This is a genomic window from Lyngbya sp. CCAP 1446/10 (genome assembly GCF_026130175.1).
Classification (GTDB): domain Bacteria; phylum Cyanobacteriota; class Cyanobacteriia; order Cyanobacteriales; family Microcoleaceae; genus Microcoleus.
The window spans coordinates 55,529-113,199 of record NZ_JAIGNI010000007.1; the positions used below are offsets into that span (position 1 = coordinate 55,529).

The window sequence follows — 57,671 nt, forward strand, 5'->3', positions numbered from 1 at the left end:
TCTGGTTTTAGAGAATTTCTTAATTCCTAAATCAGAACAAATTCCTTGGAAACAAGATGATGCTTGGAAAAATGAATTTGAACTAGATTAGTCAGTTGGCAGTTGACAGTTGTCATTAGCTGAAATTCTTCCTTCTTCCCTCTTCCTTCTTCCCTCTTCCCTCTTCCTTCTTCCCTCTTCCTTCTTCCTTCTTCCTTCTTCCTTCACAATGAGCGACGAAATAAAAAAACTCGATCAAAAAGGCTTGCGCGATTTCGGGCTGCTAATTGGCGGCTTAATTGCACTGCTGTTCGGTTTAGCAGTACCTTTACTGCGGCGGCATTCTATACCTTGGTGGCCTTGGGCAATCGGCGCAGTCCTAGTTGTGCTAGCATTAGTTGCACCGAAATCGTTGAATCCCGTTTATCACGCATGGATGCGGTTTGGACTGACTCTCAATAAGATCGAAACGCCGATTATTTTGGGGATAGTTTTTTACCTGATAATTTGGCCGATGGGATTTATTAAAAGCCTGTTTGGTGAAGATGCGATGCGGCGCAAACTTAATCCTAAAATGGATACTTACCGCGTCGCAAGTAAAGCAAGAACAAAAGTTAGTATGGAGCGTCCTTTCTAAGTGTTTGAATCAACAATAGACTTTCTTAAAGATTTGTGGGCGTTTATGAAGGAACGCCAAAAATATTGGCTGCTACCGTTAATTGTGACTTTAGTCTTTTTGGGAGCTTTGATTGTATTAAGTCAGGGTTCTGTGATTGCTCCGTTTATTTACACGTTGTTTTGAAAGAATGAGCAAGTTGAAAAATTTGGGTGTCAATTTAGGTTTGACACTCGGCGGTTTGTTGATGGGAGTGATAATTGGTGAAGTTGGATTGCGAGTTGCTAGATTTGAGGGTTATCCAAAAATTCCTGATGTCGCAGACTCTGCACCCACAGGTTTCCACACTGCCGATCGCGATCTGGGTTGGAAGCTCAAACCCGGTGTGTCGGGCGAGTGGAACGGCGAAGGTAAGAGTTTTGTGCAGGTGAATAGTGAGGGTTTGCGCGATCGCGAACACACAAAAGCCAAACCTCCCAACACTCTCCGAATCGCAGTTTTAGGCGATTCTTTCACCGAAGCAATTCACGTACCAGTCGAACAAACTTTCTGGTCAAAATTGGAGCGAAAACTAGGCAACTGCGAGGCTGTTAAGGGACGCAAAAATGTTGAAGTCATCAATTTCGGCGTGCAGGGTTACGGTAATGCTCAAGAATTGATAATGCTGCAAAAAAAAGTATGGGATTACAATCCTGATATTGTAATTCTTGCCTTTTTTATTGGCAATGATGTAATTAACAATTCCCCCAAACTAGAATACGACCACTATCGACCATTTTTTGTGTATAATGCTAGCGGCAAGTTAGTACCGGATATGTCTTTTCGCAATTTAGCACCGATCGACCGCAACGCAAGAGCCGTTTCATTCGTAGATAGATTGCCCAGTTTTCTCGTCAACAATTCGCGCATTTTGCAGGTCATCAAAAAAATTGATTTAGACCAGAAAAAGTTGCAGTTATCTGCGGATTTTACCGCTTTGAGTACCAAAAACTTCATTCCACCTCAAGATGCAGCTTGGCAAGATGCCTGGAAGGTGACAGAAGGTTTGATTGTGGAGATTCGCAATGAAGTCGTGCAGAAAAATGCTGATTTCTTACTTGTGACGATCGGCACTCCGATGCAAGTCGATCGCGATCCGGCTAAGCGGCAAAAGTTTATGCAGGAGTACAACATTCAGGATTTATTTTATCCCGATCGGCGGCTGGAAAAATTGGGCGCGCGCGAGGGTTTTAGGGTACTGAATTTATCCGAACAGTTCCAAGGTTATACTGAAAAATTTCAAGTGTGCGCCCACGGTTTTGAGAATTCTGTACCCTGTGGGGGTCACTGGAACGAACTGGGACACCGGCTGGGCAGCATCCTGATCGATCGCAATTTGTGCGAAAACCTGAAGCAGTCTCAAGCCCCCAAAAAACAACCCTAATCATTCAAATTTCATGAAAGACTCAACCTCGTTCCAAAAAGGCAAAAATATATTAACTTTAATCGCTATCAATTTGGCGATCGCCTTTATTTGCCTGGAAGCTTTATCGCTAGCTTTTTATTTTATCAATCAAAAGCAGTTTTTTTATACCAGAACCAAAGGTAAAGAAAAAGTAGTAGAAGACATTGAAAGGATCGGAATTAGACTAGATGAATCTATCGTAGAAAGACTGCACCCGTTTTTTGGCTACGTGCTCAAACAAGGTGCTTTTCCCAATGAAAAATTAAAATTAAAAGTCAACAAAGAAGGCTTTTATTCCCTCTACGAATATCCGTTTATTAAAAGTAATAAAAATCAATTGATCGTAGGAATTTTCGGCGGTTCTGTTGCTAACAACTTTGCCGTAGATGAATACATCACTCAAAGATTTTCTAAAAAGTTAAAGAGTTATCCAGAATTCGCCAACAAAGAAATTGTAATTTTAAATTTCTGTAACGGCGGCTACAAACAACCCCAACAATTATTGATTTTAAATTACTTTCTGGCCTTGGGTCAAGATTTAGATTTAGCCATCAATATTGACGGTTTTAACGAAGTAGCACTGTCAAATTTAAACAACAAAGCCGGATTAGAAATAGGAATGCCCAGCGTTCAGCACGTAAAGCCACTGACGAGTTTAGCCAATAACAACTTGTCGCCGGAAGCAATGAGTTCGATCGTGCAAATTAGCGAAACTAAAAAACAGTTGAAAGCAGGTATTGACAAATTGCAAACTTGTCAGCTTGCTTTGTGTCACGCTATCACCTCGCTAGAGGTGAAACAATTAATCAACAATTACCAGCAAGCCATTGTCAAGTATGACCGGCAAGTCAAACAATCCAACCCAGACACGGCAAATAGCGATATAGTATACCTTCCCAAAGCTGACTCTGTTTTGCCGGATCGCGCTGCTTTTGATGAAATAGCATCGATGTGGTACGAATCGTCGATCGCGATGAATCAAATTTTATCAAGTAGAAAAATTAAGTATTTTCACTTTATCCAGCCCAACCAATATTATCAAACTAAACGAACCTTTACCGCCAAGGAGAATGAAATCGCGATCGACAAGAATAGTCCTTACATTGAAGGGGTGAAAAAAGGTTATCCCGTACTGTTGTCAAAAGTCAATGATTTGCAAAAAGCTGGGGTTAATGTTTTTAACGGCGTGAATATTTTGGACAATACAAAAGAGACGGTTTACAAAGATGGCTGCTGCCACTACAATTCAGTGGGACAGGAAGTATTGAACGATTATGTTTCCAGTTCGGTGATTAAAGTAGTAAGAAAGTCTAAATAAATATTTATGAAAGATTTTAAGTTGATTAACAAAAGCCAAGAAATCCTCAAAATTACTTTAATCAACTTGGCGCTTTTATTTATTTTCCTAGAACTAGGTTCCTTGGGATGGTATTTTGTCAAGCACAAGCAATTTTTCTATACTAGAGAAAAAGCGCAAGATAAGTCGGCTTTAGGAATCAATTTAGAAGGAGTGCGGCTGAATCAGTCTATTGTCGAAAGATTTCATCCTTTCTTTGGGTTTGTTCAAAAACCAGGCCCTGATTTTCGACCAGGTTTTAAGGTTAACAACTACGGATTTATCTCTCCTTACGATTACCCTTTTAAAAAAACCAAAAAAAAACAATTTGTGATCGGAATTTTTGGCGGTTCCGTGGCTTCCGATTATTCAATTTTTCAAATTAAAAATAAGATTTTACCTCAATACCTCAAACAGGTTCCCGGCTTACAAGATAAAGAGTTTATAATTTTGTCTTTTGCTACCGGCGGCTACAAACAGCCGCAACAGTTATTAATTTTAAACTATTTTTTGGCATTAGGTCAAGAGTTAGATCTGGTCGTCAATATAGATGGCTTTAATGAAGTAGCACTTTCTAATATAAACAATAAAAATAAAATTGATCTGGCGATGCCAAGCAATCAGCACATTCTGCCGCTGATTAGCTTGGCAAATAATAGCCTTTCTACTAAGGCTATGCAAGTAACTCTCAGAATTAAAGAAAATAAAACTAGGATTAATGAGGGTTTGGAAAGTTTGCAACACTGCTCTTTAGCTGCGTGTGATGCTTTGACTTCTGTTTACGTTCAAAATTTAGTCAATAGTTATCGGAGAGATGTGATCGCATTTGAAAAAGAACGTGGCAAACAAGAAGATGACGAGGGCAGCGTGATTTATATTAATAAAAATAAGTCGGTTTTAGAGGATTCAGCAGCTTTTGAACAAATGGCGTGGAATTGGGCGAAAAGTTCAATTTTTATGCACAAAGTGCTGTCTGCGAGTAATGTTCCTTATTTTCACGTCCTTCAGCCGAATCAATATTATCAGACGAAAAGGGTGTTTGGCGAGGAAGAAAAACGGATTGCTTTTAACAATGATACTCCTTATGCTGAATCTGTGAAAATTGGCTATCCGGCTCTTTTGAGTAAGTTGCCTAATTTACAAAAAAATCAGATCAATATTTTGAATGGGGTTAAGGCGTTCGACAAAACAAAAGATATTGTTTATATGGATAGCTGCTGTCATTACAATCAAGCTGGGGATGTGGTTTTTAGCAATTATGTGGGCAGTTCTATTCTGGAAGCTTTGCGGAAGGATCGGGCTAGGAGTAATAAAAAATAGGGGAGCATCTCATTTTTGTAAGAAGTCATTAGTCATTAGTCATTTTCTTGAGTATTCGTAGGGTGCGTCGCCATGAAAAATCCTCAAAGTCGATCGACAATCTCATAGGGACGCACCTGATACTATTTATAAAAGAGCTTGCTTAAGACAAAAATTTTGGGCGGAGTGAAACGGAGGGTTGTGTCCTGGGCCGTTGAAAAGAACAGGTGCGTCGCTCTTTCTTGAGGATTGTCGATGGCGACGCACCCTACGGCTACTGTTCCACCAGAATCAATTTTATTGGGGGCGATTTTTAAGTTTTTGGTGCGGTTTTAGCTCGATCGCCCGTGGAGTCGATCGGCATTACCAATATCTTATCAACGCGGTTGCCGTCCATATCCACGACTTCGACTCGCAAACCGTTCCACTCAAAATGCTCGGCTGCTGTCGGAATCTTGCCCAAATGTGTAATCACAAAACCGCCCATTGTGTGGTAACTTCCCCTATTTTCTGACGATCTTTCATCAATTCCAAACAGTTCAAAGAAATCATCGACAGGCAACATTCCGTCTAACAACCAAGAACCGTCTTCGCGCTGCACGGCTTGCGGTTCGTCGGCATCTTCAATGGAGGGAAAGTCGCCAACTAATTCGACTAAAATGTCGTTGACTGTCACCAATCCTTGAATGACTCCGTATTCGTCAACCACTAAGGCAATTTGATTGCTAGATTGCTTAAAAAGCTCTAATACTTTTAAACCGCGCGTGCTTTCCGGCAAAAATAAGGGCCTGCGCAAAGAAGCGCTTAAATCGAACGGTTGACCTGTTAAATTCCTCGACAGCATATCTGTAACGTGGACTAAACCGATAACATTGTCGAGCCCGCCCTGACAAACGGGAAACCGGGAATGACCGCTGCCAAGCATTTTTTGGCGGTTTTCTTCTACTGAGTCGTCGAGGTCGAGCCAGGTAAGATCGGGTCGCGGGGTCATTAAGGCGCTGACTCGCCGATCGCCCAAACGAAACACTCTTTCTACCATGTCTTGTTCGGCTTCTTCAAAGGTGCCGGCCTCGGTTCCTTGCTCGATTAAAACTTTAATTTCTTCCTCTGTAACTTGAGGTTCTGTTGAAGGCACAATCCCCATAATTCGCAAGATTAAGTCAGTAGAATAACTTAAAACATACACTGCTGGAGCGCCAATGTTTGAGAGCATTCGCATGGGAATAGCGACACGAGAGGCGATCGGCTCAGGATTGTTGAGGGCCAGCCGCTTCGGCACAAGTTCGCCGATAATGATGGTGAGATAAGTTATGGTTAAAATTGCGATGACTGAGGCGATCGCCTGAGAGTAGGGTTGCAAAGCCGGAATCAAGCGCAAAGCAGGCTCTACTCTTTTAGAAATCGTCGTTTCTCCGAAAGCGCCCGACAGGATAGCCAGCAGCGTAATCCCGATTTGAACTGTCGGTAAGAACTGATTCGGGGCATTAGCCAGATCCAAAGCTACACGGGCATTGATCGAACCTTGGTTTGCCATCTGTTGCAGTCTCACCTTCCGTACTGAGATGATGGCCATCTCTGACATCACAAACACGCCATTGAGGAAAACCAGCAGGAGAACAATCAGAAGGTCGGTACTTGGGGACATTTCTCAAATTATCGGTGGTAAAGGCGAAGCGCGTTGCCCGGTTAGTCGATTTTAGATTTTAGATTTAGATTTTAGATTGAATTGGCACCCATAATCTGGGGGATATGTCAATCTCGATCGCCAAATCGAAATTGTCGATCGACCTCTCACTAGATTAACGGAACGGGCTCGTTTCGATCGCAAGTTCGAGATATTTAAAGAAAGCCTCTAGCAGAAATCTACCCGTAGTTGAGTGGCACTGCCAACAGCCGATCGCTACAATCATAGATGTTTGTCGTACAATCAGACTTAGTAGGCAGCCGGGAAAGAGCCTTATTCCGTCGATCGGGGATTAAAATTAATAGCGCATGACTTTCTCTTCGATAATTCGCATCCTGGGGCGATCGCCCCTAGCAACAGAACTGCTCAACAAGCTCCAACGGCACCATTGCCTGCAACTCAACGGCATCGCCCGCTTACCCAAAGGCTTAGTAGCTTCCGCCCTCGCACAACAAGAGGGGCGCAATTTATTGGCTGTGACAGCAACTCTGGAAGAAGCAGGCCGCTGGGTAGCTCAACTAGAAGCGATGGGCTGGCAAACTGTACATTTTTACCCAACTTCGGAAGCTTCGCCCTACGAGCTATCCTACTCCGACGAGAACGAAATGACCTGGGGGCAAATGCAGGTGCTGGCGGACTTGGTGGACAAGCAAGAAAAAAGTGCCACTGCATCTAAGCCGATCGCCATTGTAGCTACCGAAAGAGCTCTCCAGCCTCATTTGCCACCGCCGGATGCTTTTCAACCCTATTGTCTGACACTCAAGCGAGGCGAAGTGCAAGACTCCAAAATACTTGACCGCCAACTGGTCTCGATGGGGTACGATCGGGTGAATTTGGTAGAAACCGAAGGCCAATGGAGTCGCCGGGGCGATATTGTCGATGTGTTTCCGGTGGCGGCGGAGTTGCCGGTAAGGCTGGAATGGTTCGGGGATACTTTGGATCAACTGCGCGAGTTCGATCCGTCGAACCAGCGATCGCTCGATAAGGTCGATCGATTAGTATTAACTCCTACTAGCTTTAACGCAATTATTAAAGCGGTTTTAGCGGAAAAAAGTATTGACGAAATCAACCAAATAGGCTCTCTTGACACAGAAAAAGAAGCCGAAAAATTTGTCCATAGGCTGTTAGGTTTAGCGTTTGAAAAACCAGCTTGTTTGTTGGACTATTTGCCAAAAAATACTTTAGTTCTGATTGACGAACCGCCAGGATGCGAAGCTCACAGTGACCGCTGGTTTGAGAATGCACAGGAACAGTGGGAAAGTTGTAATCGGGAATCAGAAGTTGCGGATGGGGAAACCGAAAAATTGCCAATTGCTAATTTACAGGTTCCGAAAATTCACCGCAGTTTTGCTGAATCGATCGCAAATGTCGCAGCTTTCGATCGGCTAGAACTTTCAGAATTGGCAGAAGATTCTAATTCTACTAAAAAATCTCAAACGCCTGCGATTAATTTGTCCAGCAGGCCAGTGCCGGTGATGCCTCACCAATTCGCGAAACTGTCTCAAATGCTCCGGGAAGAGCGCGATCGAGGTTTTACGGTGTTTCTGGTTTCGGCTCAACCTAGTCGATCGGTATCTCTGCTTTCGGAACACGACTGTCCGGCTCAGTTTGTGGTGAATCCGCGCGATTTTTTGGCGATCGACAAATTGCAGTTGCAGCACATTCCCGTCGCCTTGAAGTACAGCGGGCTGGCAGAATTGGAAGGGTTTATTCTGCCGACTTTTCGGATTGTCTTAATTAGCGATCGGGAATTCTACGGCCAGCATTCTCTCGCAACTTTTAGCTATGTCCGCAAACGCCGCCGCGCTGCTTCTAAAAAGGTTGACCCGAACAAGCTGAGTCCGGGGGATTTTGTGGTGCACCGCCAGCACGGAGTTGGCAAGTTTCTGAAGTTGGAACGCTTGACGATCGATCGGGAAACTCGCGAATATTTAGTGCTGCAATACGCTGACGGTACTCTCAGGGTGGCGGCAGATCAATTGGGCGCGTTGTCGAGATTTCGGACTGTCGGCGATCAAGTGCCGGCTCTCAACAAGCTGACTGGCCAAACTTGGGAAAAAACTAAAGCAAAAGTTCGCAAAGCTGTTAAGAAAGTAGCGGTAGATTTGCTGAATCTTTACGCTAAAAGAGCTAAACAACAGGGTTATGCTTTTCCTCCTGATATGCCTTGGCAGCAAGAGTTGGAGGATTCTTTTCCGTACCAACCCACGCCGGATCAGTTGAAGGCTACTCTTGATGTTAAACGTGACATGGAGGGCGATCGACCAATGGATCGCTTAGTCTGTGGCGATGTCGGTTTTGGCAAGACGGAAGTTGCTCTCAGAGCTATTTTTAAGGCAATTACAGCGGGCAAGCAGGTGGCTTTGCTCGCGCCGACGACAATTTTGACCCAACAGCACTATCACACGCTCTCTGAGCGTTTTTCCCCTTATCCGATCGAAGTTGGTTTGCTCAATCGCTTTCGCACCGAAACCGAGCGCCGGGAGATTCACAAGCGCTTAGCAACTGGGGAGTTAGACGTGATTGTTGGTACTCAATCTGTGTTGAGCAAAGCGATTAAATTTCGGGATTTGGGTTTGTTGGTGGTGGATGAAGAACAGCGGTTTGGGGTGAAGCAGAAGGAAGCGATTAAAGCTCTGAAAACCGAGGTAGATGTTTTGACTCTGACGGCGACGCCGATTCCCCGGACTTTGTATATGTCTCTGTCGGGGATTCGGGAGATGAGTTTGATTTCGACTCCGCCGCCCAGCCGCCGCCCGATTCAGACTCATTTGGCCGCCTACGATTTGGAGGTGGTGCGGACTGCAATTCGTCAAGAGTTGGACAGGGGCGGTCAGGTTTTTTATGTGGTGCCACGGATTGAGGGGATTGATGAGTTGGCGGATACGTTGCAGCTAATGGTTCCGGGGGCGAGAATTGCGATCGCCCACGGTCAAATGGATGCTGCGGAATTAGAATCAATCATGCTGACTTTCAGCGCGGCGGAGTTTGATATTTTGGTCTGCACTACGATTATTGAGTCTGGTTTGGATATTCCGCGAGTCAATACAATTTTGATTGAGGACGCCCAAAAGTTCGGTTTAGGCCAACTCTACCAGTTGCGAGGACGGGTGGGACGCGCGGGGATTCAAGCTCACGCTTGGCTGTTTTATCCGAAGCAGAACCAGCTTTCTGATGCTGCAAGGCAGAGGTTGCGGGCAATTCAGGAGTTCGCGCAGTTGGGTTCGGGCTATCAGTTGGCTGTCCGAGATATGGAAATTCGCGGTTCGGGTGATGTTTTGGGCACGGAACAGTCTGGTCAAATGGAGGCGATCGGTTTTGATTTGTATGCTGAAATGTTAGAGGAGGCGATTCGCGAAATTAAGGGCCAGGAAATTCCGAAGGTTGAGGATGCACAAATTGACCTCAGTTTGACGGCGTTTATTCCTGCTGATTATATCGGGGATTTGGATCAAAAGATGAGCGCTTATCGATCGGTGGCTTCTGCTAATACCTCGGAAGAGTTGCAGCAAATTCGGGCCGATTGGTGCGATCGTTACGGCCCCATTCCTCTGCCAGCCCAGCAACTGATTCGTGTTGTGGAACTCAAACAAATCGCTAAGCAAATTGGTTTTTCTCGGATTAAACCGGAAAATAAGCAGCACATTGTTTTGGAAACGCCGATGGAGGAACCTGCTTGGAACCTGCTTAAGGCTAATTTGCCGGAACATTTGCAGTCTCGTTTTGTCTACAGCAAGGGGAAGGTTACTATTCGAGGTATGGCGGTTTTGAGCGCCGAAAAGCAGTTGGATAATTTGATAGATTGGTTGGGTAAAATGCAGGGCGCTTTGCCGGAAGCTAATCTTTGATTTTCCTCTAAAATCCCGGAATATCAAATCGTGAAAAAGTTAGTCAGTGTTTTTTTGGCGATCGCGCTAGTGCAAGGAGTGCCAATGGCGGTTCAAGCTCAACCAATAATTGACCCGATCGACCGGGTTGTGAATGCAGGATTGATGAATAAAGATGCCAATGGCAATTTTAATGCTGAGGGCTTTGTCAGCCGCGCCGAGTTGGCGGCAATTTTGGTAAAAACTTTTGGTTTGGAACGGCGGAAAACTGCTCAGAAACCCGATCGGGAATTGCCGGACGTACCTAAGACTTACTGGGCGTATAGTGCGATTCAAACTGCTTTGAAAACGGGAACGATGAGTGGATATCGCGATGGAATGTTTTTCCCAAATCAAAGGGTGACTCGCGCTGAGGCTTTGGCGATTTTTGCTCAAGCTTACGGCGTTTTTCAGTTTCCAGATGCCAGCATTTCCGAGATTTTAGCTAATTATCCAGATGCAGGGGAAATCCCTAGTTGGGCTAGAAAGTCTATGGCTACTGCACTCTATGAAGGGTTTGTGAATATTGAACTCGGAACTAATAAGATTAATCCTTTGAAGCCGATGACTCGCGGGGATATTGCTTACGCTTTGAGCAAGTATTTGGAGCGGCAGATAAGGCCCACTTCTTCGCCAGTCCCGGATCAGCTTCCTCCTAATCGCGGCATGGGAAGGTAATATGGCAGTTGACAGTTGACAGTTGACAGTTGACAATTGACCGCTCGACGGGAATCAAATTGTTGATGCGTGACCGGCTAGCGGGTTCTATTCATCAGGTTATTGGTCATTGAGAATATCAGAAGGCCGGGCGGTTGAAACCGCGTCTATACAGACAAAACCCGCTTGTATAGCTGGTTGAAGAGCGGCGTTGAAAATTGCGTTCTTTTCTTCAGTCCCTCTGAGCTCAGACTTCCTTTGTGTAGACGCGGTTTCAACCGCTGCATCTATGCAAAATCCCGGAGCTTTGGTGACTGTAAAAGCAGCCATCAAACCCCCAGGATTTAATGTTTTCCTCTATTAACGAGGCTCAAATTGTCGATCGGTATTTACTTAATCAGCAGTAGCCAATTCGGTACTACCAGCGCCGCGCTTCCGCGTCAGGGTATTGAACAACATCTGACCGACAGCTTTAATCAAATTGCCTTCTAACTCCATAAACATCTTCATGTTCATGCCAAAAGCTGCATTAGCTTCATCAACAATTCGTTCTGCTGTGGCTTCGTCGATCGGCAATTCATTCATTGCTCCACGGTAGTTAGTCTTAAATTCTTTTTCATCAGGAATATCGGCGAATTCATAGAAAGCAGTACCTTCTCCCTCGGTCAAATTCATTCCGCGCTGAGCAATTCCTTTCAGGATTTGTCCGCCGGATAAATCACCGAGATAGCGAGTGTAAGAATGAGCAACTAATAGTTCTGGTTCGGTAGCCGAGATTTCGTGAATCCGTTTGATGTAAGCTTTGGCTGAGGCTGACGGAGCTACTTGTTCGCGCCAATTGGCACCGTAGTAGTAAAACAAATCTTGCTCTAAGCTTTGTTTGCGATTCAACTCAGAAAAGTAAATTTTTGAAACAACCGGATGCTGTTTTTGGCGTTCCATTTCCTCTTCGATTGCCGAGTAGACAAAGTAGAGGTTTCCGACTAACTTCCGGTAAGAAGTTTTTTCTACAACGCCTTTTAAAAAACACTTGACAAAACCAACGTTTTCTGCCATCGAGTGAGACTTTTTGGTTCCCTCACGCAATTTGGTCGCTAAATTGATGCTCATAGTATATTGTCCAACCTTCTATTTTTGTGGTAGCTGATGGATGCGCCAAAAATCTAAAAATTACCTAAGCATTTACCTTAGATCGATTTGATGAGAGATTGTATTAATTTTTATAACAAAACTTGCAGTAGTCCGTAGTCATCAGTCACCAGTCATCAGTCACCAGTCATCAGTCACCAGTCATCAGTCACTAACTAATGACTAATGACTAATGACTAATGACTCATCCTCGCCAACTGTCAACTATCAACTAACTTAGATATCCAAGTCGAGCATATTGAGTTTGGGGCCGTAGGTTTCGATGAATTCGCGGCGGGGGGCGACTCGATCGCCCATTAAGATCGTAAAGATGCGATCGGCTTCAGCAGCATCCTCAATCTCCACCCGTTTCAGCGTCCGAGTTGCTGGGTTCATCGTCGTATCCCACAACTGCGTCGGCATCATTTCGCCCAAACCTTTGAACCGCTGGATGGTGTAGTTAGCATTCGCCGGAAATTCATTGCGAATCAAACTGTTTCTTTCGCGTTCACTGTAACAGTAGTAATGATTGCGCCCCCGTTCTACTTTATACAGAGGAGGACAAGCAATATAGATGTAACCTTGTTCTACAAGTGCGCGCTGATAGCGATAGAAGAAAGTCAGCAACAGCGTGCGGATGTGGGCTCCATCTACGTCCGCGTCAGTCATGATCACTATGTGGTGATACCGCAATTGCGACGGATCAAATTCTTCGCCTTTAATACCTAAACCCAGCGCTGTAATTAACGATTGAATTTCGTTATTTTTGTAGATTTTGGCGTCGTCGGTTTTCTCAATGTTGAGAATTTTACCGCGCAAAGGCAAGATTGCTTGGAATTGCCGATCGCGTCCTTGTTTGGCAGATCCGCCCGCAGAATCCCCTTCAACCAGGTATATCTCAGACAGGGCGGGGTCTCTGGAGCTACAGTCCGCTAATTTCCCAGGCAAAGGAGACGATTCTAAAACAGATTTCCGGCGCACTAAATCGCGGGCACGACGGGCGGCTTCAGCGGCTTTAAATGCCTGAATTGCCTTTTCCAAAATAGCATCAGCTACCTGGGGGCGAAACTCCAAATATTCGGTCAATACTTCGCCTACCAAGGAATCGACAATTCCTCGGACTTCTGTATTACCCAGTTTAGTTTTAGTTTGACCTTCAAATTCTGGGTCTGGGACTTTGACAGAAATCACTGCTGTCAAACCTTCCCGGACGTTTTCGCCGGCGAGGTTTGGTTCGTGTTCTTTGATTTTGTTGCGCTTGCGGGCGATCGAATTCATCGTCCGCGTCAACACTGCCTTCAAACCTTCTAAGTGCGTCCCACCGTCGATCGTCCGAATGTTGTTCGCAAAACCCAAAACGTTGTCGCTAAAAGCATCGACGCACCACTGCAAAGCCACTTCTATATGCACGTTGTTGCGTTCTCCTTGCACGTAGATCACTTCTTCGTGCAGAGGCTGCTTTTCGCGGTTCATGTAGGCGATATATTCCTTGATTCCGCCCTCGTAACAGTATGTTTCGATGCGAGGTTCGCCACTTTTTAGCAGTTCCAAACGGTGGTCGCTAAACGTAATTCTCACGCCCGCATTCAAGTAACCCAATTCTCGCAAGCGCCCCGCGAGTATAGTGTAATCAAATTCAATGCCAGTGCTAAATATTTGAGTATCTGGCAAGAAAGAAACTGAAGTGCCGGTGCGAGTGCCTTTGTTAGGCTTGGCATTAAGTTCAGTAACTGGATTGCCTCTTTCGTAGCGCTGTAAATGTTCTTTTTGGTCGCGCCAAACTGTCACTTCTACCCACTCGGACAGCGCGTTAACAACAGAAATACCTACACCGTGCAATCCTCCAGAAACCTTGTAGCCACCACCGCCAAATTTACCGCCGGCGTGGAGTACAGTCATTACTGTTTCTATTCCCGATTTGCCAGTCTTGGCAACGATGCCGGTCGGAATACCCCGGCCGTCGTCTGTGACGGTAACGGAACCGTCGGCGTTGATGTCAACCTCGATGTGAGTGCAGTGGCCAGCCAGCGCCTCATCGATGGAATTGTCCACAACCTCGTAAACTAGATGGTGGAGTCCTCGCGGGCCGGTGGTACCGATGTACATCCCCGGTCGTTTGCGGACTGCTTCGAGACCTTCGAGAACTTGAATCTGATCGGCGCTGTAGCTGCTGGTCATACAAAAATAGCTCCAATAATGAGGTCTAAAGCCCCAAAAGCTTCTAAAATGGAAAAACTCCTAAAATTATAGCACAAAACCGTTAAAGGCGATGCTAGGGCTTTCTAAATGCAAATTTATTAGGGGGACGGAGGCGAATAGTTGTGAGATTGCTTCGCGACTTTCCTGGTGTAGCGCGGTGAATGAGTGGATGGAGTGAGGGGAAAGTGGAGAGGATGAGAGTCTAGGAGAGGATTTGACGGTTTTTATCGCGAAATGAAATATGCTTTTAAAATCTGCGACAGCTTATGTTTAGTTTAATTACAATTTGTGGGGCGACGGCGACGGGGAAGTCGGGAGTGGCTTTGGCTTTGGCTTCGCGACTGAAATCTTCGATCCTGAGTGCAGATTCCCGTCAAGTGTACCGCGAATTTGACATCGGAACGGCAAAACCGACGGCGGTCGATCGCGCTTCTGTACCGCATCACTTGATTGACATCTGCGATCCGACAGAAACTCTAACACTCGCAGAATACCAACAGCAAGCTCAAAAAATAATTGCTGATGTCGATTTTCCCGTTTCTCCCCCGCTGTTGTTGGTGGGAGGGACTGGTTTGTATCTCAAATCGATTGTCAAGGGTTTGAAAATTCCGATGGTGGCACCGATGCCCGAATTGCGATCGCAACTTGCGGATCTCGGACAATCTCAATGTTACGCGATGTTGCAGCAGGTCGATCGATCCGCCGCCGAGAAAATTCACCTCAACGATTCCTTCAGAACCTTACGAGCACTGGAAGTATTTTATGTCACTGGTCGCTCTATTTCCGAACAGCAGGGCGAAAATCCTCCCCATTATCCTATTCTACAGATTGGGTTGGATTGTGAGATTGATGTTTTGGGCGATCGGATAAAACAGCGCACCGAACAAATGCTAGAACGCGGTTGGTTAGCTGAAGTCGAATATTTGTGTAAAAAATACGGCTGCGACTTACCACTGCTAAATACCCTGGGATATCAGGAAATGAAACAATATTTAGCTGGTGACATTACGCTTGAGGAAGCTAAGAATTTGACTGTTTTGCACACGCGGCAATTTGCGAAGAGACAGCGGACTTGGTTTCGAGCGTATCCTGAAATTGAATGGTTTGATGTTAGCACGCCGGATTTGTGCGATCGGGTTTGGCTAAGAGTTGCAGAGTTTTGCGAACAATAAGAATTTTTTGACCGCAGAGGGCGCAGAGGACGCAGAGAAGGAGAAAAGAGAGATGTAAGTGTTATTTTTGACTTAGTAAAATTTCTCTAATTCTTTGTCGAAAAAAACGCACAGCCGCACGCTGTCCGATGGTTCTGCTTTGTTCGATGAAACCGGGAATTTCTGCAACGGGTAAAAAGGGGAAAGCTAAACTGCGATCGCACATTTCATATTTCCCATCTACCAATTGATAAACTTGCAGAGATTCCCGCCGATACCTCCAGATTTCGGGAACACCAAGAGCAGCATAAATTGTAAACTTATTCACAGAAGAATTCGTGTAATCTGACTCTATTGCTAAATCCGGCGGCGGATCATTTGGCAAATTGATATTTCTGCCTCTAACTAAAGATTCATTTTGAATGTAGAAACAGGAATCAGGTTCGACAGCGCGAGTTAAATCTTCTCGTTCAAGAGTCAGCGAACCCAGACTCCTAAGTTCAATTCCCAGATCATCTACAATGGCTTCCACAAAGCTTTCTATCAGTCGTTTGGGTTCTTCGTGTTCTTCCAGTGGCATTCGGATTTCTAATACTCCTCCATCGTAAGCAATTCTCCAAGCTCTATCGTCCCCAACATCTGCCAGCAATGCTTTAAAAGTTGACCAACTGACACTTTTTAAAATAACTCGATTTTCTGGGGTTGTTTGATGCTCGACGGGAGTTGATGTTGTTGTTACCATTTAACAATTCCTTGGTAGCTTCATCAATTTTCATTATAGTCGATGGACTCAAATTTAAGGTAAAATTTACAAACATAGTGCAGGTATCGGGTAGGGATACGGCACTGCCGTGTCCTGTATTTCATTTTTATGAAGCGAACAAAAAAGATTTTTTAAATTAACCGCAGAGAACGCAGAGACGGCTGAGAAAGAGAAAGGAGAGAAATTAATTATGTGAGGAAGAAGCCGCAAAGCCTGTTCCTCAAATTATATCTAGCGGACTTAATTAACTGTAAAGACTTGCCACATATTCGCCGTAACCGTTATAGGGCAAAGTTGGGCGAGTTTCCCACGACCAACTGTTACCGGGACCGACTACCCGTTCGCTAGCCTGTGACCATCTGGGGTGTGGTTTGTCGGGTTCGACGTTTGCTTCAAAGGCGTATTCGTTGGGGCCGATGGTATTCCAAAAAGTGGCGGGTTGTTTTTCGACAAATTCAATTTTTACAATTGATTTCGCACCCTTAAAACCGTATTTCCACGGAATCACTTGCCGCAGGGGCGCACCATTTTGTTTTGGTAGCCGCCGCCCATACAAACCTGTAGCAAAAAATGCTAAATCGTTTGCCATTTCTTCAATTCGCATACCTTCGGTGTAAGGCCAAGGATAAAATTGCGACATCAAACCGGGGCCGGGAGTGATTTTTGAGTCGTAAAATGAGGTGAAGCGAACGAATTTAGCGTTTGATTGTGGTTCGACATCAGCCATGAGTAATTTCATGGGAAATCCGACCCAAGGAACTACCATCGACCAGGCTTCTACGCAGCGAAATCGATAAACTCGTTCTTCGATGGGGAATTTTTTGTGGAGGTCGTCAATATCGTAGGTGCGGGGATTTTTGACTAAACCGCCTATTTCTACTTTCCAGTTTTCGGTTGGTAAAGCTTGAGCGGCTTGCCAAATAGATTTTGTGCCGCCATATTCGTAAAAGTTGTTGTATTTTGTAGCTAAGGCTTCGTCGGTAATTGCCCGATCGACTTTTGCAAAAGCCGGATTCCGGTTCAATCCCGCGTATGCTTGGGTTGAGCCTTTGTCCAGAGCCGTTTTTGAGCTATCACTGCTTTGACAGCCTGTCAGCGGCAGCAGCGAAGCTGTCACGCCAGCGCCAATTAAATTGGTCATGAAACGGCGACGGTTGAAAAATGCTGTTTCTGGGGTAATTTCTGAGTCGAGAATTTCCCAAGGTTTGGCAACGCGAATTAAGGGCATAAGTAATAGTTAAAAGTTATTAGTTAGTTTGGCCGAAGTTGCCAAAATTTCAATTTTTCAGTCGATTTGAGCTTTGAGATTGACTCCATCGCCGCAATTACTGTATCTGCAATGACAGTATAGCCTAATTCGTTGAGAGCGAGTCCAGCCGAGTAATCTCACAGCTCGGTTCGATCGACCTATTAAACCTCTCTCGGAAGAAAGTCAGCAAAAATTTACGCGCGATCGACAGAAGCAATTGTGGCTAAAATCTCGGAAACAATTATGATCAAGCAAAGATTCAAATTATTTAATTTGTCCACAGGAAGCGGCACGCACCGCCCCGCTTTCCTCCCCCACTCCTCCCTTTAAGTCGGACGGGGGTCTCCAGCGGAAAGACAAATGAGTTACTGCATAAATCCCAATTGCCAGAATCCCCAAAATCTCGATCGCGCGACAGTCTGCACAAGTTGCGAGTCAAACTTGCTGCTCAAAGGCCGCTACCGAGTCTTTCACACCCTCGGTCAAAGTCTCGCTTGCGGCACCTTCCTAGCAGTCGATGAAGACCAACCAGCCCAACCCCGCTGCGTCATTCAACAGTTCTGCGCACCCGTACCGTCAGTCGCCGACGGTCAAAAACAGCTAAACCGGACATTTCGCGGCTCGGCCGAGCGACTCGACGAGTTGGGTAAACATCCCCAAATACCGAAACTGCTGGCATCTTTTGAAGTCGAAGGCTGCCAGTATTTAGTGCAAGAATACATCGAAGGCCGCAATTTGGCCGATCGGCTTTCGGAAAAAGGTGTTCTTAAAGAAATGCACATTTGGTATCTGCTGAGCGAGTTGTTACCCGTGCTGGAACTTGTGCACGAAAATCAACTGATTCACCGAGATATCAAACCGTCCAATATTATTCACCGCAAATCTTCCCAAACCTCCGCAGCAATAGCCGAGAAAGAGCACCTGCATTCTTGGGATGAAGAATCCGGGCTAGTTTTGGTCGATTTTGGCGCCGCAATTCCTGCCAACAGCGGGCCGCTGAAAACAGAAACGGTGACGGGTTCTGCCGAATACGCGGCGCCGGAACAAATTAAAGGTGAAGCAATTAAGAGCAGCGACATCTACAGTTTGGGCGTGACTTGCATTCACTTGTTAACGGGAATGTCGCCCTTTGATTTGTTTGACATCAAAGCCGACGCTTGGGCCTGGAGGCATTATTTGAAAGTACCAGTTTCGGGCAGACTCGGCCGCATCCTGGATAAAATGGTGCAGCGAGAACCATCAAAACGCTATCGATCGATCGAAGCAATTCTCACAGACATGAAATACGGCCCGACACCGATAGAGGTGATTGTCAGCAAACCCAAGTGGACTTTAGCTTTGTGGGGGGGAACCGTACTTGCCTTGATTTCAGTAGTGCTGGGTTCTCGCTTGTCATCTCCCGTATCAGAGGCTTTCACTGCTGGTGAGCCTGTTTCTAGCATTCCCGACATTCGGTTCGACCCGCCCCCCATGCAGAATTTCAACACTGAGCCATCGCTGTCACGGCCCGCAGTGCGGACTCTGGTGGATCAAGACAAAAATCCGGTGTGGGCGGTAGCAGTCACTCCCAACGGCCGCGTCATCGTCAGCGGGAACAATGACGGCACAATTCTCCTGCTGCACAAGCGTCACGGCAAAGTGCTCAAGGTTTTACGAGGACATTTGGGACCTGTGTGGTCTGTGGCAGTGAGTCCCGATGGCAGGACGATCGCCAGTGGCGGCGCTGACGGTACGATTAAACTGTGGAATTTCTATTCTGGCCAGTTAATTCGGACGTTGGACGGACACACAGACGGGGTGTTCTCGGTGGTGTTCAGTCCCGACGGCCAAGCCCTCGCCAGTGTCGGCAAAGACAATACTTTGAAACTGTGGCAAGTTGAAGGCGGGGCCGAGTTGCAAACTCTCAAAGGGATTGCAGACGAAGTGCATTCAGTGGCTTTCAGTTCCTATAAAGACACTCTGTTTACTGGCAACGGCGACGGTACGATTAAGATGTGGAATTGGAAGACTGGGGAATTTCAAGCCACTCTCACGGGTCATGTTGATGCTGTTTCGGCGCTGACTATCAGCCCGGACGGTAAAATTTTGGCCAGCGGCGGCTGGGACAATACGGTGAGGGTTTGGGATATCACCACGGATCACGGGCCCGAACCGTCCGGTGAGGCGACTTTTGCCGGTCATACCGATCGAATTCAGTCTCTAGCTTTCAGTCCCGACGGTGCGACGCTAGCCAGCGGCGATTTGAGCGGAACTATCAAGCTGTGGGCGATGGATGGCGGGGAACAGGGCACACTGAAAGGTCATTCGACTTGGGTGGAATTGGCTTTTAACCCTCAAGACAAAACTTTGATCAGCGGCAGTTATGACGACACGATTAAGGTGTGGGAACTGTCTCCTTCTCCTTGATTTTTGCGATCGTCGGCGCTAGTTTTTGATGACTTACAAGCTATTTCTGTCATTGCTTAACTCGCGCGCGGACAATGGGAGTATCTGTTCTGCGTAAGTCCTGTTTTTGTTGGCGCGGGCGATCGAGTTTAAAAAATCCCCAACCAAATAAACGATTTTGGTTGGGGATTCTGACACAAAATACATCACAGTCGGCGATTGAAAGAGTTCTACTTCCACCCTACATAATTTTAGGGACTTTGAAAAACTCACCATCGCGATCGGGAGCACCAGCCAAAATACTCTCTCCATTAGCAAAAGGTTGCAAATCGTCCGATCGCATTACATTACTAACATCGATCGCCCGCGTTGTCGGCTTTACCTTACTCGTATCCAGTTCACTCAACTGTTCAAAATAATCCAAAATACCGTTCAGTTGACCAGTAAACTGCTCTTCTTCTTCAGGCGTTAATTCCAATCTGGCTAAATTCGCTACTTTCCGAACTTCTTCTCTATCAATCATAAAAATCGGTAATTGGGAATTGGGCATAGGGCATAGGGCATAGGGCATAGGAAATTGGGAATTGGTTATTTGTTATTGGTTATTTGTTATTAGAGAAACTACTAACTATTAACTACTAACTATGCCCCATGCCCCATGCCCCATGCCCCATGCCCCATTCCTATCATAGTTAAAAATACACATCAATCTGCGATCGCCCTGTTGTTTTCAGCCAATTTTGCACCTCAATGTAATTGTTGGGCGCCAAGCGAATAGCCTCCTTCCAATAATCCGCAGCTTTGTCAAACAGCCCTTCCGCCCCTTCAATATTGCCAGCTTCCTTCTCCCTTTCCCCTTGATAGTGATAAATCACAGCAATATTATTCAGCGCTTGTGGCATTCTCGGATTCAGTTCAAGCGCTTCGCTGTAATACTCCAAAGCTTTATCGTGTTCGCCGTTGCTAGTATGGATTAGGGCCATATTGTACAAGACATAACTGCGATCGTAAGGATCTTCCTCAATCTTCAGCGCTTCATGATAATTGTCCAGCGCTTCAGCATATTCGCCATCAGCTTGAGCCGACATACCATCCCGATAATAAGCAAAAGCTTCCTTAGCCTGCTTTTTCGCCGGCATAATCTTCAGAATGATATCGGCCATTACCGTGAAACTTTTGTCAATAAAGTTATCGTTGCGTTGAGTTCTTGGCATAATTCGATTCTTTGGTTAGTGGCTAATCAGAAAAATTAGCCTGTAAAGTTTTCCTATTAAGAGTTTTGCAACTGTTTGGGTTGAGATTTGCGCCGAGGACGCTTGCAAAGGCTGATGAGACACAACTGCAAACCTGAAAACACGCGCTTGCGAGGCCGGGCTCGCGCAAGTCCCATCTATTTTAAAGAACTATTGTCAGACTTGCAAAAAAAACCACATTTCTTTAACCTATTTCCCGGCTATACGGGCGATCGCCGAAAACGATAGCAATATTTGGCTCCCAAGTCAAGGGCGACAGCAAAAAAAATGAGAAGCCCGATCGACCTTCACCAGCTCCAATTCCCGCAATATAATAAAAACAACGGGTAATTTTCACAGAGAGAAACCTATGGCTCCGAATCCCACCATTATGCAAGCCGTCGAACAACTTGGCTACCGCGTTACGGTTGGAGACGTGGCGGCAAAAGCTGGATTAGATGTCAATTTTGCCCAACGAGAACTGTTAACCCTCGCCTCCGAAGCAGGCGGCAACCTGCAAGTAGCAGAATCCGGCGACATTGCCTACATATTTCCCAACAACTTTCGAGATATTTTGCGAAACAAATTCTTGCGCTTGCAGTTGCAAGAATGGTGGCAAAAAATCTGGAAAGTTCTATTTTACCTGATTCGGATATCTTTTGGCATAGTGCTGGTAGCTTCCATCCTCTTAATTTTTGTGGCGATCACGCTTTTACTCTCCAGCATGAGCAACAACGATAACGGAGGAGGAGGCGGCGGAGGAGGCGACGGCGGCGGAGGAGATGGAGGGGGCAGCTTTTTCTTTTTTCCCTACTTCTGGAACGACTTAATCTGGATATTTTACTGGAACCATGACGAACCTTCCTACCAGCGATCGCGCGTAACCGGCCAAAAACCCCAGATGAGTTTTCTGGAAGCAGTTTTCTCCTTTATATTTGGAGATGGCAATCCCAATCACAATCTAGAAGAGCGCAAGTGGAGCGATATTGCCGCCGCAATTCGCAACAACCGAGGTGCCGTCGCCGCCGAACAAATTGCGCCCTATCTCGACAATCTCGGACAGGGATACACCCGAGAATACGAAGAATATATGTTACCAGCTCTCGCGCGTTTTGACGGCCGCCCCGAAGTCAGTCCCGAAGGGCAAATAGTCTACCATTTTCCGCAATTGCAAACCACAGCCGCCCAGCAAAATGCTCAACCAGTAACAGCTTATTTGCGAGAAATGCTGTGGCGTTTCAGCCAAGCTAGCTCCGGCCAAGTCATGCTCGCAGCAGGGTTGGGAGCCGTAAATCTTGTCGGTGCGTTAGTTTTGGGGAATTTATTGACTAAAAGTGCGATCGCAGGTGGATTTATCAGTTTAGTCAGCGGTATTTATCCAATCCTGCTGATTTACGGCGTCGGATTTCTCACAATTCCCTTAATTCGCTACTTCTGGATTCAGTGGAAAAATAGCCAGATAGAAGCTCGGAATCAAGAGCGACAGCAGCGAGCCATGTTATTAAACCAACCCGATGCCAACTTGCAGCAAAAACTGGCCTACGCTCAGGAATTTGCAGCCGAAAACGTTCTGACTGGAGAAGACTTAGCTTATACCACAGAAACCGAATTAACTCAACAAGAACTAGAACAGTCAGCAAAAATAGATGCCGAATGGCAGCGGCGAATTGGGCGATCGGACAACTCATAATATAGCCCTTCTCAGAAAGATGAGGTACGCGAACGGCATAGGGCATAGGGCATAGGGCATAGGACATAGGGCATAGGACATACCTGACTTTTTTGAGAACCTTTGCCACAATCCAATATCTTTATGGTGGAACTGGCTTCTAGCCAGTTCAGAACAGACAAGATGCCCGTTCCACAATCCAATATCTTTATTGTGGAACTGGCTTCTAGCCAGTTGCTAAAAATGGTGCAAAATTTCAATTTTTATTGAGCTCTGAAATTTTCGTGATCCGAGTTTTTTTAACAATTTTAGGGCGTTTAAAAATCAAAGAATTTTGGTCATACTTCGAGTCGTGGCGGAGAGCCACAAGTTCCCACCCTTCCTCCCCCAATTGATTAACAAATAGATGCAGCGAGCCTTGTTTCCAATCTCGCATTTCTTCACCATTTACATATAAACTAATTAGCTTATTTCCAAAAGGATACATATTCGCATCCACCAATAAATACTCCCACTTTTGCATAGAAATCCTTAATTTAGTTAGTCATTAGTCATTAGTCATTAGTCATTAGTCATTAGTCATTAGTAATTGGAAATTGGGAATTGGGAATTATTCTTCCCTCTTCCCTCTTCCCTCTTCCTTCTTCCCTCTTCCTTCTTCCCTCTTCCTTCTTCCTTCTTCCCTCTTCCCTCTTCCTTCTTCCCAGCAGTTACTGCACAGCAATTCTAGCCAAAGCAGCGCCCCGGTAATAGTGCAACAAAATCTGCTGGTAGCCGTATCCCTGTCTAGCCAAATTGTAAGCCCCCCACTGACTCATCCCCACAGCGTGACCGAAACCTTTACCAGCAACTTGAAAACCCTTAGGAGGCTGCCCGCCATTTCTCCCACTAACAATCCCGCCGTACTGAGGAATCACGGTAAAGCGGGTACTCCTCAAATTTAGAACCCGACGTAAATCCGCGCCAGTCATCACCCTAGAACCACTATCTCCGACTACTTTCATGGACAAAACGCTGCCGTAAGCGGTAGTGCGTTCTGGCTTCATCGAGATTACGTTACCGACGCCCGAAATCTTGCTGCTCATTTGAGCGCGGGAGAAATTTTCTTTCCACTGATAAACCGGCGCGCCTTGGTCGAAGTCAGGAACACCGCGCAGGTAAGGCAGGGATTCCGTCCAAACATCCTCAACATTTTCGGTATGTCCGCCAGATGCCGAGTGGAAAACGGCTAGAATAATCTGACCGTTGTAGGCGAGAACTTGACCTGCGGTAGCATCGACTGCGCTATAAGTACCCGAAGATTCTGTTTGCAGTCCTTTGTAAACCTGCGATGATTGAGTGTCGTCCACATCGTAAAGGTCGGTTTCGCTTTTGAGGCGCTGGTGGAGAGCGTAGGAACGGGCGGCGACTGCTTGGGCTTTCAAAGCCTCTTGAGGCCAATTGCCACTCATTTCGGCGCCGAGAACGCTGTAGAGATACTGTTCGATATCGACGTAGTTGACCGCAGTCAAGGCTCCTTTTTCGGGAACTACAAGGGTGCGTCCGCGATACCATCGATCGCCAATCCAAACATAACCGTTCCCCGTCGGCTCGATCCAAATTTGATTGGCAGCCCAGCGGCCAATTGCCACAGTTCCCGATCGAAATTGAGCCGACTGAGAACTATTTGCCGACAGTTCGCCCAAATTGCGCCCGCTACCGTCGCGGATTGCAGCCTTAGTAGAACTGCCGACCTTAATCTGACTTGTCCCGTCTTGTACCGCAACTCGCAAAATCAGCGCGGCCTGTGCTGGGGCCACCATGACCAGCCACAACAACAGCGAAATCCAAAAATAGCGTTTTTTTAATGTCGAAACAATGGAACCAAAGAACACTCCTGACTGCATTTGAAAAATTTCCTCTTGTGCTATATGAGTTTGAGAATTTTTAAGACCAAGGTTCGGTTCGGGAAAAAGGAAGCGGAACCGCAGAAAGAAAACGTTAGAATTGGGTTTGGCACTTTGTGCGCTAGTCAAAATGATTGGAGCGACTAGATGCTAGCAGCAACAGCGATTTATCCCGGTTCCTGCCTGCGAATATTTCCTTTATGTCGGATTGACCGCACCCTGGATATTTGTAACATATTTTTTAAGATTTAATTGAGGTGATTTGACTCTTGCAGATTACATTTCTCGGAACTAGCTCCGGCGTCCCCACGCGATCGCGCAACGTTTCCAGCATCGCCCTCCGCTTGCCCCAGCGAGCGGAACTCTGGCTGTTTGACTGCGGCGAAGGAACTCAGCACCAGTTTCTCCGCAGCGAGCTCAAAGTCAGCCAACTGAGCCGCATTTTCATCACTCACCTGCACGGCGACCACATTTTCGGCTTAATGGGTTTGATGGCTAGCTGCGGTTTGGCGGGGAATGTCAAGCGCATCGATCTTTATGGGCCTCCGGGACTTGAAGAATATTTGCAAGCTGGCGTTCGCTATTCTCAAACTCATTTTTCTTACCCGGTGAAGGTGCACAAAAGTCATGAGGGAGTTATCTATGAAGATGACGAATATATTGTTAGTTGCGCTCCTTTGAAACACCGAGTAACTGCTTTTGGTTATCGTGTCACCGAGAAAGACCGGCCGGGACATTTTGATGTCGAAAAAGCGAAGGATGTGGGTATTCCTTCCGGGCCACTTTACGGCCAATTAAAACAAGGAAAGACCGTAAAGTTATCGGATGGGCGACAGTTTAAAGGTACTGATTTTTGTGGGCCGGATCAAGTTGGGCGCAAATTTGTGTATTGTACTGACACGGTTTTTTGTGACAGCGCGGTGGCATTGGCGAAGGATGCTGATTTGTTGGTGCACGAAGCGACTTTTGCCCATCAAGATGCTCAAATGGCTTTCGATCGCCTGCATTCAACCTCAACAATGGCGGCTCAAGTTGCTTTGCTAGCCGGGGCGAAACAGTTAATTATGACGCATTTTAGCCCGCGTTACGCTCCGGGAAATGCGATCGTCCTAGATGATTTGCTCAAGGAAGCCCAGGCAATTTTTCCGAATACGAAAATGGCCTACGATTTCCTGACTTGCGAAATACCGCGGCCTGAGTAGTCGTGGGATGCGTCAGTCGATTTGAGATTTTCCATTTTTCGATTTGAGATTCACTCGACAGGTATGACACAAGCAACCGGGTTTCGATGTGTCGAGTGCGTCCTGCGACTATCTCTAGCTGAGCCATTGTCAAGCCTAACTCCGCGCGATCGACCGCCGCGACGACCTGCAACAGCCAATGGTTGCTACAATCGGGGAGGGTATATGTTGTGGCTAACACTACAGCCCGTAACCCTGAAACCTAATAGCTAAATTATTAAAAATCTGCCTCTCCTGCCATGTTTAAAAATCTCCTAGGCGATCCCAACGCGCGCAAACTTAGAAAATTTCAGCCTTGGGTAGCTGATATCAATATCTTGGAAGAAGACTTCCACTCCCTCTCAGACGACGACCTGAGAGGCAAAACGGCGGAGTTTCAAGAACGTCTGGCAAAAGCTAAATCTCTCAACGAAGAGAAAGAAATCCTAGACGAAATCTTGCCAGAAGCTTTTGCAGTGGTGCGGGAAGCGGGACAGCGAGTTTTGGGAATGCGCCACTTTGATGTCCAACTCCTCGGCGGCATCATCCTGCATAAAGGCCAAATTGCCGAAATGAAAACCGGTGAAGGCAAAACTTTGGTGGCGACGCTGCCGGCTTACCTCAACGCCCTCAACGGTAAAGGCGTGCACATCATCACCGTCAACGATTATCTCGCAAGACGGGACGCGGAATGGATGGGGCAGGTGCACCGCTTCCTGGGATTGACTGTGGGACTGATTCAGCAGGGCATGGATCAGGTGGAACGCAAGAAAAATTATAGCTGCGACATTACCTACGCGACGAACAGCGAAGTGGGCTTTGATTATTTGCGGGACAACATGGCTACTGTGATGGAAGATGTAGTCCAGCGTCCTTTTAATTTCTGCGTGATTGACGAGGTTGACTCGGTGCTGATCGATGAAGCTCGGACACCTCTGATTATTTCGGGCCAGGTGGAACGCCCCAGCGAGAAATACCTCCGGGCGGCTGAGGTGGCTGCTGCTCTGAGAAAGGAAAATGAGGAACATTACGAGGTTGACGAAAAGGCGCGGAATGTGCTGTTGACCGATGAAGGGTTTGGTGAAGCTGAGAATTTGTTGGGCGTTACCGATTTGTACGACCCGGCTGACCCTTGGGCGCATTATATTTTTAATGCGATTAAGGCGAAGGAATTGTTTATTAAGGATATTAACTACATCGTCAATGCCGATCGCGAAGTGGTGATTGTCGATGAATTCACAGGCCGGGTGATGCCGGGAAGGCGCTGGAGTGACGGTTTGCACCAGGCTATAGAAGCGAAGGAACGGGCGGAAATTCAGCCGGAAACTCAGACGCTAGCGACTATTACTTATCAGAATTTCTTTTTGCTGTATCCGAAGTTGTCGGGGATGACTGGGACGGCGAAGACTGAGGAGACAGAATTTGAGAAAATTTATAGTCTGGAAGTCACATTGATTCCCACTAACCGGATTCCGAGCCGTGGCGACCTTTCAGATATGGTTTACAAGGCGGAGGCCGGTAAGTGGAATGCGATCGCCCAAGAATGCGCAGAAATGCACGAGATCGGTCGGCCGGTGCTGGTGGGCACGACAAGCGTTGAAAAGTCGGAGTTGCTGTCGCGGCTGCTCCAGGAACGCAAAATTCCTCACAATTTGCTGAATGCTAAACCGGAAAATGTCGAGCGGGAGTCGGAAATTATCGCTCAAGCTGGACGCAAAGGTGCTGTGACGATCGCCACGAACATGGCAGGACGCGGTACAGACATCATTCTGGGCGGTAATTCTGAGTACATGGGCCGCCTCAAGTTGCGCGAGTATTTGATGCCCAGAATCGTCCAGCCCGAAGATGGAGAAGGCTTTTCGCTGGTGCAAGTGCCCGGTATTGGCGGCCGCCCCGCAGCTCAAGGTTTTGGTCAAACTGCGAAAAAAGGCAAGTCTTGGAAAGCTTCGGCGCAGATTTTCCCGACGCAGCTATCGAAAAATGCTGAGCAACTGCTGAAAGCTTCGGTGGAATTGGCGGTGAAAGAGTACGGGGAGCGATCGCTCTCGGAATTACAAGCCGATGATATCGTGGCTGTAGCCTCGGAAAAAGCACCAACAAAAGACATCGTAATTCAAAAATTGCGGGAAGCTTACAATGTAACTCGCAGCGAGTACGATGCCTTTACCAGCACCGAACACGATGAAGTGGTGCAGTTGGGTGGCCTGCACGTTATCGGTACCGAACGCCACGAATCGCGCCGGATTGACAATCAGTTGCGGGGCAGGGCGGGACGGCAAGGAGACCCCGGTTCTACGCGGTTTTTCTTGAGTTTGGAAGACAATTTGCTCAGAATTTTTGGCGGCGAACGGGTGGCTGGTTTGATGAAGGCTTTCGGTGTTGAGGAAGATATGCCGATCGAATCTCGAATGCTAACCGGTTCCCTCGAAGGTGCTCAGAAAAAAGTCGAAACCTACTATTACGACATCCGTAAGCAGGTATTTGAATACGACGAAGTGATGAACAATCAGCGTCGAGCCATCTATGCAGAACGTCGCCGAGTATTGGAAGGTTTGGACTCGAAGGAACAGGTAATTAAATATGCAGAACAAACGATGGACGACATCGTGGGAGCATACATCAATCCCGATTTGCCTTCGGAAGAATGGGAACTCGACAAACTTGTCAGCAAGGTGAAGGAATTTGTTTATCTGTTGGCTGACATGACTCCGGATCAATTAGAAGATTTGTCAGTTGAAGAAACTAAAACTTTCCTCCACGAACAAGTCCGCAATGCTTACGACATGAAGGAAGCGGAAGTTAATGCCATCCGATCCGAATTGATGCGCGATGCTGAGCGGTTCTTTATTTTGCAGCAAATTGATACTTTGTGGCGGGAACACTTGCAGCAAATGGATGCTTTGCGCGAGTCTGTGGGCCTGCGTGGTTACGGCCAGAAAGACCCGTTAATCGAGTACAAAACTGAAGGTTACGAGTTGTTTTTGGACATGATGACGGATATTCGCCGGAATGTGGTTTATTCGCTGTTCCAGTTCCAGCCGCAGCCGGCAATGCAGGTTTCGCCGGAGATGGTTTGAAAATAGTTAATAGTTGACTGTTAAAAAATGGGTAAGGTGGGCAATGCCCACCCAGCCCTGTCCATGCCTAAGTCAAGCGAGTTGTTAGCGGAGACAATAACAGCAGCAGGCGATCGGCTGAAAGTGAAACTAATCTCTCAAATCGGTTAACTATCTGGCGTGTCATTTGCTGCTCATCATTAGCCTAGCTTCTGGGAGTTGTCACAACTGAATTTCACCATTTGTAGGATCCATCGCTAACAGTTTTCAATCTCAACGAAAGACGACTGACAAACTACTACCAAAGTTTTCAGCAAAAACAGAACTAGCTAAATCAGCACCAGCAAAGTTTATTTAATGTAAATTTGCATCGGGTAAATAAGCTTGCCAAACCGTTAAATTAGAAAAATCCCAGCCGCTTAAATCTGTCTGTATCTGCCGCAGGAGATTAATAACATTCCCAGCGGCATATCCCGTTTCCCGTGCGGGCTTTCCTCGCAGATATGTAAGAATGAGATTGAGCTGATTTTCTAGCGATCGCTGGCTTTCAAAACAGGAGAGTAGTCGCTTGGTAATGGGGTTGAGAATCAGGCGAGATTGAGTATCCCTCACATAGTCTTTTGCTCGGGCTTTGATGAGAGGATGGTTCTTGAAAAGGTCAATTTTAGCAGTAATTATTTCTTGGCATATCTGTTCGATTAACTGTTCTGTTATGTATTCCATGACGACGGGTTGTTGAGTAAAGCCACCTGTGGTTTTTTTAATGAGCGATCGCCTTCCCAGAGAAGCAAACGTCTCTAGGAGTTCCGTTGGCGAGAGTTCTATTACTAAATCTTTCTGCACTTCTAAAAATGAGACGGGCTCTCGATTGATGGCTACGCAGTACATCAGCTCTTTTTCTAAAGCAGATAGGCGATTGAACTGTCGGTCTAAGAGATTGCGAATATCATCAAATATCAAGGTAACTTGGTTTAATAATTCTAAGAAATTAGAAAGACTGCTATCAAATAGATCTCGAATAACAGGAGCTACCATTTTTAATGCCAAGGGATTCCCAGCATAGTGTTCAATTAGAGCTTTCCATTCGGATTCTGACCCTGAAAAAGCACCCTTGTCTTGAAAAATTTTCTTTCCTGCTTCTGTGGATAAACCAGGAAGTTGTAATGAGCGAACGGGTAGGGTTTCCCCTTCCTGTGTTGCTAGTTCTTTCGGCTTCTCCCGACTGGTTAACACAAGGGTACTTTTATGGGGGGTTTCTGCCAGACAACTAAGCAATTGACCGTAACCCTCATATCCTTCTCGATAGCCACCCGTGCGATCGCCCGATCGCAAAATTGACTCGGCATTATCGATAACCAAAAGACAGCGCGAGGCTCGTAAATATCCAAGTAGCTGCGAGATTCTGCCCTCTACAGTATCCGAAAAAACGGTTTCGTTGTGTTTCGAGAGAAATTCAATCAAATCTGCTAGAAGGTCGAGCATGGGTGGAGCGTTGCGGAGACTTCGCCAGATGACATAATCAAAATGCTCCTGAATACGTTTTGCTATCTTGACGGAAATCGCCGTTTTGCCGATGCCGCCCATACCCAATACCATCACTAGACGGCAGCGATCGCGCACAATCCACTGTTCTAACAGAGCTAGTTCTTCTGCACGTCCATAGAAATCAGAGACATCCATCGCCTCAGCCCAATCTTGACATTTATTGGCAGTCGATCCTTCAACTGTTACCCAGTGAGTAGTAGTGTCACTTCGATCGGCTTCAGTATTTCTACTGTCATCAATAGAGGTACTGTTTGATGGTGCTGTGACTACTTGCATTTGTGGTGCCTTTCGCCGCAAGACTGACTGAACGTTACTTTTATTAACCTTTTCCCCAAATACTCGACTGAGGAGTTGCCACAATTGGAAGCCGACGAGTTTGATGTACTCAGCATCATAACCAGCCGTCTTAGCAATCTCTGGATAAGAGCGTCCTTCCCAAGCTTGCCGAAATACTAGCTCTTGAATATCGTTGAGCTGTTCTGCTTGAACAACGGATTCTAAAAAAAGGAGGGCTTCGTCAACTGTCATTTATCTCTAGAAAATTAGCAATTTCGACCGGATCACCTACATTGGGAATTTTTAGGTTCCCGCCTGGGGATGGTTGCAGTAGCCAAATCACTAGGCTAATGGGGTGCTCCCCTGATAATCATTATAACGCGCAGCCAAAATAAATCCTAACTATTTATAACTTTTTATCACATACACCACGGCCATAACCGGCTTATTGTTTAATCAGGTGGATTTAGCCGGAACATCTCAACTCTAATAGAAATGCCTATTCTAGCAGTTGCCTCGATAGTTAGGACAATTTTAAATGTAGGGCTGCGGGGGAGCGGGTGATAAATATCTGGGCTGGGTACATTCATATCCAGGCGTTCAGACCCCTACTAAATCACAACTACCTACTTTTGTCTGTGAACTTGTCCTAACTATCCTGGCGGTTGCTATAAGAAGATAATTTGGGACGGGAGCCCAACTCAGGTGTAAATTCTATGTTTTGCAGGGAAATTTAGAAATTACCCTACCAATTGTTTATCAGGTCTAAGTTCAGGAATTTCTACCAAGATTAGTTTATTAGTGGCATTTACTTGTGGTGTTTCAACTAGGTGCGATCGCGTTCTGTAATACCTACCGATAAAGCTAGCATCTAGTTCCATATTTCAGCATAACTGCACAGGTGACTCGCGCGAGATGTGGAGAAATATCTTAGGGCTGTAGGTTGGCTAGTCTATTCATAGCTACCTGTAAATTAAAAGAGAAATTACTGCTACTTCCCGTAGTATCGATGCTGAGTCAGGGAAATTAAAGCATCATTCGGTTCAAACTTTATTTTTTGAGGTCAACTCCAATGGCAAATACTGATACACAACGTGGTGTTCTGGATAAAGATGACATTATTTTTCAAGCTCCCATCAATGCCACTCCCCCCGTCTTCACGCGGGCTGATGAATATGACTTAAATACCTCTGCGATCGGGCAACTGGTCACGCTTAGTCTTACAGCGGACGATCCCACCAAATATGACACGTTCCTGCAAGTTATCAATGCCGAGACGGGTCAGGTCATTGCTGATTCTGATGATAACGGTGCTAATCTTAACTCAGTGATAGCATCCGGTCAGCCTAACCAGGTTGGTCTCGACGATCTGGCGATTCCTAATTTTTTCTCTATTCTCGGCGGCATTAAGTACAAAGTCCGCGTCACCAGCTACGATTCACTCGACCTCTCGTCTACTCATGGCTACTCATTACAGGCCATTATTCCTACGGGCGATATCAGTTTAGTTCCGAGAGGTAGCAGCTTCAGCGGCAGCCCTCTAACCGACACCCCGGCCGTTAGATTAAATGGTAAATTGGAGGGCAGCAAAGACTTTACTTTTCCAGCTTTCGGTGGTGGCAACACACTTGCTGATGAATTTCAAGTAACTACATCCTTGGATGGCCAACCTCTCAATATTTCCCTCAGCAGCACGACAACTGGCTTTGACCCTTATGTGGAACTCGTCAACCTTACTACTGGCGTGACTGTCGGAGATAATAATAACGGAGGCGGGCTTAACGCGCAGCTTACTGGAGTCCCGCGCCAAGCAAATACTAACTACAGAATCCGTGTCACCAGTAACACTCCATTTCCCAGTGCCACAGTTCCTGATTACAACTTACAGGTCACTGTTCCTCAAGGTAGTGTCACGTTGACTCCCCGGATTGGCGACACCCCCATTATCACACCTCCAACAACTGGTGGTGGTACGCCAACTGGTGGTACGCCAACTGGTGGTACGCCAACTGGTGGTACGCCAACTGGTGGTACGCCAACTGGTGGTACGCCAACTGGTGGTACGCCAACTGGTGGTACGCCAACTGGTGGTACGCCAACTGGTGGTACGCCAACTGGTGGCACGCCAACTGGTGGCACGCCCACTGGTGGCACGCCCACTGGTGGTACGCCTGTAGCGATCGCAGCACCTGCAATCAATGCCCCCGCCCCTGGCAATCCTACTGGACAACCAGCAAACACTGTTAGCGGTGAGTTTTACAACCTCTCAGACAGTAATGACAATATTGTGCTGTCATCACTTCCTCCGGCTGCTGCTGGCAAACAAATATTGGCGCTATCTGGCAACGACAATATTACCGGAACCAGCGGCATTGATAACATTAACGGAATGCAAGGAGCCGATACAATCGACGGAGGGTCCGGCAACGACATTTTGTCCGGCGGTAAAGGGTCGGATTCCCTTGATGGCGGTGTTGGCGACGACCAGATATTCGGCAGCAATGACAACGATACTCTCACTGGAGGAGAGGGCAATGACACTATTCGGGGCGGTAAAGAAAATGATGTCCTGATTGGTGGTAATGGCGACGACTTACTGAGTGGCGATCGCGGTCAAGACATCCTCACAGGTGGTGGCGGAAGCGATACATTTATTCTAGGTGGGGGGCAGGCGGCAGCAGCTCGGTTAGGAGATGCAGATGTGATTGTAGACTTTACTAATGGCGACAGAATTGGTCTAACTGACGGGAATACATTTGCCAGCCTCACCTTTGAAGCTGTAAGTTTGAATCTGAATGGAGGATCTCCTGTCAGTTCTACGGCAATCAAACTCGGCACTAACTATTTGGGTGTCGTTCAAGGGGTTGCTCAAAGCGAGCTTACCGCGAATGTTTTTGTTCTAAATGTATAGTTTGTGTAACGCGGGCTTTGTGAGTCCTACTTGAGTGGAATTAAGTGCGATCGCCTTTGAGTTTGACTTATGCAGGGCAATTCATAAAGTATCCCTACCAATGGTTGCTCCTGCCTAAGTTCATAAATTTTTACGGAGATTAGTTAATTAGTCCCATTTAGTTGTGTTTCAAAACGTGCGATCGCCTTCTCTAAAACCTACCAATAAAGCTAGCATCTAGTTCTAGATTTCAGCATAACTGCACAGGTGACTCGCGCGGGAAGTGTATCAATATATTTGCTATAAAGATATGCTACCTCAGCCTTGGGTTAACTTTTTGATGATAAATCCATTGGGTGCAGCGTCAAGGCAAAGAAGCAACAGTTCCGAGAAACAGCAAATTTTAAGTAGGATTAAAGCAATGAGCTGCGACAGTTTTGAAGCCAATATCATGGGTACTGATTCTCCTGTTATCATACGTAAGTCAGCAGCATTAGGCGATACAACACGTCCATTTAGTACACCGACGCCACCTCCACCGGAGCCGAGACTGACACCTGTAACGATCGCGACACCTGCAATCAATGACGCAGCCCCTGGCAATCCTACCGGACTACAAGCAAACACTTTTAATCTTTCCAATGAAGTCTTTTACAACCTCTCAGACGGTAATGATAATGTTTTGGTGTCATCAGTTCCCATATTTCCCACATTTCCCCGCGTTCGCCCACCAATCTTGGCCCTATCTGGCAACGACAATATTATTGGGACAGACGGCTCTGATATCGTTTACGGAATGCTAGGAGCCGATACAATTGACGGAGAGGCAGGCAGGGACAGTTTGGTCGGGGGTAAACAGTCCGATCAACTTGACGGCGGTGATGGAGACGATACCTTGTCAGGCAACAATGACAACGATACGCTCATTGGAGGAGATGGCAATGACATTCTTAGGGGTGGTAAAGAAAATGATGTCCTGATTGGCGGTAACGGCGACGACATATTGAGTGGCGATCGCGGTCAAGACATCCTCACAGGTGGCGGTGGAAACGATATATTTGTGATCGCCCGAGATTTACCCCGCTTGGCAGAAGATGCAGATGTGATTACAGACTTTACCGTTGGGGACAAAGTTAATCTAACGAGTTTTATTGCTGATATCCATACTTTCTACTTTGAAGATCTAACTTTGAATCTGAATGGAGAAGGTGCGGTCCCTGCTACGGCAATTAAACTCGGCACCGGTTATGTGGTTATCTTTCAAGGGGCTAGTCTAAGCGATGTGACGCCATTGCTTAATCTTGCGGTTTTTGATACAATATAGTTTTTGCAGCATAAGCTTTGTGGCGTGTACTTGAGTGGAATTAAGTGCGATCGCCTTTGAGTTTGATTTGAGGCGCTCATACTTTGCTTTAATAGTCCTAGACGCACGGCTGGTCACAAACCGGCTTTTTTTACGAGAAGACCCGTTACAGTCCGCATCAACGGCCAAAAATCCGGTTGCTAAAGTTAAACCCAATCTTCTTGATCGTTCTTTAGTCGGCGATAAACTTCGCCTGTAGCGTGAATTTTACGGGTTTGTTCGTAAAGAGTTTCTTCAGTATGATTCCATTGTTGCAGGGCTTTTTTTAAGTCTGCTTGGATATCTCTAGCGCCGGGAAATCCTCGGTAGCGAATGATTAATCTTGCTAATTCTGATAAATTGCGATCGGTTGCTTCTTTGTCTAATAAACTATCGACGGTAGCTCGATCACGTTTATATTGCGGATGCTGCTGGTCTTGGTTTTTTGGCTCTAAATCCATGTTTCTCTGCTGGTAAATGCGCTTAAATTTTGTTTGAATAAGTTACCGATAAATATTACATAAAATATTACATAGGGCTTGCTGAAAAAGTCCACAAATCGAATCTAGGTGCCAAACAGCTTGAAAAATGGGAGATTCGGAGATGGGTTCCCAAATTTACTCCACAATTTTCCACCGAAATCCAAGGATTTTGAGCCAAAAAACGTCATAACCTTGCACTTTTTTGTGTTTAAAAATTTTGAAACCCTTGACAGTCATAGCTTCTAGTTCTATTCAGCAAGCCCTACATAGGGAGGGCGGTTTTTGCACTCATAAACTCGTTTTTATCATAGATTCTACGCTAAACCAGCCCCTACAAGAACCTACAAGGGGAAAAATCTTTAGTCTGTTGTCAAAACATTCAGTTTGAATAAGTACAATCGATGGCGACACACCCTACGAATATTGTTGCATTGATTGTTCACGCTTTTTAAATTCGACAACAGTCTCTTTCAACCGCCGACTGTTGCGACTTTTTCGGGGCGAACTCGCGTGCCCACCCCACAATAGTTTCCTGCTAAATTCTCACTCCAAAAGATGCGGCTAATTCCCGTTCTGGCTGCATACCAACTGTAGGCGGCATCGAGCGATTTGCTACCTGCTCAATCAGTTGTAGGTGCTGCGGTAACATTTTAGCTAAACTATAGCGTTCTAGGGCGGTTTGACGGGCCTTGACGCGAATTTCTGCCATGCGGGTAGGATGGTCTAAAACTTCGTCGATGCGATCGGCTACTTGTTTCGGCGAGAAGTAATCGACGATTAAACCGTTTTCTCCATCGCGGATCACTTCTCTCACCGGCCCGGTATCCGAACCGATTACTAAACATCCTGCCGATAGAGATTCAATCATCGACCAAGATAGCACGAAAGGTCTGGTTAAATAAACGTGTACGTCGGATGCTTGAATTACTTTTAAATACAGTCCATAAGGTAGCGGCCCGACAAAGTGCACTCGCGACATATCTAGCGGCACTTTTTTGAGCATATGGTCTTTATAAGACTCGCCGTTTGGTAAAGAACGACCATAACAAACTCTGTCTGAACCAACAACTACAACGTGACAGTTGGGGCGGCGTTCTTGCACATAGGCGATCGACTCAATGAACTCTGGAAAGCCCCGATAAGGTTCCATTCCCCGCGATACGTAGGTGACAATTTCATCAACACCGGACAAGTCTAAGTTAGGCAAAACCAGTTTAGCACCGGGGTCTGGCTTGAAGTAATCTGTATCTACGCCGTCGTGGAGTACGGACAATTTTTGTTGTAATTCTGGCGGAAATTGCGATCGCTGCCAATATGTCGGCGACAAACCCCAATCACAAGAGTATAAATCGATCAGAATCGGCGCATTTTTGATTCTAATTCTTGCCATGTCGTCAACTGTTAAAGGTTCCGCCGGATCGAAATCTGCATCGGAACCAATGGAGTGATAAAACCACTCGAAATAACACAAAAGCGGCGTATTGGGAAAAGCTTCTTTGACAAACAGTGTCGGCCCCCAACCAGAATGTCCGCAAATCACATCGGGTACAAAACCGTCTGCTTTGAGTTGTTCTGCCATTCTAAATACGGCTTGTCCATAGATAACTGCACTTTCTAAAGGGCGGACGTATTGGTGAGTCTGGGCGTTGGGTTCGCGGCTGGGGGTAAATGCTGCTTTACGAACTCCGGGAATGTTCCATTCGGGACGCTCGTTTTTAGTGCCGAAAACAACTTGATTTTTGGGATCTGCGCCTAAAGCCGTGATAATGTGGCGGTATTGGGCGGGGAAGTTGGGATGGAGAAATAATGCTTTCATTTGGCAGTTGGCAGTTGGCAGTTGGGAGTTGGCAGTTGGCAGTTGGGAGTTGTTAGTTGTCAGTTGGCCCGATTGCGCAGTCGTTGGGTTGGCAGTTGTTAGTAGAAATTCAGTATTTAACTGCGAGTAAAAGCTTTAATTTTACTCCTTGTAGGGGGGCGCTTTGCAGATCCAGACGCAATCTCGCGGTACTGAAGATGTATTTTTTAGGATAATTTCATAGTTTAAATGGTTGAGAAATTTTTCCATGATTGTATCAGTCATTACTGAGAATGCAGTGCCATCTCTGCGTCCCAGTAAGTTTTTGTCCCACTCGCCGGCGAATTTTTGCCAACCCAAATCGCTGAGAATGTTGCCGTGGTGAAAGACGCAAATGCGATCGCCCCGCAGCAGTTTGGGAATGCGTGTTAGGTAGTTGAATATGTCTACCGGTTCTACGTGTACCATTGTATCGTAGCAAAAGCATACATCCGCTGCACCGGGGGTGAGGCCGTCTAATGTTAAACCGTCGAGTTTGACGTAGGAAACGCGATCGTCTCCCAAGCGCGATCGGGCGGCTTGCAGCATTTGAGTGGAAATGTCGGCACAAATTAGGCGATCGCAATATTCTAGCAATAGCGAACCAGTTTTCCCGCCACCGATCCCAATTTCTAAAACCGTATGTTCTTTTTTGATATACGGTGCAATAAATTCCTGTTCGATCAGCGCTTCGTATTCCGCTAAGGAATTAGCCGCACCCGCACCTTTTCCCACCCATTCATCGCCCAAATAAGCGAGTTCAGGATGATTATCTTTCCATTCTTGGGCGTAGCTGTCCCATGCCCCTTCGTAATCTATTTTAGGCTGTATTATTTCCATTGTTTTCGGTTTTTTCTGTCTCAGAATACACAAACAAAAATCACTTGAGAGTCCTCCCGGCAAATCCATTAAGATTTTCTCAATCTCCAGCAATAATTTGACAATTGTTTCACTCTTTGGAGAGCCATCAGAAAGTTGATAGTGATCTAACAAAGGATACATTTCGTGAAGCAATCCCCCACCTGCTTGATTCAAAAGTTCTACATCAAAATAGAATTTCAAGAAAGGAAGTATCAGCTTTGATCTGACTGCTTCCGAAGGATCTTTCACAAATACTTGCTCAATACTTGGGCCAGCAAATGTTTCAGTTGTTCCTGACCTGAGCGTGTAGTGAAAACATTTGTAAATGCGGTTAATCAAATCGAGTTGATTTTTATTATATATATTATAGCAATCTCCGATGTATTCGTTGACAATAAAATATCCATTCGGTTTTAAACATTTCTGAATGGTTGATAAGCATCGTTCTATTTCTTTGACGTGATGCAGCGAACCAGAGCAAAAAACGATATCGTATTTTTGATCTTTATCTAAAACAAACAAATTAAAGTCATCTTGATAAAAATTAATGTCTACTCCCGCGGCGGCGGCATCTTTTCTCGCAATTTCTAAAGAACTTTCCGAAAAATCAAAGGCATCAATTTGAGTAGCCAATCCTAATTTAGCCATCAATATTTCGTGATTTCCAACTCCGCAACCAATAGACAAAAGATTATCAAACCTTCGATCTTTGAAGAATTTATTTACTAGCCAGCTTAACCAGTAACCTTCTGTTTGTCCACCTGATAGCCGATGATTTACAGTTTTTTCAATAATCGGATTAGATAACCAGTAACCGTCCTTTACAATTACGGCTGTTGGGTTAGATTCCCAGTAATTTTGAGCTGTTGATTTTTCAGAATTTTCATCTTCTCTACTAAAGGAATTTGATTGCATACTTTTTTACTTTTGAGTTCGATTAAACGTATATTTTTTGTAAAATCAGCTTGTGTGAAAATTTGAGGGGAAGTGAATCGCTCTAAAATTGTGGTTGCTAGCTATTGACAGGGAAATATCTTCCCGCGTCCCATACAACACAAAAATCACCCGCTAAAGTGGAAACACTCTAAAGCTCTCGCCGCCATCGGCGAACCAAACTTGTTAAAATAAGTTTACCACGATTCGCTTTCCTCCACGTTCCCAGCCACAAGTTTTCTAAGATTTTGAGCTTTTTCTGTCTCAGAATACACAAACAAAAATCACTTGAGAGTCCTGTCGGCAAATCCATTAAAATTGTCTCAATCTCCAGTAATAACTTGACAATTGTTTCACTTTTTGGGTCTCCATCTGAAAGCAGATCGCGATCTAGCAAAGGGTACATTTCGTGAAGCAGACCCCCACCGGCTTGATTCAATACTTCTATATCAAAGTAGAATTTCAAGAAAGGAAGTATCAGCTTTGACCGGATTGCTTTTGAAGGATTTTTCACCAATACTTGCTCAATACTTGGACTAGCAAATCTTTCAGTTGTTCCCGACTTGAGCGTACCGTCAAAACATTTGTAAATGCGATCGATCAAATTGAGTTGATTTTCATTGTATATATTATAGCAATCTCCTATGTATTCATTGACAATAAAATATCCATTGGGCTTTAAACATTGCTGAATTGTTGATAAGCATCGTTCTATTTCTTTGACGTGATCCAGCGAACCAGAGCAAAAAACGAGATCGTATTTTTTGTTTTGGTCTAGAGTAAATGAATTAAAGTCATCTTGATAAAAATTAATCTTGACTCCCGCTGCTGCGGCATCTTTTCTCGCAATTTCTAAAGAAGTTTCGGATAAATCAAAGGCGTCTATGTGGCGGGCTAATCCTAATTTAGCCATGAGAATTTCGTGATTTCCGACTCCGCAACCAACAGACAAAAGATTATCAAACCTTCGATTTTTGAAGAAGCTATTGACTAGCCAGGTTAACCAGTAACCTTCTGTTTGTCCGCCTGAAAGCCGAGAGTTTACAGCTTTTTCAATAATCGGATTAGATAACCAGTAACCCGCCTTGGAAATTACGGGGCTTGGGTGAGATTCCCGGTTGGTTTGAGCTGTTTGTTTGTCGGAACTTTCATCTTCTCTACTAAAGGAATTTGATTGCATACTTTTTTACCATTTAATTAATCTTATTGAACGTTTATTTTTTAGCAAAATATGCTTCGCAGAAAATCTCTGCATAAGCTTGAGTCATCTCCTCAAAAGTATTGAGTGAATCCAAGACATATTTAGCATTTCCAGCCAACTGCTGCCGTAATGATTTATCCTCCAATAAACTCATCAAAGCTGCAACTAATTCATCCGGGCGATTGGGCGTATAAAACAAACCGTTAATTCCCGGTCTCACTTGTTCTTTGATCCCAAAAACTGGCGATGTAATAATTGGTAAATCGCAGGCCATCGCCTCCAAAATCACTCTCGGAAAACTTTCTACACGAGAAGTGCAAACAAATATATCCGCCGCTTTGTAATACTGTCCTGGTTCCCCAGTTTCCGGGACTACCGTCACCCTTTGCCGCAAATCTTCCGGCAATGCGCCCACCATATCGGCTAATTTATTGCTGTAAATACTCGGCCGATCGCCCACAATGAAACACCTAATCTGATTGTGCCATTTTTCAGGCAAAAGCGAAAGTGCTTGAACTAAATCCTGCTGACCTTTGCGTTCGCACACTGTTCCCAGTAGCAACAATACCACATCTTGCGCTGCAACACCTAAAGTTTTTCTAGCCAACTCTGAATTCTCGGAATTTTCCAGTTTGCTCAAATCTAAACCATTGTGAATCACTGTAAAATTGTGGTGGCTATTCAGAGGCAAATACCTGTCCCGCGTTGCATCCGCCACAAAAATCACCTTATAAGGAAAGCGGAAACACTCCAAAGCCCTCGCCGCAATCTCCGAACCAAACCTATTAAAATAAGTTTGCCAAGGTTCGCTTTCGTGCACGTTCCAAACCGTAGGAATTCCGATTTGCCGCGCTGCATCAACTACAAAGAAGTTTTCTAAAGTATTAGCATAAATTGCATCTACTTTTAGACTTTCAATTTCCTTGCTAAAACTGCGGATAGCTTCATCGTAAGCATCGCGCTGATAGATGTGTTCGAGGGGATTGTCGCGCACAATGACTTCAATTCCCTGCTGTTCGTAAGCTTGACGCAGGGGGCCGTCTGTGGTGCAAAGTACGATCGGCAAAATCACACCCTCAGCCGCCAATTTCACCGCAATTTCGTACTGATGCAGCGGCGCGCCCGTGAAATCCAGCGAATTACTGCACATCAAAACTCTAACAGGATGAATATAATTGTTTGTATTTGCTACTGACAACAAACCAGAATCAGCAAATTGTAACTCTCCCTTGTCCCTTCCATCAGTGACATCAGTGACATCAGTGACATCCGTTAAATCCGCTACAAAATCCGTTGCTAATCTTCCTTCTTCCTTCTTCCCTCTTCCTTCTTCCTTCTTCCCTCTTCCTTCTTCCTTCTTTCCCTCTTCCGTCATAAAAACCCTGCGAGGTTGAATATGAAAATACTCATCTTCCAAAGACAAATGAGGACTATAAAAACCATCATTTTTCCCCGCATACTTGCGCCGAAAAGCCGCCACCTCTTGAGGATTATCAGTAAAACCTCTAGAAGTTCCCTCCTTGTGCAACAACTCCGCATCGGGACAATAAACGCACCGATAACCGCGTTCTAACAATCGGTATCCGTAATCGACATCATTATAAGCAACAGCAAAATTCTCCTCATCAAAGCCGCCCAATTCCAAGAACAATTGACGCGGAGTAATCGTGCAAGCAGCAGTTACCGCCGAGTAATTTCGCGTTACCATCGCTTGAGAAAGATAACCTCGATTATCCTTATCCATCAGCTTAAAAGCGTGACCAGCCAAACCGTGATGGAGACCGTGAATTACCCCTGCGTGTTGAATTCTGCCGTCGGGATATAACAGCCTCGCACCGACTGCACCCACAGCGGAAATTTGAGCGTATCCCACCATTTGACTCAGCCATCGCGGGGTGATTACTTCAGTATCATTGTTCAAAAACAACACGTATTCGCTGTCAACTTGTGCGACAGCGCGGTTGTTAATTGCCGCAAAACTAAACTTGCCTCCAGGATTTCTTATTCGCAAAACTTGACAACTTAATTGATTTAAATATTCTAAGGTTTTTGGATCGTCGCTTTCATTGTCAATGACTGCAATTTGATAATTTTTGTAGGTTGTACTTTCTAGAGAATCGATACAGGCTTTCAGCAATTTAACTTGATTTTTAGTAGGAATAATCAAAGTTACTGACGGGCCATCATCCGGGAAATCCTGGGCAAATATGCCCAAATTTTCTTTGATTGCCCAGGCGTGCTGAGCGACACTTCCCTTAATTTTTCGGCGGTTTAGTGCGTCTTGAATGGCTTGTTGACCTGCGGAAAAACTGGATGGTTTCGCGGCTCCAGATACGGCTGTAGAACCTGGTGCGGTTCGCCAGTGATAAAGCACTAGGGGCAGGTGGGCGACGTGGCGAGAAATTTCGGTTGCTCTTAAGGCAAAATCGTAATCTTGCGAGCCTTCAAAACCGAGCCGCAAGCCGCCTATTTGTTCAAAAATTTCTTTTTTTACGGCGCACAAATGACCGAGATACATATAGGAAAGCAGCAGTTCCGGCGACCATTCTGGTTTGAATTGCGGGGCGAATCGATGACCTTTGGTGTCGATTTTGTCGTCGTCTGAGTAGAGAAAATCGGTGGTTGGATGGGTGGCAAAATATAGCGCGACTTCGCCTAATGCGTCGGGAGTTAGTTCGTCGTCGTTGTCTAAAAACAGGATGATGTCGCCTGTGGCGAGGGCGGCGGCGCTGTTGGTTGCGGCGCTGATGTTGCCGTTTTCTGTGCGAAATGTGATGCGGATACGATCGTCCTTTTCGGCCCAGTCTTTCAAAGTTTCAGCAACCGTAGCATCGGTACTGCAATCATCGGCGATACAGAGTTCCCAGTTTTGATAGACTTGATGGATTACACTGTCGATCGCACTTTCGAGAAAATCTATCTGCGGATTGTACACTGGCATCACCACCGAAATTTTCGGCAGCGCTTCCCCACAGGATTTTAACCGAGAAATCAAGTAATCGCGCGATCGCACATTCCACTGATTCACCTCCAACCAAGCATCATACCTATCAATCGGTTTAGGAACCACAAAACCCGCAGGTGGCAGCAAATCCCCCGGCGCAGTAAACTGTTTTTGCTGCCGATAAATCTTCCCAAACTGGCGCATCACCTTGACAATTTCCCAAGGCATCGGCACAATTCTACCCAGACGCTGTTTTCTCTCCCTCGCCCGCTGCCGAATAGCCTCCACAAAACTCGAAAACTCCTCAAATTTATCAGCACTTCGCTGCCAAATATGGTAACGTCGCACAGTCAATATTTGCGGCGCTTGAAAATACAAAATCTCCCCAGTTTCTAACTCAGCTTGCAGAGAAACGTGCCATTCACCCGGAGGCAAATCGACAAGGGCTTCAAAACCACTTTCCGAACTGTTAACCCAGTCAGGAAACACTTCACCGACATCTTTTCTTCGCAAACCGTAGGCGCATTCTACAGCAGTGTCACCGCACAAAAAGCTTAATTTAGCAATTTTGCGATCGTGGTGACAACACCAACCAGCAAACAAAATTTGACCCTGAAGCTGTTCCCACACCACAGGCACATCTAACGATGCTTGAATCGTTGAAACCAACAGCGGATAAGCTGCCAAAAAATGCCATTTACCACGCTCGTCTTGCGCTTCCAGCAGCACTTCGTGCCGTCCGGGAGGCGCTTGCAATTCAATGGTAAATCCCGATTTATGTGCAGCCGCAATATTAGAATGTGCTAGCGCTATATCGCTTCTTTCTATGCCGTAAACAGCCGCGAAACTCTTGCTTTTAATTCGCGCGCGAACTGCTACAGTCTCAGTTTTTGTGTTAAAAACCCAGCCCACAATTAACAGATTGGAATCGCCAACTTGCCAAGTAGTAGGCTTCTCTAAAGAAAAAATAAATTTCGGGAATAAATCGCGGATTCGGCGCTGCAATTCCCACCATCTTTCTCTCAGTTGCCACCAGTAAAAAGACTTGAATGCGGCAAGTTCAGCCTGGATTTTGGCATTTTCCTGGCGCGATTGTGCCAAATCTTGCTGAGTTTGACTTTGTGCTGTTTCTAACCACAGTAACTCAGCTAACTTTTGCTCCAATTTGAATTCTTTTTCTTTGAATTTTACCTGAGTCTTCCCTAATTCTGTTTCTAATTTCAAGACTTTTGTTAAAGCTATTTGAAATTGCGATTCTTTGCCGGCAAGCTGTACCTGAGTTTGTCCTAATTCTGTTTCTAATCCCAGCAGTTTCGCCAAAGCTTCTTGAAATTGCGATTCTTTGCCGGCAAGCTGTACCTGAGTTTGCCCTAATTCTGTTTCTAACTTCAGGACTTTTGTTAACGCTTCTTGAAATTGCGATGTTTGACCGGCAAGCAGTGCCTGAGTTTGTCCTAATTCTGTTTCTAATCCCAGCAGTTTTGCTAAAGCTTCTTGAAAATTTGTTTCTTTTCCTGCAAGCTGTACTTGAGTTTCTCCTAATTTTGTCTCTAATCCCAACACTTTCGTCTGGGCTTGTTGGAATTGTTGTTGCCACTGTTTGAGTTCGGAATTGCTGGTTTTTTGGTGTTTTTCCAGCAAGCGAATTTTTAGCCAGTCTTCAAATGGCCCGACAGATGATGCTGGGAAGTGAATAATTTTATCGCTGGCTAACTTGGATTCGCTGCTGAGATTTCCTGCTTGGATTTCTAACAGTTGATAGAGTTCTAATGCTTCGGGAAAATATTGTTCTATTAAACTCGGTCTATGACTTTTAACAATATCATTGACTAATAAAGATTCTTCAAAATTGTCCGCTGGTATGGCACCTAAGTTAACATTGAATTTGTCGTTGACTCGATCGATAAAAAGTTCGGGAGTGTTACCGATCGGGTAAACGTTGGCCAGCAGACAGCGATCGGGAAAACCTTCGCAAAGTTCTAAGACTTTTTGGTTGTAGTGAATCCACATTTTTACTGCCATTTCGGGATTTTGCAGCAAGCTGACATCCGTTCCCCGGCGGTACAGCGAATCGACGACTTCCCAGGGCGATCGATAAACACAGATAAAATTGGCTTCGGGGAGCAAATTTAGCCAAAAATCCCAAAACAGGGCGGTTCGCGGGTCTTTCCAGCCCCAATGCTTGTGAGTTTGTTGGTTTTGCTCGATCGCCCTTTTAGCAATTTCCACGTATTCCGCTGCTACCGGAATCGTTTTTTCAAACGTACAGCCGAGTTCATCTATGCCGTGCGATCGTAAAACACTCTTGTGAAACTCCACAAAATCAACATTCTCGAAATGACCTTTCACATTTCCGTCAGCCGGGCCAACTAACCTTTTACCAATATCAACCCCGACTTTCTGAAACAAAGAAGCCGTCAAAGACGTACCGGAACGGTGCATTCCAGTAACAATAAAAACCGACGGTTTGCTGTCATTTGTACTCACAATTTCTCTCCCTCCCCCTAATTCCCACACCAATTTTACTCATTCTCCCGCTAAGCCCAGCAACCGCCTGATTTGAAACCAAGAGCTTCTCAGCTTCCAGAATTTGCTGCTTTCCATTGCCACTACTCGATTTTGCGATCGTTCGAGTTCTTGCTTGACATTAATTGACTGATTTCTAGTCTTCTCCAACTGCATTTTCACAGATACTAACTGACTTTGACTTTGTTCCAACTGCGAGTGAACTGAAACCAATTGATTTTGAGCTTCTTGCAACTTAGTATGAGATATTTCTAGCTGAGTTTCAGTAATCATTAACTTACTTTGACTTTGCTCCCATTCTATCTTAGCCGCAGCTAACTGACTTTCAAGCAATTGAAGCTTGAGCTGACTAGACCCCAACAAAGACCGCGATTTCCTTTGGCTTAACAGCGATTGCACAGTGCAAGTTTCCAGAATCCATGTCAAACCGTAGTTATTGATTGCTTTGACGGTTAACACATCCTGCGCTGCCACAGTGTTTTTCGGTAAATAACAGTTCCAACCCGACTGCAAAGCCACATCAGTTTCAAAGTGTCCGCCCACATCCGGGCGATCGTAAAAAGGCTCGCACCTCTGCACAAACTCACCGTTTACCAGCACTTGCAAATCCTCAATTTTACCGCCGACATTCACATCAGCCGCCCATCCTTCCAGATACAAATTCTCCTTATTCGTAAAAGCAGCAACATCAATATATCCTTCCGGGTGGTGATTGAATTTCAACTCCGAAAAATCTCTAACCAGCTCATTTGTGACTACATACAAATCCTGAAACCGGCATATCCCTTTTTCGATGCGGTGAATAAAAGCTTTGCCTGCACTAACTCTATCGACAACTTCTCGGACAAACTTTTCAGTTACATAAGTTGTGCCGTATTCCTCCTTATCCAAAGAATGACTTTCGCTCATGGGACTAAACAAAATACCCCGATCGGGCATTTCTGCACCAACAGCCCGTAAACACTCATCGTGAACACTGAACATCAAAATGCCGTTAGGAGTCAACAAATCATACAAATTTTGCAGCCAATTTGTAAAAGTTCTTTCCGGCATATGGCTGAAAAAAGAATTAGCCAGAATGCAGTCAAACTTTTGGTCAATTAAATAATTTTCTGGTTTTCCCGTCGAAACAATACCATTAACACCAAAGTATTCAGTTTGAAACTTGACCGCGTTAGCATAAATATCAGAAACCCAAATTCGTTCCGGCGGCATTTCCTGAATCAAAAACCGCGTAAATCTACCATAACCGCAAGCAAAATCTAGAAAAGACTGTACATTTTCAAAACCGCCAAAATGCCAATCCACAACCTGTTTCACCGTATCCAGGATGCGTCGCCCGATCGCATAATAGCGCACCAAAGCCCGATCGCGATCGTCCTTAACATTGCTCAAAGCAAACAAATACATTTCATCGTCTTCGCAGATATTCAGTTTAAAATCTTCAGGAAACTTAGTTTGCTCTCGAATAAACGCTTTGATTACCGGATTATTGACTAAATTTAAATTGCTCTCGCTCATTTTTTTTACAGAATTTTAGATAACTTCGGTTGACTGCTCTTTCACCAGAGAATCAGAATTAACAACAGTTAAACACGGTTCGATCAGCAAGTCAACGATGCCGTTACCGCAGGACTCAGTACAAGACTGAACTCTAAACATCGCCACATCAACGCAGCGATCCAGATAAGTTAAATCCCCATCTACCGTTCCCACAACCCCCGCATTCAAAAAATAGACCCCCGGATTTAGCAAACATTTAAACTGAAATTTTACGACAATTGTGGTTCCCGCTTCCACATACCTAACTGACTGAGTAGAAGCCTTCAAAGAAGCACCAGCCAACTCAAAACCGCTAATCGTTTTAATCAACATTCCAAACCTCACCTTGGAAGTTGACCGCGAGAAAGTGACAGAGTAAGTATAAATATAATCTTGACGACCGATCAAGTGATTTACCACATTTTCCTTCAGCGTCTCGATGCGCGGGTTGATAATTTCCGCTCCGCGAGACGGATACCTCACCGTATTCGACGGTATCATTCCCGGATCGTAAAATTCATCATAATGTTCTGGGGATTTAGAGTGATACTGCTCCGGTTTCACCTCCGTCTTTGTGCTGTCTAAATTAGCCTCCTGAAGATTATTTTCACTGTCTTGCTTTGTCAGTTGGTTGAGAACTCGAATATCTTGCTTCAACCCCAAAACTTTATCTGGATCGGCATAAATTAACTTTTGATACTTAGAAATTACCACCTTCGGCGTGTGAGCGAGGAGTAATTCTCCGCTATCCATTAAAATCGCCGATGTACAAAGTTGCACCACAGAAGTAGCAGCATGAGAGACAAATAAAATCGTGCCGCCACCTTCTTGAATGCTTTGCAATCGAGCAAAACACTTGCGCTGAAAAGCTTCGTCGCCCACCGAAAGCGCCTCATCAACCACCAAAATATCCGGCTCGACGCTAGTGGCAACTGCAAAAGCCAGCCTGACAAACATACCGCTAGAATAAGTTTTGACGGGCTGATCGATGAAATCTCCAATATCAGCAAAAGCAGCTATTTCGTCAAACTTTTCTTCAGTCTCTTTTTGAGTAAATCCCAGTATTTGAGCGTTAAAAAATACATTTTGCCGCCCGGTAAATTCCGGGTTAAACCCGCTTCCGAGTTCCAACAAAGCGGAGACTCGCCCTTTCACATCTACACTGCCGGCGGTGGGCGTCAGCGTCCCCACAATTATTTGCAAAAGAGTGCTTTTTCCCGAACCGTTGCGACCGACAATTCCCAGAGTTTGTCCTTGATGAATTTCCAGATTGATGTCGTGGAGAGCCCAAAATTCGTCAGCGAGTTTTTTGCTGGGGTAAATAATTTCTTTTAAGCGGTCTCCTGGATGATCGTATCGCTTAAAGCATTTAGAAACATTTTTTAATGAAATTACATTTTCTGTCATCCGATTTTAGATTTTAGATTTTAGATTTTAGATTTTAGATTGATCTTATGTCCGCTAGAACAAAAAATAGGTTTGTAGTAAGGAATGCAAGTCCTCATATTTTTTAGTGAGGAATGCAAGTCCTCACTAAAAACACCTTGATGGGGATTTTCCATGTCACATTGACTTGAGATCTAAAACATATTACAGCACGTCAGCAAAAGCGGGACGCAAACGTCGGTAAACCGCAAAACCTGCACAAAATATAGCAGCAGAAATCAGCGTGGCGACACCCCATTCGCCCCAATGCTTGACTTCTCCAAGCAGTATCAGGTCTCGGTAAACCTCGGAGATGGTGGCCATTGGATTGAGCCAAAATATCCACCCTCGCCACTGTTCGGGGATGATTGATGCTGGATAGACGATCGGCGTCAAATAAAACCAAAAATTTAGAATAACACCTAATGTCTGAGGAATATCTCGCAAAAACACGGTTAAGCCCGCTGTCAAATATCCCAACCCCGCGGTTAGCAACAACTGAGGCGCCCAAACCAGTGGCAGCAACCATAAAGTAGCGTTGAGCTTTTGCGTGGAAACTGCTACGATCAGAATCAAAGCTGCTAAACCCAGAGAACTTTCAATAAAAGCTGTCAAAATCGGCACTAGCGGCAGCAAACCGAGGGGAAATACCACTTTTTTGACTAAATTTGGCTGCCCTACTACGGATACTCCCGATTTAATCAAACCGCTGGTGAAGGCACTCCAAGGTAGTAAACCGGCAAACAACCAGACTCCAAATGTAATGTCGCTGTTTTGGGGGAAGCCTGTAAGTTGGAGCTTTACCTTGAGAACGATCGAGAATACGTATGTGTAAATCACCAATTGCGATAGTTGATTCAGCAGCGGCCACAAATTACCCAGAATCGAGCCTTTGTATTGAGCTTCCAAGTCCCGCCGCACCAATGTTAGCAGCAGATTGAGCTTCGTCCACCGCTGACTACTTGCGGGCCGCCTCCCGCCCGCCGTTCGGGCTTTTTGGGCAACTCCTTTCACCGTTCTCAGCAATTTTTTCGCCCTCGTTCACTACCTTCACACCGAAATCAACTCAAGCTACAATTGTGCAGCTTTTGCTAAACCGCAATTATTCCACAGCCCCGTCGTTTTGAGCAAGCATCTGCTGGAAAAGATCAGACTCGGCGGTTTCAACCGCCGAGTCTTCTGAACCGTATTAGGTCATTTTAGCCGATCGCCTCACCCACTGCCGAACCGATCGCCAGTTTTTGCTCATCGTCGTAGCCCCACCGCTGAAAAAATTCCTCATACTCGCCGCTGGCACTCTGCAAACTTGCTAGCATTTGCGACGCTACAGTTTGACAGGCTGGCATTTGCAGGATTTGAATTAAGTTGCGCGATCGCCCCTGCACTCTAGCAGAACCAGCCGCCCTTTCCTCGCTTTGATGGCGCGAATGATAAACAACCATCGCCGCCGACATCGCCAAATTTTTCACCAGCAGTTCTGCTACGATCTCAGGAGTCGATCGCAGCGCCTCGATCACTCCGGGTGACGGACTGTCTGCCACCTGTCCCTCGTCCGTCAGATAGGTGACAAAAAACCCCCTAGCACCGTTCGGAGTTTTCACCAGAGAAGCCACTGCTTGCTCGATCTGAGCCTGTGAAAGTCTTGAAGCGTAGCTATCCCGTAGGGAATCGGCCTCAATTTCCGATAGTAAAGATTGAGTCAGCTCGATCGCCCCCTCAAAAGTTATGCTTTCCGATGCTAATAAAGAAGATGGAATATTCATAAAGAACTCAATAATTGTCAAGATTCCCCTAATAATTGTAAACAATTCCCGCTGCCCGATCGCAAATAAACATGGCAATCATCTCCTCCAAACAACAAACCCCCGACCCAAATCTACCCGAAGACATAGCCCCTGCCCCCCGAAAACAAGCAGCAAAACCCCAGACAGAATCGCTGCTAGAATCCCAAGAACTACCCGACGAAATCAATAACAAACAAGAAGATAAAATCCGACCCCAGCGGTTAGCTGAATACATCGGACAAAAAGACTTAAGAGAAGTTTTGGCGATCGCAATTGCCGCAGCAAAATCCCGTGGCGAACCAATGGATCACCTATTACTTTACGGCCCGCCCGGATTAGGAAAAACCACAATGTCGCTAATCCTAGCAGCAGAAATGGAAGTTGAATGCAAAATCACCACAGCCCCCGCCCTAGAAAAACCGCGAGATATTGTCGGATTGCTGATCAACCTCAAAGCAGGCGACGTGCTGTTTATCGACGAAATTCACCGCTTATCTAAAGTTACCGAAGAAATCCTCTATCCGGCGATGGAAGACTGCCGCTTAGATATTACGATCGGTCAAGGAAAAAGCGCCAAAATCCGTAGCATTCCCCTGAAACCCTTTACCTTGGTAGGTGCAACTACCAAGGTTGGATCGCTAACAGCTCCATTGCGCGATCGCTTCGGCCTCATCCAAAGACTACGCTACTATGAAATAGACGAACTTAGTCTAATTGTCCAAAGAACCGCCCAAGTTCTCGACACTCAAATCACCCCAGAAGGAGCCTTAGAAATTGCCCGCCGAGCTCGCGGAACACCTCGTATTGCTAACCGTTTGCTGCGACGAGTCAGAGACTACAGCGAAGTCAAAAAATTAATGCCAATCACCGCCGAAGTCGCATCAATTGCCCTCGAATTGTTCAACGTCGATCCGCTAGGTTTGGATTGGACTGATCGGTGTCTTTTGACAGCAATGATCGAAAACTTTAACGGTGGGCCCGTTGGTTTAGAAACTATTGCAGCTTCCACCGGAGAAGACACTCAAACAATTGAGGATGTTTATGAACCTTACTTAATGCAAATCGGATTTTTGCAGCGAACAAGTCGGGGCAGAATTGCCACAGCGGCTGCTTGGAAACACCTAGGTTTCGTGTCACCTAAATTATTGTAGGGTGCGTTAAGTGAGTCGCATTCCTATCAAAGAAATCGGGTTTTTCACCTCATCTGCGCTGCTCCAGCGAAAGATTTTCGTCCATCAAACCCGGTTTCTGACCTCCCCTGCGACTATTAAGTAAATCCACTTAATTAAACGTAAAATACTGATCAACCCGGATGCGGTCGGCCTGGGGCTATCCCATGACCGATCGACCCGATTTCTCGATCGCAAACAAACCGAGTTTCTTGTACAATGATTGACGAGAAACCCGGTTGCTGGATGCAAAAATCAATAAACATCTGGGAACTCTCTGCCTCTGTGGTTCATTAAAGGTGACAAATCATGGCTTATTTTTGGTTTAAATCGTTTCATTTTATTGGCATTGTCGTTTGGTTTGCTGGGTTATTTTATTTAGTAAGATTATTTGTCTATCACGCGGAAGCCGAAGAGCAACCCGAACCAGCAAAAACGATTCTCAAAGAACAATATCAAATTATGGAGAAACGTCTTTATAATTTGATTACTACGCCGGGAATGTTTGTGACTGTGATTATGGCGATCGGCTTGATTTCAACAGAACCCGATGTATTGCATGACACTTGGTTACACATTAAGCTAACATTAGTTAGCTTGTTAATAGGTTATCATTTCTATTGCGGTTGGCTGCTTAAGAAATTAGCAAAAAATGAATGCGGTTGGACTGGTCAACAATTTAGGGCGTTAAATGAAGTGCCAACTGTTTTGTTGGCAATGATAGTATTCCTAGCAGTATTCAAGCAAAACTTACCTGTTTCTTCGAGTATTGCTGCCATTCTTGCCATGATTGTATTAATGGTTGTCACCATTAATTTGTATGCCAAAAAACGCCTCAACGACAGACAAAAAAATCTCTCGTCTATTCCCCAACAAGAAGCCTAGTTAAGTCAAAGTTATTCCCCATCTCCTCCTAGGAAATGGGGTGAGGTTGTGTTAAAAAAAATATCACCACACAAACTAGGGAGGCGATTGTAGGTAAAATTCAGCCCTAATGAAGCAGTATACAATCATAAATTATCCGAAACCAGCCGCAACTCCCGCAACATTTTTTCTCGCTTACGCGCAATCTTAATAGCGGTTTCCCAAGTAAAAGTAAAAGACAGAAAAGAATCAGAATCAATCCGATTTTCATCCAAATCCATAATCACCTGCTTGAAGATATCAAACAACTCTTCTTACAACAAATTAATTTCATCCAAGGTTTTCGATTGGCGAATTTGTTGAATCAAATTTAAAATAGCCAAATTAAACCGATCTGCTTGATTTTTTTGTTTTTGTACAAAGCGCGGTCGCAACTGCCAAACCCAAGACGCCAAAAGCGTTGGGCAGCAGAAATTTATTTGGCATTGATGTTGAGACTCGATCGATAATGGCAAAATCAAAAGTATTCTAGTTAAAAATGAAAAGAGAAATCGGGAAATTCGACGCGCCCGATAGGGGAGGAACCAATGCCCAATGCCCAATGCCCAATGCCCAATGCCCAATGCCCCATTCCCGATTCCCCATGTTAATATCCCTCAGAATAGAAAACTTTGCCCTAATTGACCGCCTGGATCTAGACTTTGGCCCGAGTTTGAACGTATTTACAGGGGAAACCGGGGCAGGCAAATCGATTATCCTAGATGCGATCGATGCAGTTTTGGGCGGGAAAGTCGATCGCCGAGTGATTCGCACCGGAGCAACGCGGGCAATATTAGAGGCTACCTTTGAATTGGACAAAGCCGCGGCTTTGTGGCTGGGCGAGCAAGAAATCGAACCCATAGACGGCAATTTAGCCGTTTGCAGCCGGGAAATTAACGTATCTAGCGGTGCTCTCCGCAGTCGATCGCGCTTGAACGGAATTCTCGTCAATCGGCCGTTAATGGAGCAACTGCGTGATCGCCTCGTCGAAATTACCGCCCAAGGCCAAACCGTCCACCTCGGACAAGAAACCCTGCAACGAGAATGGCTCGATTTATACGGCGGCAAAAAACTCACTGAGGCGCGTGAGACAATCACCGCAGCGTGGCTAGGAACCAGCACCGCCAAAACAGCCCTCAAACGCAGACGACAGTCAGAACAACAGCGCCTACAAAGACTCGATTTACTACAATACCAAGTCGGAGAGCTCAGCGAAGCCCACATCGAAGACCCCAGCGAACTCGAACACCTAGAACAAGAATCAATCCGCCTGGGCCACATCGTCGAATTGCAGCAGCAGAGTTACAAAGTTCACCAAGCCCTTTACCAAAACGACGGCGACAGCGCATCAGCCGCCGACTTGTTGAGCAAAGCCGAAGTAATTTTAAACGACATGGTAGTTTACGATGCCCAGTTGCAACCAATCCTCGAAATGGTCAGCGATGCTTTAGCCCAAGCCACAGAAGCCAGCAGCCAAATTAGCAGCTACGGCGAACGATTAGAAGCAGATCCCGAAAGACTCGAAGAAGTAGAAGACAGGATTCGCGAACTTAAACAAATTTGCCGCAAATACGGGCCGCTCTCTGAAGCGATCGCCTACTACCACAGTATCCAAAACGAATTAAACGAACTTTTAGAAGGAGGCGAGTCAATGGAAGCCTTAGAACTCGCATATCAGACCGCATTAGAGCAATTAAAAGACGCTTGCAGCCACCTCACCATCCTGCGGCGCGAAGCAGCCATCAAACTCGAAACCCATCTAGTAGCAGAACTTAAGCCGTTAGCAATGGAAAAAGTGCAATTTCAAGTCGCAATCTCGCCTTGTACTCCAACCGCCACCGGTGCTGACCAAATCGCCTTTTGTTTCAGCCCCAATCCGGGGGAACCTCTACAACCCTTGGGGGCGATCGCCTCCGGGGGAGAAATGAGCCGCTTTCTGCTGGCTATCAAAGCCTGTTTTTCCCAAATCGAAAGTGCGGGTACGCTGATTTTTGACGAAATTGACACCGGAGTCTCCGGGAGAGTCGCCAGTGCGATCGCCAAAAAGCTTTATCAACTCTCCGACAAAAACCAAGTTTTGTGCGTCACCCACCAGCCTTTGATTGCCGCGATGGCTGATTTTCATTTTCGGGTGAACAAAGAAACAATTGAAGCAGAATCAACTATCGGTCAAGCAGCCAACTCCGAACCGGGTGAACGGACGGTAGTTAGAGTTGCGGCCCTCAACAGCCAGCAGCGACGGGAAGAACTCGCCCAACTCGCCAGTGGCAGATCTGCCACAGAGGCGATCGCCTTTGCCGAATCCCTGCTTGTTGAAGCCGCCGGATTGCGGCAAAGTCAGTCCGCCAAACCTTGAAAGTAGCAGAATTGCTCCCGAATCGGCAATCAACAATAGTCTTGTACTCTCCCAAACGGGTGTTCTTAAATCTGATTCAGGGTTTCAAGGAAGTTAGGAGAGTTAAAAAAACAGTTTCAACGCCCAAAACTGCCGAAAAATCTCCAACCGATAACGGACGATCGAACAGCGTCAAACTCAGTCCCTGAAAACCCGATCCGACTTTCCAGGCGATCGGGGGGTCAAAAGGCGGAGTTTTTTGGGAGCCGGAGGTTACACTGAACATAGCAACCGCAAACCTTACAAAAAAAGCTCACAGCCCCCTGATTTTAGTTCCGGGATGCCAGCGTATAGCAAAATTGACAGAAATTCTAGTTAAAAACCACAATTGTGTACAGAAGGGCACACATCACTAACAACTGGTGGTGTCACAATTGCGGCTATTCCTATCAAGCCATCCCTTTTTCAATGCCACAGCACGCATTCCTGTTCCTGCGGGCGATCGGCTCTTCGACAGCCCAAACCTACTTCAACCGGGTGCGCACAAGGCCAAAATCAGTTAATAAACCATTAAAACACCATTCGCAATCTCTAAAAAGATTCCAGCAATTGCACAGCGGCCTTACCGACTGACTCGCAGTTGAGCAGCAATTTCAACAGAAATCCCCTTGCCCAAGGCCCCGACTTCTGTAAACTGGGAAATAGTTTCACAGATACTTCAGTCTTGTGCGACCTGTGACCCAAAAAATGAACTTGCCCGCTGTCCTAGCTTAGACTAACCCTTACACTAATAAGCTTCTGTAAAGGTCTATGAATTCTCCTGCATCTTCCACCAATTACTCTTCTCTCGACAACGTGATAGATGTCACTCCTATCGGCAGTGAAAATAATCATCAAGAACGCTACTCCGCCCCTACGCCTCCGCCCCCTCCTCCTGTTGCTGCCCCTGCTAGCAGTGCCATTATCCCGCGGCAAGGAGTCACCAACATTCTTGCCAACCTAAATAAGGAAAGTTCCGTAGCAGCAGTTAAGGAAGTAGAAGAAAAACTTAAGGTTGTCAATCAAACCCTGGGAATGCTCGACAACATCCTGGAGAGCGAGGGATTTGACGCTATCCTCAATGATATGTTGCAGTCGATTACCCTCAAAACAGGGGAATTACTGAGTGCCGATCGCACCACGATATTTTTATTAGACGACAACAAAAGTGAACTCTGGGCGCTCGTCGCTAAAAACGAAAAGGGCGAAAGCATAGAAATCAGATTTCCCGCCCACGTGGGTATTGCCGGAGAAGTAGCCACGGAGAAAAAAGTGGTTAACATCCCTTACGATTTTTACAACGACTCGCGATCGGCTAACGCCAAAAAAACCGATGAAATAACGGGCTACCGCACTTATACGATGCTGGCAATGCCCCTGGTAAAGGAAGAAACAAACGAGTTAGTAGCTGTCGTTCAACTGATTAATAAATTAAAACCGAATCACGACAATCACAGTACAATTCACGAAAAAATCGACACGAGTGGATTCACGGAAGAAGACGAACGAGTTTTCAATGAATTTGCTCCCTCAATTCGTCTGATTCTCGAATCCTCCAAATCTTTCTACGCAGCAACTCAGAGACAGCGGGCCGCCACGGCGCTGATGAATGCCGTAAACGCTCTTTCTAAGAGCAGTCTCGACTTAGAAGATACCCTAAAAAGGGTGATGGATCAGGCAAAAGAACTCATGAATGCCGATCGCAGCACCCTGTGGCTGATCGACGAAGATAAAAATGAACTGTGGACGAAACTCCCCAACATCGAAGGCAAACTTACAGAAATTCGCATACCCAGAACCGCAGGTTTTGCAGGCATAGTTGCCCAATCCAGCGAACCGCTGCTGATTCCCTTTGACGTGTACAACGACCCCCGCGCCGCCGTTGCCCGAGCAACCGACGAAAAAACAGGCTACCGCACTTGCAGTATGCTGTGTATGCCAGTGTTTAACTCAGACCAAAAATTGATTGGAGTTACACAGTTAGTCAACAAAAAACGACAAGGAGAATTCCCTCCCTACAACCCAGCAGATTGGCCGCACGCCCCCGAACAGTGGAAAGCGAGTTTCAATAAAAACGATTTGGAATTCATGAAGTCGTTTAACATCCAAGCCGGAGTGGCGCTGCAAAATGCCAAACTGTTTGCAGAAGTCAAACAGCAAGAACAAAGACAAAAAGATATGCTGCACGCCCTCACTAACGGCGTCATTTCTACCGATAAAAAAGGCAATATAGTAGCGACCAATCCCAGTGCCAAAAAATTATTACTGGGTGAGAGCAAGACCGAATTAGCCGAAGGTCAATCTTTGCGCGAGTTAATTAAGTTAGAAAAAGGCGATTTTGCCAAGTGGTTCGATGCGTCTTTGTCTCCCAAAAACGATAAAGATCGCCAGCAGTATTACCCGGATCGAGTTTTGCTTTCCTGTGAAGGAAAACCGCAGAGTATCAATCTCTCGATTAACTCAATGACGGATGCTACTGACTCCAACAAGGTCAACGGTGCATTAGTCGTTATGGAAGATATTAGCGAGGCCAAGCAAGTCAAAAACTTGATGTACCGTTATATGACCCCCGAAGTAGCCGAAGCGCTGTTAGCTTCAGGGGATCATGGATTGGGCGGCAAGCGTAAAAACGTTTCGGTGCTGTTCTCAGATATTCGCGGGTATACCACACTTACGGAAAAATTGCAAGCCGAAGAAGTGGTGGTGATGCTCAACAAATATTTTGAAGTGATGGTAGATGTTGTATTCGAGTACGGAGGCACTCTCGACAAATACATTGGCGATGCTCTGATGGCAGTTTTCGGCTCTCCGGCGCCCCTAG

Annotated in this window: 39 protein-coding genes and 1 pseudogene (2 of these 40 running past the window's edge); 19 read left to right on the top strand and 21 right to left on the bottom strand. The window is 45.7% G+C overall.

Annotated elements, in window-relative coordinates:
* The 6 genes from K4039_RS05335 to K4039_RS05360 form a co-directional block, all read left to right on the top strand.
* A protein-coding gene (locus K4039_RS05335) for a carbamoyltransferase (RefSeq protein WP_265234093.1) crosses the window boundary here: on the top strand, positions 1-91 show its 3' end. Its footprint begins 1,880 nt before the window's first position; the window shows 91 of its 1,971 coding nt (coding positions 1,881-1,971); its start codon lies beyond the left edge, outside the window; its stop codon occupies positions 89-91.
* A 117-nt stretch (positions 92-208) separates the two neighbouring features.
* The gene (locus tag K4039_RS05340; protein ID WP_265234094.1) at positions 209-616 is read left to right on the top strand and encodes an SxtJ family membrane protein; all 408 of its coding nucleotides are present in this window, start codon (positions 209-211) and stop codon (positions 614-616) included.
* A complete protein-coding gene (locus K4039_RS05345) occupies positions 617-781 on the top strand; it encodes a DUF5989 family protein (protein ID WP_265234095.1) in 165 nt (54 codons plus the stop codon).
* Positions 782-785: 4 nt separating this feature from the next.
* Entirely contained in the window at positions 786-2,018 is a 1,233-nt protein-coding gene (locus tag K4039_RS05350) for an SGNH/GDSL hydrolase family protein (protein ID WP_265234096.1), read from the top strand.
* 13 nt (positions 2,019-2,031) lie between these two features.
* Positions 2,032-3,357, top strand: a complete 1,326-nt coding sequence (locus K4039_RS05355; protein ID WP_265234097.1) for a hypothetical protein — start codon at positions 2,032-2,034, stop codon at positions 3,355-3,357.
* Between the two features lie 6 nt (positions 3,358-3,363).
* Positions 3,364-4,695, top strand: a complete 1,332-nt coding sequence (locus K4039_RS05360; RefSeq protein ID WP_265234098.1) for a hypothetical protein — start codon at positions 3,364-3,366, stop codon at positions 4,693-4,695.
* A 292-nt stretch (positions 4,696-4,987) separates the two neighbouring features.
* Here the strand turns inward: K4039_RS05360 and K4039_RS05365 are convergent, their stop codons facing one another.
* Positions 4,988-6,319, bottom strand: a complete 1,332-nt coding sequence (locus K4039_RS05365; RefSeq protein ID WP_265234099.1) for a hemolysin family protein — start codon at positions 6,317-6,319, stop codon at positions 4,988-4,990.
* Positions 6,320-6,666: 347 nt separating this feature from the next.
* On the opposite strand from K4039_RS05365, the gene mfd reads away from it, so the two are divergent.
* The gene (gene mfd / locus K4039_RS05370) at positions 6,667-10,206 is read left to right on the top strand and encodes a transcription-repair coupling factor (protein ID WP_265234100.1); all 3,540 of its coding nucleotides are present in this window, start codon (positions 6,667-6,669) and stop codon (positions 10,204-10,206) included.
* Positions 10,207-10,236: 30 nt separating this feature from the next.
* The gene (locus tag K4039_RS05375) at positions 10,237-10,902 is read left to right on the top strand and encodes an S-layer homology domain-containing protein (RefSeq protein WP_321161547.1); all 666 of its coding nucleotides are present in this window, start codon (positions 10,237-10,239) and stop codon (positions 10,900-10,902) included.
* A 99-nt stretch (positions 10,903-11,001) separates the two neighbouring features.
* Here the strand turns inward: K4039_RS05375 and K4039_RS05380 are convergent, their stop codons facing one another.
* From K4039_RS05380 to gyrB, 3 genes are all read right to left on the bottom strand, one after another.
* Positions 11,002-11,211: a hypothetical protein gene (locus K4039_RS05380; RefSeq protein WP_265234101.1), complete on the bottom strand. Its 210-nt coding sequence runs from the start codon at positions 11,209-11,211 to the stop codon at positions 11,002-11,004.
* Between the two features lie 63 nt (positions 11,212-11,274).
* Positions 11,275-11,991 carry a heme oxygenase (biliverdin-producing) gene (locus K4039_RS05385; RefSeq protein ID WP_265234102.1) on the bottom strand — a complete coding sequence of 239 codons (717 nt, stop codon included), beginning with the start codon at positions 11,989-11,991 and terminating at the stop codon, positions 11,275-11,277.
* 255 nt (positions 11,992-12,246) lie between these two features.
* Positions 12,247-14,187 (bottom strand): DNA topoisomerase (ATP-hydrolyzing) subunit B, encoded by a 1,941-nt coding sequence (gene gyrB / locus K4039_RS05390; protein ID WP_265234103.1) that lies wholly within the window; start codon positions 14,185-14,187, stop codon positions 12,247-12,249.
* Positions 14,188-14,474: 287 nt separating this feature from the next.
* Between gyrB and miaA the strand changes: the two genes are divergently transcribed.
* Positions 14,475-15,380 (top strand): tRNA (adenosine(37)-N6)-dimethylallyltransferase MiaA, encoded by a 906-nt coding sequence (gene miaA, locus K4039_RS05395; protein WP_265234104.1) that lies wholly within the window; start codon positions 14,475-14,477, stop codon positions 15,378-15,380.
* Positions 15,381-15,441: 61 nt separating this feature from the next.
* On the opposite strand, the gene K4039_RS05400 is transcribed toward miaA, so the two are convergent.
* Positions 15,442-16,101 carry a Uma2 family endonuclease gene (locus K4039_RS05400; RefSeq protein ID WP_265234105.1) on the bottom strand — a complete coding sequence of 220 codons (660 nt, stop codon included), beginning with the start codon at positions 16,099-16,101 and terminating at the stop codon, positions 15,442-15,444.
* 265 nt (positions 16,102-16,366) lie between these two features.
* The gene (msrP, locus tag K4039_RS05405) at positions 16,367-17,350 is read right to left on the bottom strand and encodes a protein-methionine-sulfoxide reductase catalytic subunit MsrP (protein WP_265234106.1); all 984 of its coding nucleotides are present in this window, start codon (positions 17,348-17,350) and stop codon (positions 16,367-16,369) included.
* Between the two features lie 381 nt (positions 17,351-17,731).
* Between msrP and K4039_RS05410 the strand changes: the two genes are divergently transcribed.
* A complete protein-coding gene (locus K4039_RS05410; protein ID WP_265234107.1) occupies positions 17,732-19,777 on the top strand; it encodes a serine/threonine-protein kinase in 2,046 nt (681 codons plus the stop codon).
* Positions 19,778-19,997: 220 nt separating this feature from the next.
* On the opposite strand, the gene gatC is transcribed toward K4039_RS05410, so the two are convergent.
* Together gatC and K4039_RS05420 are read right to left on the bottom strand one after the other, a co-directional pair.
* On the bottom strand, positions 19,998-20,279 hold the full coding sequence (gatC, locus tag K4039_RS05415; protein ID WP_265234143.1) for an Asp-tRNA(Asn)/Glu-tRNA(Gln) amidotransferase subunit GatC: 282 nt from the start codon (positions 20,277-20,279) through the stop codon (positions 19,998-20,000).
* Positions 20,280-20,448: 169 nt separating this feature from the next.
* Positions 20,449-20,970, bottom strand: a complete 522-nt coding sequence (locus K4039_RS05420) for a photosystem I assembly protein Ycf3 (protein WP_265234108.1) — start codon at positions 20,968-20,970, stop codon at positions 20,449-20,451.
* 388 nt (positions 20,971-21,358) lie between these two features.
* On the opposite strand from K4039_RS05420, the gene K4039_RS05425 reads away from it, so the two are divergent.
* Positions 21,359-22,678, top strand: a complete 1,320-nt coding sequence (locus K4039_RS05425) for a hypothetical protein (protein ID WP_265234109.1) — start codon at positions 21,359-21,361, stop codon at positions 22,676-22,678.
* Positions 22,679-22,913: 235 nt separating this feature from the next.
* Here K4039_RS05425 and K4039_RS05430 read toward each other — a convergent pair whose 3' ends face one another.
* Together K4039_RS05430 and K4039_RS05435 are read right to left on the bottom strand one after the other, a co-directional pair.
* Complete coding sequence (locus K4039_RS05430) at positions 22,914-23,180, bottom strand: hypothetical protein (RefSeq protein ID WP_265234110.1); 267 nt, start codon at positions 23,178-23,180, stop codon at positions 22,914-22,916.
* Between the two features lie 187 nt (positions 23,181-23,367).
* A complete protein-coding gene (locus tag K4039_RS05435; RefSeq protein ID WP_265234111.1) occupies positions 23,368-24,543 on the bottom strand; it encodes a SpoIID/LytB domain-containing protein in 1,176 nt (391 codons plus the stop codon).
* Positions 24,544-24,812: 269 nt separating this feature from the next.
* On the opposite strand from K4039_RS05435, the gene K4039_RS05440 reads away from it, so the two are divergent.
* Together K4039_RS05440 and secA are read left to right on the top strand one after the other, a co-directional pair.
* Positions 24,813-25,745, top strand: coding sequence for a ribonuclease Z (locus K4039_RS05440; protein ID WP_265234112.1), 933 nt, complete (start codon positions 24,813-24,815; stop codon positions 25,743-25,745).
* Between the two features lie 278 nt (positions 25,746-26,023).
* Complete coding sequence (secA, locus tag K4039_RS05445; protein ID WP_265234113.1) at positions 26,024-28,840, top strand: preprotein translocase subunit SecA; 2,817 nt, start codon at positions 26,024-26,026, stop codon at positions 28,838-28,840.
* A 333-nt stretch (positions 28,841-29,173) separates the two neighbouring features.
* Here the strand turns inward: secA and K4039_RS05450 are convergent, their stop codons facing one another.
* Positions 29,174-30,892, bottom strand: coding sequence for an NB-ARC domain-containing protein (locus K4039_RS05450; RefSeq protein WP_265234114.1), 1,719 nt, complete (start codon positions 30,890-30,892; stop codon positions 29,174-29,176).
* A gap of 820 nt (positions 30,893-31,712) precedes the next feature.
* Between K4039_RS05450 and K4039_RS05455 the strand changes: the two genes are divergently transcribed.
* The gene (locus tag K4039_RS05455; protein WP_265234115.1) at positions 31,713-33,551 is read left to right on the top strand and encodes a calcium-binding protein; all 1,839 of its coding nucleotides are present in this window, start codon (positions 31,713-31,715) and stop codon (positions 33,549-33,551) included.
* 400 nt (positions 33,552-33,951) lie between these two features.
* Complete coding sequence (locus K4039_RS05460; protein WP_265234116.1) at positions 33,952-34,854, top strand: calcium-binding protein; 903 nt, start codon at positions 33,952-33,954, stop codon at positions 34,852-34,854.
* A gap of 185 nt (positions 34,855-35,039) precedes the next feature.
* Here the strand turns inward: K4039_RS05460 and K4039_RS05465 are convergent, their stop codons facing one another.
* The 9 genes and pseudogenes from K4039_RS05465 to K4039_RS05505 all read right to left on the bottom strand — a co-directional run bounded on the left by K4039_RS05465 (position 35,040) and on the right by K4039_RS05505 (position 50,461).
* Entirely contained in the window at positions 35,040-35,333 is a 294-nt protein-coding gene (locus K4039_RS05465; RefSeq protein ID WP_265234117.1) for a DUF3288 family protein, read from the bottom strand.
* Between the two features lie 556 nt (positions 35,334-35,889).
* Positions 35,890-37,170 (bottom strand): glycosyltransferase family 4 protein, encoded by a 1,281-nt coding sequence (locus tag K4039_RS05470; RefSeq protein ID WP_265234118.1) that lies wholly within the window; start codon positions 37,168-37,170, stop codon positions 35,890-35,892.
* 141 nt (positions 37,171-37,311) lie between these two features.
* A pseudogene (locus tag K4039_RS05475) lies at positions 37,312-38,910 on the bottom strand (class I SAM-dependent methyltransferase); the annotation flags it as partial.
* A gap of 223 nt (positions 38,911-39,133) precedes the next feature.
* A complete protein-coding gene (locus tag K4039_RS05480; RefSeq protein WP_265234120.1) occupies positions 39,134-40,162 on the bottom strand; it encodes a bifunctional 2-polyprenyl-6-hydroxyphenol methylase/3-demethylubiquinol 3-O-methyltransferase UbiG in 1,029 nt (342 codons plus the stop codon).
* A gap of 34 nt (positions 40,163-40,196) precedes the next feature.
* Entirely contained in the window at positions 40,197-45,614 is a 5,418-nt protein-coding gene (locus K4039_RS05485; protein WP_265234144.1) for a glycosyltransferase, read from the bottom strand.
* A gap of 39 nt (positions 45,615-45,653) precedes the next feature.
* The gene (locus tag K4039_RS05490) at positions 45,654-47,174 is read right to left on the bottom strand and encodes a methyltransferase (RefSeq protein WP_265234121.1); all 1,521 of its coding nucleotides are present in this window, start codon (positions 47,172-47,174) and stop codon (positions 45,654-45,656) included.
* Positions 47,175-47,189: 15 nt separating this feature from the next.
* Complete coding sequence (locus K4039_RS05495; protein WP_265234122.1) at positions 47,190-48,602, bottom strand: ABC transporter ATP-binding protein; 1,413 nt, start codon at positions 48,600-48,602, stop codon at positions 47,190-47,192.
* 183 nt (positions 48,603-48,785) lie between these two features.
* Positions 48,786-49,634 carry an ABC transporter permease gene (locus K4039_RS05500; protein ID WP_265234145.1) on the bottom strand — a complete coding sequence of 283 codons (849 nt, stop codon included), beginning with the start codon at positions 49,632-49,634 and terminating at the stop codon, positions 48,786-48,788.
* A gap of 185 nt (positions 49,635-49,819) precedes the next feature.
* On the bottom strand, positions 49,820-50,461 hold the full coding sequence (locus K4039_RS05505) for a hypothetical protein (protein WP_375339785.1): 642 nt from the start codon (positions 50,459-50,461) through the stop codon (positions 49,820-49,822).
* Between K4039_RS05505 and ruvB the strand changes: the two genes are divergently transcribed.
* From ruvB to recN, 3 genes are all read left to right on the top strand, one after another.
* Positions 50,455-51,555, top strand: coding sequence for a Holliday junction branch migration DNA helicase RuvB (ruvB, locus tag K4039_RS05510; RefSeq protein WP_265234123.1), 1,101 nt, complete (start codon positions 50,455-50,457; stop codon positions 51,553-51,555). The genes K4039_RS05505 and ruvB overlap by 7 nt on opposite strands.
* Before the next feature lie 327 nt (positions 51,556-51,882).
* Positions 51,883-52,458, top strand: coding sequence for a protoporphyrinogen oxidase HemJ (hemJ, locus tag K4039_RS05515; RefSeq protein ID WP_265234124.1), 576 nt, complete (start codon positions 51,883-51,885; stop codon positions 52,456-52,458).
* A 622-nt stretch (positions 52,459-53,080) separates the two neighbouring features.
* Positions 53,081-54,832, top strand: a complete 1,752-nt coding sequence (gene recN, locus K4039_RS05520; RefSeq protein ID WP_265234147.1) for a DNA repair protein RecN — start codon at positions 53,081-53,083, stop codon at positions 54,830-54,832.
* Between the two features lie 76 nt (positions 54,833-54,908).
* Here recN and K4039_RS05525 read toward each other — a convergent pair whose 3' ends face one another.
* The gene (locus K4039_RS05525) at positions 54,909-55,097 is read right to left on the bottom strand and encodes a hypothetical protein (protein WP_265234125.1); all 189 of its coding nucleotides are present in this window, start codon (positions 55,095-55,097) and stop codon (positions 54,909-54,911) included.
* Between the two features lie 524 nt (positions 55,098-55,621).
* Between K4039_RS05525 and K4039_RS05530 the strand changes: the two genes are divergently transcribed.
* Positions 55,622-57,671: the 5' portion of a GAF domain-containing protein gene (locus K4039_RS05530; protein ID WP_265234126.1), read on the top strand. Its footprint extends 1,166 nt past the window's final position; only the first 2,050 of its 3,216 coding nucleotides appear in the window; the start codon lies at positions 55,622-55,624; its stop codon lies off the right edge, out of view.

What these genes read in the sequence shown, in the direction of transcription:
- recN (WP_265234147.1), top strand. Translation starts at nt 53,081, where the DNA reads ATGTTAATATCCCTCAGAATAGAAAACTTTGCCCTAATTGACCGCCTG.
- K4039_RS05365 (WP_265234099.1), bottom strand. Translation starts at nt 6,319, where the DNA reads ATGTCCCCAAGTACCGACCTTCTGATTGTTCTCCTGCTGGTTTTCCTC.
- K4039_RS05340 (WP_265234094.1), top strand. Translation starts at nt 209, where the DNA reads ATGAGCGACGAAATAAAAAAACTCGATCAAAAAGGCTTGCGCGATTTC.
- K4039_RS05380 (WP_265234101.1), bottom strand. Translation starts at nt 11,211, where the DNA reads ATGGCTGCTTTTACAGTCACCAAAGCTCCGGGATTTTGCATAGATGCA.
- secA (WP_265234113.1), top strand. Translation starts at nt 26,024, where the DNA reads ATGTTTAAAAATCTCCTAGGCGATCCCAACGCGCGCAAACTTAGAAAA.
- ruvB (WP_265234123.1), top strand. Translation starts at nt 50,455, where the DNA reads ATGGCAATCATCTCCTCCAAACAACAAACCCCCGACCCAAATCTACCC.
- K4039_RS05410 (WP_265234107.1), top strand. Translation starts at nt 17,732, where the DNA reads ATGAGTTACTGCATAAATCCCAATTGCCAGAATCCCCAAAATCTCGAT.
- mfd (WP_265234100.1), top strand. Translation starts at nt 6,667, where the DNA reads ATGACTTTCTCTTCGATAATTCGCATCCTGGGGCGATCGCCCCTAGCA.
- K4039_RS05435 (WP_265234111.1), bottom strand. Translation starts at nt 24,543, where the DNA reads ATGCAGTCAGGAGTGTTCTTTGGTTCCATTGTTTCGACATTAAAAAAA.
- K4039_RS05400 (WP_265234105.1), bottom strand. Translation starts at nt 16,101, where the DNA reads ATGGTAACAACAACATCAACTCCCGTCGAGCATCAAACAACCCCAGAA.
- K4039_RS05385 (WP_265234102.1), bottom strand. Translation starts at nt 11,991, where the DNA reads ATGAGCATCAATTTAGCGACCAAATTGCGTGAGGGAACCAAAAAGTCT.
- gatC (WP_265234143.1), bottom strand. Translation starts at nt 20,279, where the DNA reads ATGATTGATAGAGAAGAAGTTCGGAAAGTAGCGAATTTAGCCAGATTG.
- K4039_RS05360 (WP_265234098.1), top strand. Translation starts at nt 3,364, where the DNA reads ATGAAAGATTTTAAGTTGATTAACAAAAGCCAAGAAATCCTCAAAATT.
- K4039_RS05465 (WP_265234117.1), bottom strand. Translation starts at nt 35,333, where the DNA reads ATGGATTTAGAGCCAAAAAACCAAGACCAGCAGCATCCGCAATATAAA.
- msrP (WP_265234106.1), bottom strand. Translation starts at nt 17,350, where the DNA reads ATGCCCTTAATTCGCGTTGCCAAACCTTGGGAAATTCTCGACTCAGAA.
- gyrB (WP_265234103.1), bottom strand. Translation starts at nt 14,187, where the DNA reads ATGACCAGCAGCTACAGCGCCGATCAGATTCAAGTTCTCGAAGGTCTC.
- miaA (WP_265234104.1), top strand. Translation starts at nt 14,475, where the DNA reads ATGTTTAGTTTAATTACAATTTGTGGGGCGACGGCGACGGGGAAGTCG.
- K4039_RS05420 (WP_265234108.1), bottom strand. Translation starts at nt 20,970, where the DNA reads ATGCCAAGAACTCAACGCAACGATAACTTTATTGACAAAAGTTTCACG.
- K4039_RS05350 (WP_265234096.1), top strand. Translation starts at nt 786, where the DNA reads ATGAGCAAGTTGAAAAATTTGGGTGTCAATTTAGGTTTGACACTCGGC.
- K4039_RS05525 (WP_265234125.1), bottom strand. Translation starts at nt 55,097, where the DNA reads ATGTTCAGTGTAACCTCCGGCTCCCAAAAAACTCCGCCTTTTGACCCC.
- K4039_RS05495 (WP_265234122.1), bottom strand. Translation starts at nt 48,602, where the DNA reads ATGACAGAAAATGTAATTTCATTAAAAAATGTTTCTAAATGCTTTAAG.
- K4039_RS05430 (WP_265234110.1), bottom strand. Translation starts at nt 23,180, where the DNA reads ATGCAAAAGTGGGAGTATTTATTGGTGGATGCGAATATGTATCCTTTT.
- K4039_RS05480 (WP_265234120.1), bottom strand. Translation starts at nt 40,162, where the DNA reads ATGCAATCAAATTCCTTTAGTAGAGAAGATGAAAGTTCCGACAAACAA.
- K4039_RS05470 (WP_265234118.1), bottom strand. Translation starts at nt 37,170, where the DNA reads ATGAAAGCATTATTTCTCCATCCCAACTTCCCCGCCCAATACCGCCAC.
- K4039_RS05460 (WP_265234116.1), top strand. Translation starts at nt 33,952, where the DNA reads ATGAGCTGCGACAGTTTTGAAGCCAATATCATGGGTACTGATTCTCCT.
- K4039_RS05455 (WP_265234115.1), top strand. Translation starts at nt 31,713, where the DNA reads ATGGCAAATACTGATACACAACGTGGTGTTCTGGATAAAGATGACATT.
- hemJ (WP_265234124.1), top strand. Translation starts at nt 51,883, where the DNA reads ATGGCTTATTTTTGGTTTAAATCGTTTCATTTTATTGGCATTGTCGTT.
- K4039_RS05355 (WP_265234097.1), top strand. Translation starts at nt 2,032, where the DNA reads ATGAAAGACTCAACCTCGTTCCAAAAAGGCAAAAATATATTAACTTTA.
- K4039_RS05425 (WP_265234109.1), top strand. Translation starts at nt 21,359, where the DNA reads ATGGCTCCGAATCCCACCATTATGCAAGCCGTCGAACAACTTGGCTAC.
- K4039_RS05450 (WP_265234114.1), bottom strand. Translation starts at nt 30,892, where the DNA reads ATGACAGTTGACGAAGCCCTCCTTTTTTTAGAATCCGTTGTTCAAGCA.
- K4039_RS05490 (WP_265234121.1), bottom strand. Translation starts at nt 47,174, where the DNA reads ATGAGCGAGAGCAATTTAAATTTAGTCAATAATCCGGTAATCAAAGCG.